At 72.8% G+C, this 55,059-nt stretch carries 52 protein-coding genes (2 of these 52 only partly in view); 12 read left to right on the forward strand and 40 right to left on the reverse strand.

The features are described from left to right. From ACZ5DC_RS30535 to ACZ5DC_RS30550, 4 genes are all read right to left on the reverse strand, one after another. Positions 1-883 carry the 5' portion of an urease subunit alpha gene (locus ACZ5DC_RS30535; RefSeq protein ID WP_468657997.1) on the reverse strand. Its footprint begins 860 nt before the window's first position, so the window shows 883 of its 1,743 coding nt (coding positions 1-883); it begins with the start codon at positions 881-883; its stop codon lies off the left edge, out of view. After that, positions 880-1,578: an urease subunit gamma gene (gene ureA / locus ACZ5DC_RS30540; RefSeq protein WP_468657999.1), complete on the reverse strand. Its 699-nt coding sequence runs from the start codon at positions 1,576-1,578 to the stop codon at positions 880-882. The genes ACZ5DC_RS30535 and ureA overlap by 4 nt, the downstream gene beginning before the upstream one ends. A gap of 232 nt (positions 1,579-1,810) precedes the next feature. After that, positions 1,811-2,899 (reverse strand): branched-chain amino acid aminotransferase, encoded by a 1,089-nt coding sequence (locus tag ACZ5DC_RS30545; protein ID WP_468658001.1) that lies wholly within the window; start codon positions 2,897-2,899, stop codon positions 1,811-1,813. A gap of 241 nt (positions 2,900-3,140) precedes the next feature. Beyond that, positions 3,141-4,184, reverse strand: a complete 1,044-nt coding sequence (locus ACZ5DC_RS30550; protein WP_468658003.1) for a 3-isopropylmalate dehydrogenase — start codon at positions 4,182-4,184, stop codon at positions 3,141-3,143. A gap of 143 nt (positions 4,185-4,327) precedes the next feature. Here ACZ5DC_RS30550 and ACZ5DC_RS30555 point away from each other — a divergent pair, with 143 nt between their 5' ends. Next, positions 4,328-5,884 (forward strand): purple acid phosphatase family protein, encoded by a 1,557-nt coding sequence (locus ACZ5DC_RS30555; protein ID WP_468658005.1) that lies wholly within the window; start codon positions 4,328-4,330, stop codon positions 5,882-5,884. A 49-nt stretch (positions 5,885-5,933) separates the two neighbouring features. Here the strand turns inward: ACZ5DC_RS30555 and ACZ5DC_RS30560 are convergent, their stop codons facing one another. The 4 genes from ACZ5DC_RS30560 to ACZ5DC_RS30575 form a co-directional block, all read right to left on the reverse strand. Beyond that, entirely contained in the window at positions 5,934-6,065 is a 132-nt protein-coding gene (locus ACZ5DC_RS30560; RefSeq protein WP_015493350.1) for a hypothetical protein, read from the reverse strand. A gap of 245 nt (positions 6,066-6,310) precedes the next feature. Further along, on the reverse strand, positions 6,311-6,832 hold the full coding sequence (locus ACZ5DC_RS30565) for a GNAT family N-acetyltransferase (protein ID WP_468658007.1): 522 nt from the start codon (positions 6,830-6,832) through the stop codon (positions 6,311-6,313). A gap of 109 nt (positions 6,833-6,941) precedes the next feature. Continuing rightward, positions 6,942-8,573: an L-glutamate gamma-semialdehyde dehydrogenase gene (pruA, locus tag ACZ5DC_RS30570; RefSeq protein ID WP_468658009.1), complete on the reverse strand. Its 1,632-nt coding sequence runs from the start codon at positions 8,571-8,573 to the stop codon at positions 6,942-6,944. A gap of 39 nt (positions 8,574-8,612) precedes the next feature. Continuing rightward, positions 8,613-9,539 carry a proline dehydrogenase family protein gene (locus ACZ5DC_RS30575; protein WP_468658011.1) on the reverse strand — a complete coding sequence of 309 codons (927 nt, stop codon included), beginning with the start codon at positions 9,537-9,539 and terminating at the stop codon, positions 8,613-8,615. 165 nt (positions 9,540-9,704) lie between these two features. Here ACZ5DC_RS30575 and ACZ5DC_RS30580 point away from each other — a divergent pair, with 165 nt between their 5' ends. Beyond that, positions 9,705-10,994, forward strand: a complete 1,290-nt coding sequence (locus tag ACZ5DC_RS30580) for a PucR family transcriptional regulator (protein ID WP_468658013.1) — start codon at positions 9,705-9,707, stop codon at positions 10,992-10,994. Positions 10,995-11,006: 12 nt separating this feature from the next. Here ACZ5DC_RS30580 and ACZ5DC_RS30585 read toward each other — a convergent pair whose 3' ends face one another. Continuing rightward, the gene (locus ACZ5DC_RS30585; protein ID WP_468658015.1) at positions 11,007-11,591 is read right to left on the reverse strand and encodes a TetR/AcrR family transcriptional regulator; all 585 of its coding nucleotides are present in this window, start codon (positions 11,589-11,591) and stop codon (positions 11,007-11,009) included. A gap of 97 nt (positions 11,592-11,688) precedes the next feature. Here ACZ5DC_RS30585 and ACZ5DC_RS30590 point away from each other — a divergent pair, with 97 nt between their 5' ends. After that, positions 11,689-13,224 (forward strand): MFS transporter, encoded by a 1,536-nt coding sequence (locus ACZ5DC_RS30590; RefSeq protein ID WP_468658017.1) that lies wholly within the window; start codon positions 11,689-11,691, stop codon positions 13,222-13,224. Positions 13,225-13,290: 66 nt separating this feature from the next. Here the strand turns inward: ACZ5DC_RS30590 and serA are convergent, their stop codons facing one another. The 6 genes from serA to ACZ5DC_RS30620 all read right to left on the reverse strand — a co-directional run bounded on the left by serA (position 13,291) and on the right by ACZ5DC_RS30620 (position 23,231). After that, complete coding sequence (gene serA / locus ACZ5DC_RS30595) at positions 13,291-14,880, reverse strand: phosphoglycerate dehydrogenase (RefSeq protein ID WP_468658019.1); 1,590 nt, start codon at positions 14,878-14,880, stop codon at positions 13,291-13,293. Between the two features lie 224 nt (positions 14,881-15,104). Next, entirely contained in the window at positions 15,105-16,103 is a 999-nt protein-coding gene (gene ilvC, locus ACZ5DC_RS30600) for a ketol-acid reductoisomerase (RefSeq protein ID WP_366753844.1), read from the reverse strand. Positions 16,104-16,221: 118 nt separating this feature from the next. After that, positions 16,222-16,746, reverse strand: a complete 525-nt coding sequence (ilvN, locus tag ACZ5DC_RS30605; RefSeq protein WP_121786755.1) for an acetolactate synthase small subunit — start codon at positions 16,744-16,746, stop codon at positions 16,222-16,224. A gap of 20 nt (positions 16,747-16,766) precedes the next feature. Beyond that, positions 16,767-18,617 (reverse strand): acetolactate synthase large subunit, encoded by a 1,851-nt coding sequence (locus ACZ5DC_RS30610; RefSeq protein ID WP_468658022.1) that lies wholly within the window; start codon positions 18,615-18,617, stop codon positions 16,767-16,769. Between the two features lie 244 nt (positions 18,618-18,861). Next, positions 18,862-21,879 (reverse strand): putative bifunctional diguanylate cyclase/phosphodiesterase, encoded by a 3,018-nt coding sequence (locus ACZ5DC_RS30615; RefSeq protein ID WP_468658024.1) that lies wholly within the window; start codon positions 21,877-21,879, stop codon positions 18,862-18,864. 374 nt (positions 21,880-22,253) lie between these two features. Next, on the reverse strand, positions 22,254-23,231 hold the full coding sequence (locus ACZ5DC_RS30620; protein ID WP_468658026.1) for a 2-hydroxyacid dehydrogenase: 978 nt from the start codon (positions 23,229-23,231) through the stop codon (positions 22,254-22,256). Between the two features lie 75 nt (positions 23,232-23,306). Here ACZ5DC_RS30620 and ACZ5DC_RS30625 point away from each other — a divergent pair, with 75 nt between their 5' ends. Both ACZ5DC_RS30625 and ACZ5DC_RS30630 read left to right on the forward strand, forming a co-directional pair. Next, the gene (locus ACZ5DC_RS30625) at positions 23,307-24,305 is read left to right on the forward strand and encodes an aldo/keto reductase (protein WP_468658028.1); all 999 of its coding nucleotides are present in this window, start codon (positions 23,307-23,309) and stop codon (positions 24,303-24,305) included. Positions 24,306-24,502: 197 nt separating this feature from the next. Next, positions 24,503-25,648 (forward strand): PQQ-dependent sugar dehydrogenase, encoded by a 1,146-nt coding sequence (locus tag ACZ5DC_RS30630; RefSeq protein ID WP_468658150.1) that lies wholly within the window; start codon positions 24,503-24,505, stop codon positions 25,646-25,648. A gap of 9 nt (positions 25,649-25,657) precedes the next feature. Here ACZ5DC_RS30630 and ACZ5DC_RS30635 read toward each other — a convergent pair whose 3' ends face one another. The 12 genes from ACZ5DC_RS30635 to ACZ5DC_RS30690 form a co-directional block, all read right to left on the reverse strand. Beyond that, positions 25,658-25,864: a DUF6191 domain-containing protein gene (locus tag ACZ5DC_RS30635; RefSeq protein WP_366753838.1), complete on the reverse strand. Its 207-nt coding sequence runs from the start codon at positions 25,862-25,864 to the stop codon at positions 25,658-25,660. A gap of 37 nt (positions 25,865-25,901) precedes the next feature. Then, positions 25,902-28,940 carry a helix-turn-helix transcriptional regulator gene (locus ACZ5DC_RS30640; protein ID WP_468658152.1) on the reverse strand — a complete coding sequence of 1,013 codons (3,039 nt, stop codon included), beginning with the start codon at positions 28,938-28,940 and terminating at the stop codon, positions 25,902-25,904. Between the two features lie 95 nt (positions 28,941-29,035). Next, on the reverse strand, positions 29,036-29,227 hold the full coding sequence (locus ACZ5DC_RS30645; RefSeq protein WP_468658030.1) for a hypothetical protein: 192 nt from the start codon (positions 29,225-29,227) through the stop codon (positions 29,036-29,038). A gap of 207 nt (positions 29,228-29,434) precedes the next feature. After that, positions 29,435-30,037: a hypothetical protein gene (locus ACZ5DC_RS30650; RefSeq protein ID WP_468658032.1), complete on the reverse strand. Its 603-nt coding sequence runs from the start codon at positions 30,035-30,037 to the stop codon at positions 29,435-29,437. 35 nt (positions 30,038-30,072) lie between these two features. Next, positions 30,073-30,645 carry a GNAT family N-acetyltransferase gene (locus ACZ5DC_RS30655; protein ID WP_468658034.1) on the reverse strand — a complete coding sequence of 191 codons (573 nt, stop codon included), beginning with the start codon at positions 30,643-30,645 and terminating at the stop codon, positions 30,073-30,075. 110 nt (positions 30,646-30,755) lie between these two features. After that, entirely contained in the window at positions 30,756-31,064 is a 309-nt protein-coding gene (locus tag ACZ5DC_RS30660) for a hypothetical protein (protein WP_468658036.1), read from the reverse strand. A gap of 203 nt (positions 31,065-31,267) precedes the next feature. Beyond that, the gene (gatB, locus tag ACZ5DC_RS30665; protein ID WP_468658038.1) at positions 31,268-32,782 is read right to left on the reverse strand and encodes an Asp-tRNA(Asn)/Glu-tRNA(Gln) amidotransferase subunit GatB; all 1,515 of its coding nucleotides are present in this window, start codon (positions 32,780-32,782) and stop codon (positions 31,268-31,270) included. A 16-nt stretch (positions 32,783-32,798) separates the two neighbouring features. Beyond that, positions 32,799-33,038, reverse strand: coding sequence for a hypothetical protein (locus ACZ5DC_RS30670; protein ID WP_030346630.1), 240 nt, complete (start codon positions 33,036-33,038; stop codon positions 32,799-32,801). Beyond that, on the reverse strand, positions 33,035-34,537 hold the full coding sequence (gene gatA, locus ACZ5DC_RS30675) for an Asp-tRNA(Asn)/Glu-tRNA(Gln) amidotransferase subunit GatA (RefSeq protein WP_366753832.1): 1,503 nt from the start codon (positions 34,535-34,537) through the stop codon (positions 33,035-33,037). The genes ACZ5DC_RS30670 and gatA overlap by 4 nt, the downstream gene beginning before the upstream one ends. 5 nt (positions 34,538-34,542) lie before the next feature. After that, positions 34,543-34,839: an Asp-tRNA(Asn)/Glu-tRNA(Gln) amidotransferase subunit GatC gene (gatC, locus tag ACZ5DC_RS30680; RefSeq protein ID WP_004925108.1), complete on the reverse strand. Its 297-nt coding sequence runs from the start codon at positions 34,837-34,839 to the stop codon at positions 34,543-34,545. A gap of 160 nt (positions 34,840-34,999) precedes the next feature. Continuing rightward, the gene (locus tag ACZ5DC_RS30685; protein ID WP_468658041.1) at positions 35,000-35,494 is read right to left on the reverse strand and encodes a cupin domain-containing protein; all 495 of its coding nucleotides are present in this window, start codon (positions 35,492-35,494) and stop codon (positions 35,000-35,002) included. Between the two features lie 40 nt (positions 35,495-35,534). After that, positions 35,535-35,906 carry a DUF4267 domain-containing protein gene (locus ACZ5DC_RS30690; RefSeq protein WP_468658043.1) on the reverse strand — a complete coding sequence of 124 codons (372 nt, stop codon included), beginning with the start codon at positions 35,904-35,906 and terminating at the stop codon, positions 35,535-35,537. 98 nt (positions 35,907-36,004) lie between these two features. Between ACZ5DC_RS30690 and ACZ5DC_RS30695 the strand changes: the two genes are divergently transcribed. Beyond that, positions 36,005-36,583, forward strand: a complete 579-nt coding sequence (locus ACZ5DC_RS30695) for a TetR/AcrR family transcriptional regulator (protein WP_468658045.1) — start codon at positions 36,005-36,007, stop codon at positions 36,581-36,583. A gap of 15 nt (positions 36,584-36,598) precedes the next feature. On the opposite strand, the gene ACZ5DC_RS30700 is transcribed toward ACZ5DC_RS30695, so the two are convergent. The 5 genes from ACZ5DC_RS30700 to ACZ5DC_RS30720 form a co-directional block, all read right to left on the reverse strand. Continuing rightward, complete coding sequence (locus ACZ5DC_RS30700; protein WP_468658047.1) at positions 36,599-38,836, reverse strand: putative bifunctional diguanylate cyclase/phosphodiesterase; 2,238 nt, start codon at positions 38,834-38,836, stop codon at positions 36,599-36,601. Positions 38,837-39,095: 259 nt separating this feature from the next. Continuing rightward, the gene (ligA, locus tag ACZ5DC_RS30705; protein ID WP_468658049.1) at positions 39,096-41,291 is read right to left on the reverse strand and encodes an NAD-dependent DNA ligase LigA; all 2,196 of its coding nucleotides are present in this window, start codon (positions 41,289-41,291) and stop codon (positions 39,096-39,098) included. A 15-nt stretch (positions 41,292-41,306) separates the two neighbouring features. Further along, positions 41,307-42,314: a methionine synthase gene (locus ACZ5DC_RS30710; RefSeq protein ID WP_468658051.1), complete on the reverse strand. Its 1,008-nt coding sequence runs from the start codon at positions 42,312-42,314 to the stop codon at positions 41,307-41,309. 31 nt (positions 42,315-42,345) lie between these two features. After that, entirely contained in the window at positions 42,346-43,044 is a 699-nt protein-coding gene (locus ACZ5DC_RS30715; RefSeq protein WP_366753825.1) for an SDR family oxidoreductase, read from the reverse strand. 40 nt (positions 43,045-43,084) lie between these two features. Further along, positions 43,085-43,615, reverse strand: a complete 531-nt coding sequence (locus ACZ5DC_RS30720) for an LOG family protein (protein WP_468658053.1) — start codon at positions 43,613-43,615, stop codon at positions 43,085-43,087. A 67-nt stretch (positions 43,616-43,682) separates the two neighbouring features. Here ACZ5DC_RS30720 and ACZ5DC_RS30725 point away from each other — a divergent pair, with 67 nt between their 5' ends. Both ACZ5DC_RS30725 and ACZ5DC_RS30730 read left to right on the forward strand, forming a co-directional pair. After that, positions 43,683-44,006 (forward strand): DUF427 domain-containing protein, encoded by a 324-nt coding sequence (locus ACZ5DC_RS30725; protein ID WP_468658055.1) that lies wholly within the window; start codon positions 43,683-43,685, stop codon positions 44,004-44,006. 63 nt (positions 44,007-44,069) lie between these two features. Next, positions 44,070-44,852 carry an alpha/beta fold hydrolase gene (locus ACZ5DC_RS30730; protein WP_468658057.1) on the forward strand — a complete coding sequence of 261 codons (783 nt, stop codon included), beginning with the start codon at positions 44,070-44,072 and terminating at the stop codon, positions 44,850-44,852. Positions 44,853-44,883: 31 nt separating this feature from the next. Here ACZ5DC_RS30730 and mnmA read toward each other — a convergent pair whose 3' ends face one another. After that, entirely contained in the window at positions 44,884-46,014 is a 1,131-nt protein-coding gene (gene mnmA, locus ACZ5DC_RS30735; RefSeq protein WP_468658059.1) for a tRNA 2-thiouridine(34) synthase MnmA, read from the reverse strand. Between the two features lie 106 nt (positions 46,015-46,120). Here mnmA and ACZ5DC_RS30740 point away from each other — a divergent pair, with 106 nt between their 5' ends. Then, positions 46,121-46,822 carry an N-acetylmuramoyl-L-alanine amidase gene (locus tag ACZ5DC_RS30740; protein ID WP_468658061.1) on the forward strand — a complete coding sequence of 234 codons (702 nt, stop codon included), beginning with the start codon at positions 46,121-46,123 and terminating at the stop codon, positions 46,820-46,822. Here ACZ5DC_RS30740 and ACZ5DC_RS30745 read toward each other — a convergent pair. From ACZ5DC_RS30745 to ACZ5DC_RS30755, 3 genes are all read right to left on the reverse strand, one after another. Next, a complete protein-coding gene (locus tag ACZ5DC_RS30745) occupies positions 46,815-47,984 on the reverse strand; it encodes a cysteine desulfurase family protein (RefSeq protein WP_468658063.1) in 1,170 nt (389 codons plus the stop codon). The two genes, ACZ5DC_RS30740 and ACZ5DC_RS30745, sit on opposite strands and share 8 nt — an antisense overlap. Before the next feature lie 385 nt (positions 47,985-48,369). Next, a complete protein-coding gene (locus ACZ5DC_RS30750) occupies positions 48,370-48,654 on the reverse strand; it encodes a DUF4190 domain-containing protein (RefSeq protein ID WP_468658065.1) in 285 nt (94 codons plus the stop codon). A 52-nt stretch (positions 48,655-48,706) separates the two neighbouring features. Next, positions 48,707-48,865 carry a hypothetical protein gene (locus ACZ5DC_RS30755; RefSeq protein ID WP_366753819.1) on the reverse strand — a complete coding sequence of 53 codons (159 nt, stop codon included), beginning with the start codon at positions 48,863-48,865 and terminating at the stop codon, positions 48,707-48,709. A 145-nt stretch (positions 48,866-49,010) separates the two neighbouring features. On the opposite strand from ACZ5DC_RS30755, the gene ACZ5DC_RS30760 reads away from it, so the two are divergent. After that, complete coding sequence (locus ACZ5DC_RS30760; protein WP_366753818.1) at positions 49,011-49,637, forward strand: TetR family transcriptional regulator; 627 nt, start codon at positions 49,011-49,013, stop codon at positions 49,635-49,637. 26 nt (positions 49,638-49,663) lie between these two features. On the opposite strand, the gene ACZ5DC_RS30765 is transcribed toward ACZ5DC_RS30760, so the two are convergent. Further along, entirely contained in the window at positions 49,664-50,626 is a 963-nt protein-coding gene (locus ACZ5DC_RS30765; protein ID WP_468658068.1) for a helix-turn-helix transcriptional regulator, read from the reverse strand. 101 nt (positions 50,627-50,727) lie between these two features. Between ACZ5DC_RS30765 and ACZ5DC_RS30770 the strand changes: the two genes are divergently transcribed. Continuing rightward, positions 50,728-51,339, forward strand: a complete 612-nt coding sequence (locus tag ACZ5DC_RS30770) for a TIGR03086 family metal-binding protein (protein ID WP_468658070.1) — start codon at positions 50,728-50,730, stop codon at positions 51,337-51,339. Here the strand turns inward: ACZ5DC_RS30770 and ACZ5DC_RS30775 are convergent. Next, positions 51,326-52,189, reverse strand: coding sequence for a thioesterase family protein (locus ACZ5DC_RS30775; protein WP_468658072.1), 864 nt, complete (start codon positions 52,187-52,189; stop codon positions 51,326-51,328). The two genes, ACZ5DC_RS30770 and ACZ5DC_RS30775, sit on opposite strands and share 14 nt — an antisense overlap. A gap of 167 nt (positions 52,190-52,356) precedes the next feature. On the opposite strand from ACZ5DC_RS30775, the gene ACZ5DC_RS30780 reads away from it, so the two are divergent. Then, positions 52,357-53,616 carry an alpha/beta hydrolase gene (locus ACZ5DC_RS30780; RefSeq protein WP_468658074.1) on the forward strand — a complete coding sequence of 420 codons (1,260 nt, stop codon included), beginning with the start codon at positions 52,357-52,359 and terminating at the stop codon, positions 53,614-53,616. Here ACZ5DC_RS30780 and ACZ5DC_RS30785 read toward each other — a convergent pair. Then, on the reverse strand, positions 53,525-54,184 hold the full coding sequence (locus ACZ5DC_RS30785; protein WP_366753813.1) for a trimeric intracellular cation channel family protein: 660 nt from the start codon (positions 54,182-54,184) through the stop codon (positions 53,525-53,527). The two genes, ACZ5DC_RS30780 and ACZ5DC_RS30785, sit on opposite strands and share 92 nt — an antisense overlap. A gap of 47 nt (positions 54,185-54,231) precedes the next feature. Then, positions 54,232-55,059: the 3' portion of a M1 family metallopeptidase gene (locus tag ACZ5DC_RS30790; RefSeq protein WP_468658076.1), read on the reverse strand. Its footprint extends 564 nt past the window's final position; the window shows 828 of its 1,392 coding nt (coding positions 565-1,392); its start codon lies beyond the right edge, outside the window — the gene reads right to left on this strand; its stop codon occupies positions 54,232-54,234.

Genomic DNA, 55,059 nt, shown 5'->3' on the forward strand with positions numbered 1-55,059 from the left:
TCAGCACGTTGGGCACGTGTCCGCCGCCGCAGCCCTCGATGTGGAAGGCGTGGATCGTGCGGCCCTCCAGCACCCGCAGGGTGTCCTCGACCGACAGGCACTCGTTCAGCCCGTCGCTGTGCAGGGCGACCTGGACGTCGTGCTCCTCGGCGACCCGGAGCGCGGTGTCCAGCGCGCGGGTGTGGGCGCCCATGTCCTCGTGCACCTTGAAGCCGGAGGCACCACCCTCGGCCAGGGCCTCCACGAGCGGCGCCGCGTGGGAGGACGAACCCCGGCCCAGGAAGCCGATGTTGACCGGCCAGGCGTCGAAGGCGTTGAAGGCGTGCCGCAGCGCCCAGGGCGAGTTCACGCCGACGCCCCACACCGGGCCGAACTCCTGCCCGATGATCGTGGTGACGCCGGAGGCGAGGGACGCCTCCATGATGCGCGGCGACAGCAGGTGCACATGGGTGTCGACGGCCCCGGCGGTGGCGATCAGCCCCTCGCCGGAGACGATCGAGGTGCCGGTGCCGACGACGACGTCCACGCCGTCCAGGGTGTCCGGGTTGCCGGCCCGCCCGATGGCGCAGACGCGGCCCTCGCGGATGCCGATGGACACCTTCCTGATCCCCAGCACCGCGTCGATCACGACGACGTTGCTGATCACGACGTCGCAGGTGTCCCGGACGGCGGCGGCCTTCAGGTGCAGTCCGTCGCGGGCGGTCTTGCCGAAGCCGGCCAGGAACTCGTCGCCGTACTTCTGCGAGTCGGACTCGACGCGGACGGTGAGCCCGGAGTCGCCGAGGCGGATGCGGTCGCCGGCGCGGGGGCCGTGGGTGGCGGCGTAGGCGTGCGGGTCGATGTGGACCGACCGGCTCACCTCGCGTCCCTTCGAGCGGCTCATCGCTCCTCGTCTCCTTCCGGTGCGGCTCCCAGGTATCCGCAGGCGGCGGCCCTGCGGAGGGCTTCCTCCTGCGCGCCCGGCGCGTCCAGCGGCCCGTCGACCAGTCCGGCGAAGCCGATCGCGACGCGCTCGCCGCCGATCGGCACGAGCCCGACCTCCTCGCTCTCCCCCGGCCCGAAGCGGACCGAGGACCCGGCGGGCACGGCGAGCCGCATGCCGTAGGCCCGCTCGCGGTCGAAGTCGAGGCGCGGGTTGGCCTCGAAGAAGTGGAAGTGGGAGGTGACGGAGACCGGCACGCTCGCGGTGTTGGTGACGCGCAGCCGGACGACGGGCCCGGGGTCGGCGTGGCCGGGGCCGGGGAGCAGGGCGCCCGGGGCGTCGGCGCCCAGGCCCCCGCCGATGGGGTCGGAGACGACCGCGAGCCGGGAGCCGTCGTCGAAGACGGCCTCGACCATCACCTCGGCGACGACGTCGGCGACGCCGGGCAGGACGTCCTCGGGGCCGAGCACGGAACGGGCCGCCTCGACGGCCTCCGCGAGCCGCTTGCCGTCGCGGGCGGCCTCGCAGACGGTGTCCGCGATCAGCGCGGTGGCCTCGGGCACGTTCAGCCTCAGGCCGCGCGCCCGGCGGGCCCGGGCCAGCTCGGCGGCCCCGAAGAGCAGCAGCCGGTCACGTTCCGTGGGGGTCAGTCTCACGACCCGGCACCTCCTTGGCTTCCCCAATTTGAGCATCACTCTAAACAGAGAAGCCGGGAAAGAGAAGCACCGTCCGAACGTACTGATCCCTTGAGTTTGAGCAACGCTCTAACTCGGGCGTGCGGCGGGGCACCCAACGACAAGCGCCCCGAGGGGGTGCGGGGGACCACGTGACCGGCCGAACCGGCCCGCGGACGCCCGGCACCCCTCCGGGGCGCTTCAGGCCGTGTCCCTAACCGACCCGGTGCATCCAGCCGTGCTTGTCCTCGGTCAGGCCCCGCTGGATGCCGAGCAGCGCCTCGCGCAGACGCCCGGTGACCGGCCCGGGGGTGCCGTCGCCGTGGGACCACTGGTCGGTCCTGGTCTTGACGTGGCCGATCGGCGTGACCACGGCGGCGGTACCGCACGCGAACACCTCGGTCAGCGCGCCGGACGCGGCGTCCTCACGCCACTGCTGGAGGGTGATCACGCCCTCCTCGGCGGTGTAGCCGAGGTCACGGGCGACCTGGAGGAGGGAGTCACGGGTGATGCCCTCCAGGATGGAGCCGGTGAGCGACGGGGTGACGATCCGGTCGCCGTAGACGAACGCGACGTTCATGCTGCCGCTCTCCTCGACCTTGGTGCGGGTGACCGCGTCGAGGTACACGACCTGGTCGCAGCCGTGCGCGGCGGCCTCGGCCTGCGGCAGCAGGGACGCGGCGTAGTTGCCGCCGGTCTTGGCGTCGCCGGTGCCGCCCGGCACGGCGCGGACGTGGTCCTCGGAGACCCAGATGGTGACCGGCTTCACCCCGCCGGCGAAGTACGCGCCGGACGGGGAGGCGATCAGCATGAACAGGTACTCGTTCGCCGGGTGGACGCCGAGCGCGGCCTCCGTGGCGAACATGAACGGCCGCAGGTACAGGGAGGCCTCGCCGCCGTGCGGCGGGACCCAGTCGGCGTCCTGGGTGAGCAGCGCGTCCAGCGCGGCGACGAACAGCTCCTCGGGCAGCTCGGCCATGGCCATGCGGCGGGCGGAGTTGCGGAAGCGGCGGGCGTTGGCCTCGGGACGGAACAGCGCGACCGAGCCGTCGGGCTGGCGGTACGCCTTCAGGCCCTCGAAGATCTCCTGGCCGTAGTGCAGGACGTGCGTGGAGGGGTCCAGGGAGATCGGCCCGTACGGAACGAGCTGCCCGTCGTGCCAGCCACGGCCCTCGGTCCACTTGATCGTCACCATGTGGTCGGTGAAGTGGCGGCCGAACCCCGGGTTGGCCAGGATGGCCTCGCGTTCCGCGGCGGCGAGCGGGCTGGCAGAGGGCTTGAGCTCGATCGTGGGCGTCGTCATGAGTGATTGTCCTTCACCGGTTGTAGTGACGGGCCGCGCTCACGCCTGTGCTCCCGGTCGTCGGTGCTGGGACGTCCGAGCATTCCCTCATACCGCGGCTCCGCGTTCGATTATCGCGCGGGCGGCGGTAGTGGACGGAATCGGGGTGAAGCGGTCCAGGGGTTGATGGTGGCACCCGGCGAGGCACAGGAAAAGCCGCCGGGTGCGGTTGCGACCCGGCGGCTCGGTGTAGCGCGGCGGGTCAGCCGGCTACGCGTACGGCGAGCGCGTCGCCGATCCCGGAGGTGCTCCGGGCGGGCTGCCCGGCGCGCTCGGTGAGGTCGGCGGCGACCGCCGCGTCGATCCGGTCGGCCTCGGTGTCGTAGCCGAGGTGGCGCAGCAGCAGCGCGACGGACAGGACGGTGGCGGTGGGGTCGGCCTTGCCCTGGCCGGCGATGTCCGGGGCCGAGCCGTGGACCGGCTCGAACATGGACGGGAACTCGCGGGTGGGGTTGATGTTGCCGGAGGCGGCCACGCCGATGCCGCCGGAGACGGCCGCGGCGAGGTCGGTGATGATGTCGCCGAAGAGGTTGTCGGTGACGATGACGTCGAACCGGCCCGGGTCGGTGACCAGGTAGATGGTCGCGGCGTCGACGTGGATGTAGTCCGTGGTGACCTCGGGGTACTCCTCGGCCACCTTGTTGAAGACGTTCGTCCACAGGTGCCCGGCGAAGGTCAGCACGTTGTTCTTGTGGACCAGCGTGAGCTTCTTGCGCGGGCGGGCCTGGGCGCGCGCGAAGGCGTCGCGGACGACGCGCTCGACACCGTAGGCCGTGTTGACGGACACCTCGGTGGCCACCTCGTGCGCGGTGCCCTTGCGGATGGTGCCGCCGTTGCCCGTGTACGGGCCCTCGGTGCCCTCGCGGACGACGACGAAGTCGATCTCCGGCTGGCCGGCGAGCGGGGTGGCGACACCCGGGAGCAGCTTCGACGGACGCAGGTTGACGTGGTGGTCGAAGGCGAAGCGGAGCTTGAGCAGGAAGCCGCGCTCCAGGACGCCGGACGGCACCGACGGGTCGCCGATGGCGCCCAGCAGGATGGCGTCGTGCTGCTTGAGGGAGGCGAGGTCGGCGTCGGTGAGGGTCTCACCGGTGGCGTGGTAGCGCTTGGCGCCGAAGTCGTACTCCTTGGTCTCCAGCTTCACATCCTGCGGCAGGACGGCGGAGAGGACCTTGAGACCCTCGGCCACGACCTCCTGGCCGATGCCGTCACCGGGGATCACTGCGAGATTGATGCTGCGAGACATGCGGGCACCCTACTCCTCGTCCCAGGTGATGACACGTAGCGTCCGCCATGCGGACAGCGGGACGTGTTCCCGGTGTCCGCCCGTCGGCGGGCGTTCACCCGTGCGCGGCACGGACGTCGGGCTCCGGGGGAACGTTGTGCGACATGGAGACCCCCGACGTCGGCATCCCCCGTCCGCTCGCCGAGCGGCTGAGCATGGCCGAGCAGTACGCGTACCTGCGCGACCGCATGGTGCGCCGCCGCACGCTGGTGACGGCGGGCGCGGTGGCAGGCGGCCTGCTGACCGGCTGCGGCACCGTGTCCGGCGGGAGGCCGGGCCCGGCCGGATCGGCCACCTCGCGGGTGCCGGGCGCGGCGGTCGCCCCGTTCGGCCGGCACCTCGCCTTCGGCGCCGACCCCCGGACGGGGATGCGGATCTCCTGGCAGGTGCCGTTCGCGGTGAAGCGGCCGTACGTGCGGGTCGGTCCGCGCCCCGACGACCTCGGGCACCGGGTGCCGGCCGAGATCCGCCCGCTGCACACGCCCGGGGTGCGGGGCGTGCGGCCCGCGCTGGAGCAGTTCTACGTGCACGCGTCCGTGGACGGCCTCACGCCCGGCACGACGTACTACTACGGCGTCGGCCACGACGGCTGGGAGCCCACCGCCCCCGCCCACCGGGCGGCCATCGCCTCCTTCCGCACGGCGCCCGCGCGTGCGGAACGCTTCGTGTTCACGGCCTTCGGCGACCAGGGCGTGGGCCGGGCGGCGCACGCCAACGACGACCTTGTGCTGCGCCAGAGGCCCGCCTTCCATCTGCACGCCGGTGACATCTGCTACGCGGACGTCAGCGGAACGGGCCGGACGGCGGACGGCTACGACCCCGCCTTCTGGGACCTGTTCCTGAAGCAGAACGAGCCGGTCGCGCGGTCCGTGCCGTGGATGGTGACGACCGGCAACCACGACATGGAGGCCTGGTACTCGCCGGACGGCTACGGCGGCCAGCTGGCCCGCTTCCATCTGCCCGAGACCGGCTTCGACCCGCACGGCACACCGGGCGCCTACGCGTTCACCTACGGCAACGCCGGCTTCGTCGCGCTGGACGCCAACGACGTGTCGTACGAGATCCCCGCCAACCTCGGGCACAGCGGCGGACGGCAGACGGCGTGGCTGGACCGGACGCTGCGCCGGCTGCGCGCGGCCGACGGCATCGACTTCGTGGTCGTCTTCTTCCACCACTGCGCCTACTCCACCTCGCGGCACGCCTCGGACGGGGGCGTCCGGCGGGAGTGGCTGCCGCTGTTCGGGAAGCACCGGGTGGACCTGGTGATCAACGGCCACAACCACGTGTACGAGCGCACGGACGCGATCAGGGACGGGGAGACCGGCCGGGCGGTGCCCGTCGGCGGCTCCACCGACCCCGGCCGGGACGGCACCGTGTACGTCACGGCGGGCGGCGGCGGGCGGGACCTGTACGGCTTCCCGTCCGGCGTGCCGGACAGCTACGAGGGCCATGTCACCCGGCACCGGCCGGTCGCGACCTTCGTGTGGACGAAGGACGGGGACCGGGTGCCGGAGACCGCGGAGTGGTCACGGGTGCGCTACACCGGCTTCTCGCTGCTCTCGGTGGAGGTGCGGGCCGGCGCGGCGCCGCGGCTGACGGTGTCGGCGCTGGCCCAGGACGGGCGGCGGATCGACCGTTTCGAGGTGCGGCGCGGCGGGTGAGGGCCGCGCCGCACCCCGTCGGGGTGCGGCTCCCGGACGGTGGTCCGGCTCAGTGGCCGGTCTCGCCGCCGTTGTCCCGGCGGTCCAGGGCGCGCTGGAGGGCGGCGGCGGCGTTCTTGCGGTCGGACTCGCTCGTGCGGGACACGTGGCGGACTCGGCGGCGGACGGTCGTCTCGGCCATGGCGATCGACTCCTTCGGCATACGTGGAGCGCGGCAAGGAAGGGGGTGACGAGACGCCGGAAGGGGCGGGGAGCACCGGCCGCAGGGATTGCCTGCACGGGGCCCGGCTCACGACCGCCATTCGCTGGATGGAGCGAGACGTTCGGCTCCTACAAAACTAAGGGAGTCGTCCGTGTCTGTCTGCACAATTACTCGGACTTCCTACTATCTGAGACGGCGGACTGGAGGGCACGACCGTGCGGCCGTCAGAGGACGTCGCCGTCCCGCCAGTCGAAGACCAGCTCCCCGTCCGGGTCGAGCGCGCCCCGCACGTACACGCCGCCTTCCTCCTCGGGCAGCCGGACGATTCCGTCCGGTGAGAGCGCGTGCACCTGCCCGGCCCACCGGTGCCAGCCCCGGGCGGCGTACAGCGCGGCGCCCGCGTCGCTCGCGGAGAGCGCGCCGAGGTCGTAGGCCCGGTCGACCACCCGCTCCAGCCCGGCCGTCACCCGCCCGCCGAGCCCGCTACGCCGCACGTCGGCCCGCACGGCGACGGCCTCCACGTACCCGGCGCGCAGCCAGCGCCCCCGGTGCCGCACCCGCCGCATCACGACGGCCCCGTGAGCGGCGAGCCCGGCCCCGTCCCGGACGAGCACGTGCAGCCCGCCCAGCGCGTGCTCCCAGTCGGCGTCGGAGAAGTCCCCGTCGAAGGCGTCGTCCAACAGGGCGCGCACAGCGCGGAGTTCGGCCGCGTCCAGGTCGGCGGTGTGGGCGAGGCGCAGGGTCATGACGCCAGTATCAACTGCCGGGAGCCTTCCGGGGCGGCCGGCGGACGCATGGGAACGGCCCGGGGAGCCCGCTCGTGTCGGGCTCCCCGGGCCGTGCTCGGGGGGCTGGTCAGCCCATGTGCGGGTAGGTGTAGTCGGTCGGCGCGACCAGGGCCTCCTTGATGGCGCGGGTCAGCGTCCAGCGCTGGAGGTTCTGCGGGGCGCCGGCCTTGTCGTTGGTGCCGGAGGCGCGGCCGCCGCCGAAGGGCTGCTGGCCGACGACGGCGCCGGTCGACTTGTCGTTGATGTAGAAGTTGCCCGCGGCGAAGCGGAGCTTGTCCATCGTGTACGCCGCCGCCGCGCGGTCGTTGGCGATGACCGAGCCGGTGAGGGCGTAGTCCGACACCGACTCCATCTGGGTCAGCATCTCGTCGTACTTGTCATCCTCGTAGACGTGCACCGCGAGGATCGGGCCGAAGTACTCGGTGGTGAAGACCTCGTTCTCCGGGTCGGTGCACTCGATGACGGTCGGGCGCACGAAGTAGCCGACCGAGTCGTCGTAGCTGCCGCCCGCGACGATCGTGCAGGACGGGTCCGCCTTGGCGCGGTCGATCGCGGCCTTGTTCTTGGCGAAGGCACGCTCGTCGATCACGGCGCCGATGAAGTTCGACAGGTCGGTGACGTCACCCATGGTCAGGTAGTCGACCTCGGCCGCGAACTCCTCCTTGAAGCCCGAGTTCCAGATCGACGCCGGGATGTAGGCGCGGGAGGTCGCGCTGCACTTCTGGCCCTGGTACTCGAAGGCGCCCCGGGTGAGGGCCGTCTTCAGGACCGCGCGGTCGGCCGACGGGTGCGCGACGAGGAAGTCCTTGCCGCCGGTCTCGCCGACCAGACGCGGGTAGGAGCGGTACTTCTCGATGTTGTTGCCGACCGTCTTCCACAGGTACTGGAAGGTCTTGGTCGAGCCGGTGAAGTGGATGCCCGCGAGGTCCCGGTGCTCCAGGGCGACCTTGGAGACCTCGATGCCGTCGCCGGTGACGAGGTTGATGACGCCCTTGGGCAGGCCCGCCTCCTCCAGCAGCCGCATGAGGAGCACGGCCGCGTGGGTCTGCGTCGGGGACGGCTTCCAGACCACCACGTTGCCCATCAGGGCGGGGGCGGTGGGCAGGTTGCCGGCGATCGCCGTGAAGTTGAACGGCGTGATCGCGTAGACGAAGCCCTCCAGCGGGCGGTGGTCCAGGCGGTTCCACACGCCCGGGGAGTTCGCCGGGGGCTGCTCGGCGAGGATCTTCCGGGCGTAGTGGACGTTGAAGCGCCAGAAGTCGACCAGCTCACAGGGCGTGTCGATCTCGGCCTGCTGCGCGGTCTTGGACTGGCCCAGCATCGTGGAGGCGGCGAGGGTCTCGCGCCAGGGGCCGGCCAGCAGCTCGGCGGCGCGCAGGATGATCGCGGCGCGGTCGTCGAAGGACATCGCACGCCAGGCCGGCGCGGCGGCCAGCGCCGCGTCGATGGCGTCCTTGGCGTCCTGCTGCGTGGCGTGGCGGCCGGTGCCGATGACGGACTTGTGGTTGTGCGGCTGCACGACCTCGAACGGCTCGCCGCCGCCCAGCCGCTTCTCGCCGCCGATCGTCATCGGCAGCTCGATCGGGTTCTCGGCCAGCTCCTTGAGCCTGGCCTCCAGCCGGGCGCGCTCGGGCGAGCCGGGGGCGTAGCCGTGCACCGGCTCGTTGACGGGGGTGGGGACCTGGGTCACAGCGTCCATGGGATCCGTAACTCCTTGTACGTGAGCGGGTGTGCGGGCTCAGCCCTTGCTGACCATGCTGCGGAGGAAGAACCGGAGGTTGGCCGGCTTCTCCGCCAGGCGGCGCATGAAGTAGCCGTACCAGTCGGTGCCGTAGGCGGTGTAGACGCGCATGCGGTGGCCCTCGGCGGCCAGCCGCAGGTGCTCCTCGCCGCGGATGCCGTACAGCATCTGGAACTCGTACTCGTCGAGCTTGCGGCCGGCCTTGTGGGCCAGCTCCTGGGCGATGGCGATGAGCCGCGGGTCGTGGGACCCGACCATCGGGTAGCCCTCGCCCTCCATCAGCGTCCTCAGGATGCGCACGTAGGCCTTGTCGATCTCGTGCTTCTGCTGGTAGGCGACCTCGGCGGGCTCCTTGTAGGCGCCCTTGACCAGGCGGACGCGGCTGCCGCTCTCGGCGAGGCGGCGGGCGTCGGCCTCGGTGCGGAAGAGGTAGGCCTGGATGACGCAGCCGGTCTGCGGGAAGTCCTTCCGCAGCTCCTCGTGGATGGCGAACATCGAGTCGAGGGTGGTGTGGTCCTCGGCGTCGAGCGTCACGGTCGTGCCGATGGCGGCGGCGGCCTCGACGACCGGGCGGACGTTCGCGAGCGCCAGCTCGTGGCCGCCCTCCAGCGCCTGGCCGAACATGGACAGCTTGACGGACATCTCCACGCGCTCGCCCAGCCCCAGGTCCCTGAGGTGGTCGATCAGCGCCAGGTAGGCGTCCCGGGCGGCGGTGGCCTGCCCGGGGGTGGTGATGTCCTCGCCGACGACGTCCATCGTCAGCTCCAGGCCCTTGGCCGTGAGGTCCTTGATGATCGGGACGATGTCGGCCACTGTCTCGCCGGGGATGAAGCGGTCGACGACCTGCTTGGTCACCGGGGCCGCCGAGATCAGGCGTCGCATCCGGTCGCTGCGCGACGCGGCGAGAATCACGGGACCCAGCACGGGGCACCTCCACAGACAAGCACCAAATACGGCCGTCACCCGACGATTCGGGTACGGCACGGAGAACCACCGTGAAACCTATGGATCCCTCCGATCGTCGGCCATCGACAGCTGTCACGCATCCGTGCACGGGATCTCAGACAGATGTATGAAGGTGTCCGGGAAATGGGGGAGAATGCCCGGGTGGCGGCTGAATTCAAGGCGGACTACCAGGAGCTGGTGGACGAGCTCTCCGAGTTGCTGGGGGTGCCGGCGACCCTGGAGAACCGTGACTTCGAGCTGATCGCCTTCGGTGCCTACGACAGCGAGGACGAGCTGGACCCGACCGCGCTGGACCCGGTGCGCACCCGTTCGATCCTGACCCGGCGCTCCACGGCGGCGGTCCGCGCCTGGTTCGAGGGCTTCGGCATCACGCGCGCGACCGGGCCGGTCCGCATCCCGCCGAGCCCGGAGGCGGGTGTCTACCGCGGCCGGATCTGCCTGCCGGTGCGCCACCGGGGCGTCGTCCTCGGCTACGTCTGGCTGCTGGACAGCGATCCCGGGCCGACGGACGCCCAGCTCGCCGCCGCCCTGCGGGTCGCGGGCCGGATCGGCGCGCTGCTCGCGGACGAGGCGGAGGCCGGGGCGGGGCTGAGCCGGGAGCTGCGGGCCGTGCTCACCGCGGAACGCGGCTGGCAGCGGGACATGGCGGTGGCGGAGCTGCGCACCGCGCTGGGACCCCGCGCCGACGGCCCGCACACCCTGGTCTGCGTGGCGCCGTGGCCGTCGGCCGACCCGGACGACGCCCCCGCCGCCCGGACGATCCCGCACGCCACGGCGCTGTGCACACTGCCGTGGGGCGCCTCGGGGCAGAGCCTCGCGCTGCTGGTGCGCCTGCGGACCACGGAGTCCAGCGCGCCCGCGCTGGCGGCGGCCGCGCGGCTGCTGAAGGAGGCCGACGGGGCCCGTGGGGCGCCGGGCGGCGCGGCGCGCGGGGCGGGGGCACAGGTGGCGGCGGCGGTCGCGGCGGGGTTCGCCGCCGGGGCCCGGGCCGCCGGCGCCACCGGCTGCGCGGCCGGGGTCGGCGAGCCCCGCACCGGCCTCACCGAGCTGGGCACGGTCTGGCAGGAGGCGTCGGCCGCCGCGCGGGCCGCGCTGGCCGAGCCACGGTTCGGTCCGGTCGCGCAGTGGGCGCGGATCGGGGCGTACCGGCTGCTGACCGCGCTGCCGCCGGAGGCCGCCTACGACCGGGTCATCGGCCCGCTCCTGTCCCCCGCCCACCGGGAGCTGGCCCGCACGGCCGAGGTCTACCTCGACTGCGCCGGGCAGGCCGGCCGCACGGCGGCCGAGCTGGGCATCCACCGCCAGACCCTCTACTACCGCCTGTCCCGCGTCGAACAGCTCACCGGGCTGGACCTGGACGACGGGGAGGACCGGCTGCTGCTGCACATGGCACTGAAGCGGGCGCGGCTGTGACGCCCGGCGCGGTCAGCTCCGCGCGGCCTGCGCGATCACCCGCCGCAGCCCCTCGGTGAGCTGCTCGGCGGTGGTGGCCGTACCGGGGTCGAAGAGCCACTGGACCATGAGGCCGTTGAGGAGGGTCTGGTAGAGGCGCCCCTCGGTGTCGATCGTCTTCTCGTCCAGGGCCGGCTCGGGGACGCCGTTGAACAGCGGGACGAGTCCCGCGCGGCCTTCCTTCTGGGCCTCGGCGAGCAGTTTGCGCACCTCTTCGAGCCGGTCGTCCTGGAACATCAGCTCGAAGCTGAGCAGCCAGATCGCCCGTGACTCGGGCACGGTCCGGATGATGCCGGCCCACACCTCACGGAAGCGCTCCAGCGAGCCCGGGGGCTGGGTCATCTCGCCGTCCAGGCCGGGGTCGAAGCGTTCGCCGACGCCCTCGATCAGCGAGACGTACGCCTGCACCAGCAGCGCGTCCTTCGAGCCGTAGTGGTAGCCGATGGACGCGAGGTTGGTGCCCGACTCCTTGACGATGTCGCGCGCGGTGGTGCGCAGGAAGCCCTTGTCCAGCAGGCAGCGCTTGGCGCCTTCGAGCAGATCCTCACGGTGTCCCATGGGCCCACCCTACCCCGCGATTCATACAACCGTCCTAGACGCATGACTTATACAGTTGTCCTATACAAGCGTTTAAGACGCTCGTACAGTCCTCGGCATGACGATGAACCCGACGAGCACCACCGACCCCGCCGGCGCCGGCAGCGCACCCGCCCGCGCCGGACGCCGCGAGTGGACCGCGCTCGGCGTGCTGATGCTGCCGCTGCTCCTGGTCTCGATGGACGTCTCGGTCCTCTACTTCGCGACCCCCGCGATCAGCGCCGACCTGCGCCCGAGCGGCACCCAGCAACTGTGGATCTTCGACGTCTACGGCTTCGTCCTGGCCGGCCTGCTGCTGACGATGGGCTCGCTCGGCGACCGCGTCGGCCGCCGCAGGCTCCTGCTCATGGGCGCCGCGGCCTTCGGCGCCGCCTCGCTCCTCGCGGCCTACGCGGACAGCGCCGAGACCCTGATCGCGGCCCGCGCGGTCCTCGGCATCGGCGGCGCCACCCTGATGCCCTCCACGATGGGCCTGCTGCGCACGATGTTCACCGACCCGGCCCAGCGGGCGAAGGCGATCGGCATCTGGTCCGGCGTGATGACCGGGGGCATCGCCCTCGGCTCGGTGATGAGCGGCATCCTGGTCGAGCACTTCTGGTGGGGCTCGGTCTTTCTGGTCAACCTGCCCGCGATGGCGCTGCTGCTCCTCCTCGGCCCGGTCCTGCTGCCCGAGTCGAGGCACCCCGCGCCCGGCCGCTTCGACTGGCTCGGCGTCCCGCTGTCCCTGGCCGCCGTGCTCCCCGTCGTCTACGGCCTGAAGGAGATCCCCTCCGAGGGGTGGCACCCGGCGTACGCCGTCTCGATCACCGTCGGCCTGCTCTTCGCGGCCCTGTTCGTCCGGCGCCAGCGCACCGGCGCCTCACCGCTGATCCCGCCGGCCCTCTTCCGGGGCCGCGGCTTCACCCCGTCGCTGGTCCTGACCCTCGTCTGCGCGTTCGGGCTGATGGGCTCGGCCGTCTTCACCACGCAGTACCTCCAGTCCGTCCTCGGCAAGAGCCCGCTCCAGGCGGCCCTGTGGAGCCTGCTGCCGTCGGTCTTCATCGGGGTCGCCGGACCGGTCAGCGCCCAGCTCGTCCAGCGGGGCGTCCCCCGCGGACACGTCGTCGCCGGCGGCTTCGCGGTCAGCGCGGCCGGGTACGCCCTGCTCACCCTCATCGGCACCGACTCCCTGTGGCTGGTGCTGGCCGGCGCCGGCGTCCTCGCCTGCGGGGCGGTCATGGTGATGTCCCAGCTGACCGACCTGGCGATGGGCGCGGCGCCGGCGGAACGGGCGGGCACCGCCTCCTCGCTGCTGGAGACCGGCACCGAGTTCGGCGGCGCACTCGGCATGGCGGTCCTGGGCTCCGTCGGCACGGCGGTCTACCGCCACGCGATGCCGGTCACCGCCCCGGCCGGGGCCCGCGAGACCCTGGGCGGTGCGCTGGCCGACGCGGCGCGGCTGCCCGGCCGGAGCGGGCAGACCCTGCTCGCCACGGCACGGGAGGCGTTCACCAGCGGCATGCGGGGCGCCGCGCTGGCCGGGGCGGTGATCCTGGTGCTGGCGGCGGTGGGGGCGGCGGCGACGCTGCGGAGGACCGGGGCCGGGCAGAGGTAGGCGCGGGAAAAACGCCGGACGGGCTGAGGAGCACCTCAGCCCGTCCGGCGTTGCGGCACAGGTGGATCAGACCAGGTTGACCGACCGGGCCGACGTGGCGCCGATCTCGGAGGCGACCTCGGCCAGGACGGTGGCGCCCACCGTGTCGTCGACGGTCAGTACGGCCAGCGCCTCCCCGCCCACGGCCGCGCGGGCGACCTGCATGCCGGCGATGTTGATGCCCGCCTCGCCGAGGATGCGGCCGACGGTGCCGACGACACCCGGGCGGTCCTCGTAACGCAGCACCACCATGTGGTCGGCGAGCGCGAGGTCGACGTCGTACTCACCGACCGCGACGACCTTCTGCACGTGCTTCGGGCCGGACAGCGTGCCGGAGACCGACACCTCCTCGCCGGTGCCCAGCGTTCCGCGCACGGTGACCACGTTGCGGTGGTCGCCCGACTCCGAGCTGGTGGTCAGGCGGACCTCCACCCCGCGCTCCTGCGCGAACAGCGGGGCGTTGACGTAGGACACGGTCTCGTCGACGACGTCCTCGAAGACGCCCTTGAGCGCGGACAGCTCCAGCACCTTCACGTCGTGCTGGGTGATCTCGCCGTACACCTCGACGTCGAGGCGGACCGCGACCTCACCGGCGAGCGCGGTGAAGATGCGGCCGAGGCGCTCGGCGAGCGGCAGGCCCGGCTTGACGTCCTCGGCGATGACACCGCCCTGGACGTTGACGGCGTCCGGCACCAGCTCACCGGCGAGGGCCAAGCGGACGGACCTGGCGACGGCGATACCGGCCTTCTCCTGCGCCTCGTCCGTCGACGCGCCGAGGTGCGGGGTGGAGACGACCTGGTCCAGCTCGAAGAGCGGGGAGTCGGTGCAGGGCTCCTTGGCGTACACGTCGAGGCCGGCGCCGGCGACCCGGCCCTCCTTCAGCGCCGCGTACAGCGCCGCCTCGTCCACGATGCCGCCGCGCGCGGCGTTGACGATGCGGACGCTGGGCTTGACCTTGCGCAGCGCCTCGTCGCCGATGAGGCCGAGCGTCTCGGGGGTCTTGGGCAGGTGGACGGTGATGAAGTCGGAGACCTCCAGCAGCTCGTCCAGGGAGAGCACCTTGACGCCCATCTGCGCGGCCCGCGCGGGCTGCACGTAGGGGTCGTAGGCGACGACCTTCATGCCGAAGGCGGACATGCGCTGCGCGACGAGGGCACCGATGCGGCCCAGGCCCACGACGCCCAGCGTCTTCTCGGCCAGCTCGACGCCCGTGTACTTGCTGCGCTTCCACTCGCCGTTCTTCAGCGCGGCGTTGGCCTGCGGGATGTTGCGGGCGGTGGAGAGGATGAGACCGCAGGCCAGCTCGGCGGCGGTCACGATGTTGGAGGTCGGGGCGTTGACGACCATCACGCCGGCCTTGGTGGCGGCGGAGACGTCGACGTTGTCCAGGCCGACGCCGGCCCGGGCGACGACCTTGAGCTTCTTCGCGGCGGAGATGGCCTCGGCGTCGACCTTGGTGGCCGAACGGATCAGGATCGCGTCCACGTCGGCGATGGCCGGCAGCAGCTCGGAGCGGTCCGCTCCGTTGCAGTGCCGGATCTCGAAGTCCGGACCGAGTGCGTCGACGGTGGCAGGCGACAGCTCTTCAGCGATGAGTACGACAGGTTTCGAGCTCACGTGAGTCCTCACATGTGCGATGCGGACGGCCGTCCCGACGGCCGCAGGCGGAGGAGGGGCTAGCCGCGGAAGACGCACGACGCTGTGGGCCTGACGCGTGTTGTGCAGAAGCATAGTGGCGCGGCGGGCGTCGCATTGCGCCTCTGCGGAAGGATCACCCGTCCGTGGCTGGACGGGGTGGACAACAGGGGCCGGAGCAGTCCGCCCCGGCCCCTGTCAGCGGCTCACGCCTCTTCGTTGACCCAGCTCATCAGCTTGCGCAGCTGCTTGCCGGTCGTCTCCAGCAGGTGCTCGGAGTCCTGCTTCTTGTACTCGTTGTACTTCTTCAGACCGCCGTGGTACTCGTCCATCCAGTTGCGGGCGAACGAGCCGTCCTGGATCTCGGCGAGGACCTTCTTCATCTCGGCCTTGGTGGCGTCGGTGATGATGCGCGGGCCGGTGACGTAGTCGCCCCACTCGGCGGTCTCCGAGATGGACCAGCGCATCTTCTCCAGGCCGCCCTCGTACATGAGGTCCACGATCAGCTTCAGCTCGTGCAGGCACTCGAAGTACGCGATCTCCGGCTGGTAGCCGGCCTCGGTCAGCGTCTCGAAGCCCGCCTTGACCAGCGCGGCGGTGCCACCGCACAGCACGGCCTGCTCGCCGAAGAGGTCGGTCTCGGTCTCCTCGGTGAAGGTGGTCTTGATGACGCCGGCGCGGGTGCCGCCGATGCCCTTGGCGTACGACAGGGCGAGCGCGAAGGCGTTGCCGGAGGCGTCCTGCTCGACGGCCACGATGCACGGGACGCCGCGGCCCTCCTCGTACTGGCGGCGCACCAGGTGGCCCGGGCCCTTCGGGGCGACCATGCAGACGTCCACGCCCGCCGGGGGCTTGATGAAGCCGAAGCGGATGTTGAAGCCGTGACCGAAGAACAGCGCGTCGCCGTCCTTCAGGTTCGGCGCGATGGACTCCTCGTACACCTGGCCCTGGATCGGGTCCGGGACGAGGATCATGATGACGTCGGCCTCGGCGGCGGCCTCGGCGGGGGTCACCACGCGCAGGCCCTGCTCCTCGGCCTTGGCCTTGGACTTGGAGCCCTCGTGCAGACCGACACGCACGTCCACACCGGAGTCACGCAGCGACAGGGCGTGGGCGTGGCCCTGGCTGCCGTAGCCGATGACCGCGACCTTGCGGCCCTGGATGATGGACAGGTCGGCGTCGGCGTCGTAGAACAGCTCGGCCACTTTGGGTTCTCTCCTTGTGTGCGGGTGGTGCGTCCCACCGTATGACGGCGGGCGGGAAGGAAGTTCGGGGGTCTCGGCATACGGGCGGCCGTTGATCGCCGGCCGCCCGTTCCCAGTCTTACGCCGTCCGGTCGAGAGCGCGCAGCGAGCGGTCCGTGATCGAACGGGCGCCACGGCCGATCGCGATCGTGCCGGACTGGACCAGCTCCTTGATGCCGTACGGCTCCAGCATCTTGAGCATGGCGGACAGCTTCTCACCGGAACCGGTGGCCTCGATGGTCACGGCCTCCGGGGAGACGTCGACGGTCTTGGCGCGGAACAGCTGGACGATCTCCACGATCTGGGAGCGGGTCTCGTTGTCGGCGCGGACCTTCACCAGAACGAGTTCACGCTGCACGGCCTGACCGGGCTCCAGCTCCACGATCTTCAGCACGTTGACGAGCTTGTTGAGCTGCTTGGTCACCTGCTCCAGCGGCAGCTCCTCGACGCCCACCACGATGGTGATGCGGGAGATGTCCGGGTGCTCGGTGACGCCGACCGCGAGTGAGTCGATGTTGAATCCGCGCCGGGAGAACAGGGCGGCGATGCGGGCGAGGATGCCCGGCGTGTTCTCCACCAGGACGGAGAGCGTGTGCTTGGACATGTCTTCTGGCTCTTCCTCGCTCAGTCGTCTTCGTTGTCGCCGAAGTCGGGGCGGACGTCCCGGGCGGCCATGATCTCGTCGTTGGAGGTGCCGGCGGCGACCATCGGCCAGACCATCGCGTCCTCGTGGACGATGAAGTCCACGACGACCGGGCGGTCGTTGATGGAGTTGGCCTCCGCGATGACCTTGTCCAGGTCCTCCGGGCGCTCGCAGCGCAGTCCCACGCAGCCCATCGCCTCGGACAGCTTCACGAAGTCCGGCACGCGCGTGCCCTTGGCCTCCGGGTTGACGTCGTCGGGGCCGCTGTGCAGCACGGTGTTGGAGTAGCGCTGGTTGTAGAAGAGGGTCTGCCACTGGCGGACCATCCCGAGGGCGCCGTTGTTGATGATGGCGACCTTGATCGGGATGTTGTTCAGGGCGCAGGTGGTCAGCTCCTGATTGGTCATCTGGAAGCAGCCGTCGCCGTCGATCGCCCAGACGGTACGGCCGGGCCGGCCGGCCTTGGCGCCCATCGCGGCCGGGACCGCGTAGCCCATCGTCCCGGCGCCGCCGGAGTTCAGCCAGGTGGCGGGGGTGTCGTACTGGATGAAGTGCGCGGCCCACATCTGGTGCTGGCCGACGCCCGCCGCGAAGATCGTGCCCTCGGGGGCGAGCTGCCCGATGCGCTCGATGACCGCCTGCGGGGAGAGCGAGCCGTCCCCGGGCTGGTCGTAGCCGAGCGGGTAGGTCTCGCGCCACCGGTTGAGGTCGCTCCACCAGGCGGTGTAGTCGCCCCGGTGGCCCTCGCTGTGCTCCTTCTGGACGGCCTGGACCAGGTCGGCGATGACCTCGCGGGCGTCGCCGACGATCGGCACGTCGGCGACGCGGTTCTTGCCGATCTCGGCCGGGTCGATGTCCGCGTGGACGATCTTGGCGTAGGGGGCGAAGCTGTCCAGCTTGCCGGTGACGCGGTCGTCGAAGCGGGCGCCGAGGGCCACGATCAGGTCGGCCTTCTGCAGCGCGGTGACGGCGGCGACGCTGCCGTGCATGCCGGGCATGCCCAGGTGCTGCGGGTGGCTGTCGGGGAACGCGCCGAGCGCCATCAGGGTGGTGGTGACCGGGGCGCCGGTCAGCTCGGCGAGGACCTTCAGCTCGGCGGTGGCACGCCCCTTGAGGACGCCGCCGCCGACGTACAGGACGGGCCGCCGGGCGGCGGTGATCAGCTTGGCGGCCTCGCGGATCTGCTTGGCGTGCGGCTTGGTCACCGGGCGGTAGCCGGGCAGGTCCATGACGGGCGGCCAGGAGAAGGTGGTCTTCTTCTGGAGGATGTCCTTCGGGATGTCGACCAGGACCGGGCCGGGACGGCCGGTCGAGGCGATGTGGAACGCCTGCGCGATCACCCGCGGGATGTCCTCGCCCTTGGTGACCAGGAAGCTGTGCTTGGTGATCGGCATGGTGATGCCGACGATGTCCGCCTCCTGGAAGGCGTCCGTGCCGATCGCGGAGGACACCACCTGCCCGGTGATCGCGACCAGCGGGACGGAGTCCATGTTGGCGTCGGCGATCGGGGTGACCAGGTTGGTGGCGCCGGGCCCCGAGGTGGCCATGCAGACGCCCACCTTGCCGGTGGCCTGCGCGTAGCCGGTGGCGGCGTGGCCGGCGCCCTGCTCGTGCCGGACCAGGACGTGCCGCACCCGGGTGGAGTCCATCAGCGGGTCGTACGCCGGCAGGATCGTGCCGCCGGGAATGCCGAATACCGTGTCCGCGCCGACCTCCTCGAGGGAGCGGATGAGGGACTGCGCACCCGTGACGTGCTCGACGGGGGCGGACTGCTGTCCTCCGGAACGGGGCCGCGGCTGCGGATGGTGGGCCCCGGTGGCCTGCTCGGTCATCGGCATTCTCTTCTCGATGCTGAGGGTTTTTTGCGAGGTTCGGGCGGATTTCGAGCGCTGCACGCAAGGCACTCGTGCAACAAAAAACCCCTCGTGCCGTAAGGCAAGCGAGGGGAGCGCGCCGGTGAGGTCGCTGGGGATTCCGGATCGTCCTCCGGTGGGTCCCAGCTCAGCCGACGCGCTGTCCAAGTACGAGAATTCGGGTGCGCATGGCACTGACCCTCCCCCCGGCACGCACCGCGTGTCAAGTGGGTGGGACGGGAGTCTCAGAATGTGAGCGGAGGGCACTGCCGCCTCCGAAGACGGCCGGGACACCCCCTGTGTACACCCTCTCCGGCTCCCTGGCACTGCCCGCGAACGCGGGTTCGGCCGGGGCGTGCGGCACCGGGTAGTGGCCGGATCCGAGCGCCCGGCGCAGCCGGTACTCGTCCAGCGGGCCGGCGAACGCCATGCCCTGCCCATGGGTGCACCCCATCGCCCGCAACGCGACCACCTGCTCGGGCAGGTCCACGCCCTCGGCGACCGACTGGAGCCCGAGATCGCCGGCGATCCGCAGCAGACCACTGGTGATCTTGTGCAGCCGCGCCGACTCGACCACGCCCTCGACCAGGCCGCGGTCGAGCTTGAGGATGTCCACGGGCAGCCTTCTGAGCGCCGTGATGGCCGCGTAGCCGCTGCCGAAGCCGTCCAGCGCGATCCGCACCCCGAGCCGGCTCAGCGCGGTCAGCCGCCGCTCCAGCTCGTCCAGGGGGACGCGGGGATCGGTCTCGGACAGCTCGATGACCAGAGCCCCGGGCGGCAGCCCGTGCCGGGTCAGCAGCCCCTCCACCGAGCCCAGCGGCATCGAGCGATCCAGCAGCCGCCGGGCGCTCGTCCGGACCGCCACGGGGACGACGGCCCCGGTCGCGGCCCGCTCGGCCGCCTGCTCCACGGCCTCCCGCAGGATCCAGCGGTCCAGCTCGGCGGTCTTGTCGCCGTCCTCGGTCACCCGCAGGAACTCGGCCGGTGTGAACAGCACCCCCTGCGAGGAGCGCCAGCGCGCCTGTGCGGAGACCGCCGTGATCCGGCCGTTCTGCAGGCACACCACGGGCTGGTGCAGCAGGGCGAACTCGCCGTCGTGCAGCGCGGCGCGCAGCCGTGTGGCCAGCTCCGCCTTGCGGACGACGTCCTGCTGCATCTGCGGCTTGTACAGCTCGACCCGGCCCTTCCCGGCCGACTTCGCGCGGTACATCGCCAGGTCGGCGTTGCGCAGCAGCTCGCCCGCGCCGAGGCCCGGTTCGGCGAAGGCGACGCCGATGGAGGCGTTGACCCTGACGTCGTTGCCGTCGATGGCGTACGGGTGGGAGAGGGTCACTCTGAGACGGTCGGCGAGCTCCAGGATGTTCCGCTCGCGGGCGGCCCGGTCCCGGGTGCCGTCCCCGACGATCAGGGCCGCGAACTCGTCGCCGCCCAGCCGGGAGGCGGTGTCCCCCTGCCGGACCGCGTCCTGGAGTCTGCGGGCGGCCTGGATCAGCAGTTCGTCGCCGGCCTGGTGCCCGATCGTGTCGTTGACGGCCTTGAAGCCGTCCAGGTCGATGAAGAGCACCGCCGTGCCCCGCAGCGCGGCGCCCCGGTCGGTGGCCCGGCGGCCGGACAGGGCCTGCTGCACACGCTTGGTGAACAGCGCCCGGTTGGGCAGGTCGGTCAGCGGGTCGTGCTCGGCGTTGTGCTGCAACTGGGCCTGCAACCGCACCCTCTCGGTCACGTCCCGGCTGTTGAAGATCAGTCCGCCGTGGTGCCGGTTGACGGTCGACTCGACGTTGAGCCAACCGCCGTCGCCGGAGCGGAACCGGCACTCGATGCGCGTGGTGGGCTCCTCCAGCGGGCTCGCGGCGAGGAACCGGCGCACCTCGTGCACCACGCAGCCGAGGTCCTCCGGGTGGATGAGCCCGGCCAGCTCGGTGCCCACCAGCTCCTCGGCGGACCTGCCGTACACCCCGGCGGCGGCCGGGGAGACGTACCGCAGGATGCCGTTGGGCGCGGCGATCATGATGACGTCGCTGGAGCCCTGCACCAGGGAGCGGAAGTGGTTCTCCTTCTGCGCCAGTTCCTGGGTGAGGGTGATGTTGTCCAGCAGCATGATGCCCTGCCGGATGACGAGCGCCAGCACCACGGCGCCCGCGGTGATCAGCACCACGTGGTCGGGCCTGCGGCCGTTGAGGACGTTGTACAGGATGCCCAGGGTGCACACCGCGGCGGCGAGGTACGGGGTGAGGGCGGCGAGCGAGCCGGTGAGCGGCCGGCCCGACGGGTACCGGGGGTGCTCGCCGCCCGGCGCGGACAGGGGCGGCTGCCGGCCCGTGCTCAGCCGTCCCGGCCGGTGCTCGTGGACCACGCGCGTGTGCCCGTCCGCCGGGCGTGCCTCCCGCGCGCGCCGGCGCCGGGGCGCGGCCCAGGGCGCGTAGGCGAGCAGCAGCGAGCCGGCGAACCAGCCCGCGTCCAGCAGTTGCCCGGAGCGGTAGCTGCTGTGCAGCAGCGGCGAGGTGAACAGGGCGTCGCACATCACGGTCAGCGCGAGCGCGCCGATCGCGGTGTTCACCGCCGTGCGGTTGCCCGGGGCGCGGCGGAAGTGCAGGGCGAGGACCATGCTGACGAGCGCGATGTCGAGCAGCGGATACGCCAGGGACAGCGCGGCGTGCGCCACGCTGGAGCCTTCGATCCGGGCCGCCTGGGCGAGGGCGAGGCTCCAGGAGAGGGTGAGCAGCGAGCCGCCGATCAGCCAGGCGTCCAGTCCCAGGCAGATCCAGCCCGCCCTCGTCACGGGCCGCTTGGCGAGGACCAGCAGGCCGACGATGGCGGGCGGTGCGAAGCAGAGGAAGAACAGGTCGGCGTAGCTGGGGCTGGGCACGGGCCGGTCCAGCACGACCTCGTACCAGCCCCAGATCGCGTTGCCCAGCGCGGCCATGAGCGAGGAGAGGGAGAACAGCAGCCAGGCCGAGCGGAAGCGCACGCGCCGGCTGCGGGCGTAGAGGAAGCAGGAGACGGCGGCGGTGCCCGCCGCCGCGCTCAGGCCGAAGTCGCCCATGACCAGCGCGACTTGGCTCGCGCCCCAGTCGAACGCGGCTCCGACGGCGTAGGCCGCGCAGATCAGGGCGAGGACGAGCTGCTCCATCAGCCGGGTGTTGCCGCCGATGCGCGGCCGGCGGGGCGGCGGTGCCTCGTGCGGGTGCGGTGCGCGCGCCGCTCCGTCGAGGGTGGTCGTCACGGACGGCGGGGCGCTCACCGGGGCCTCCCGGTGAGCGCCGCCCCCGTGTCCCGGCGGTCCCGGTGCGCGGGGTGCGCATGCCTGCGACGACCGCTGTGCCCGCGCTCGTTGTGGCTGTGGTGGCTGGTGTGGTGTCCGCGCCTGCGCCAGGGTCGCCGTCGGCGGCTCCGCCGCGTCGGATCGTTCGTCCATAGGCCGTGCATCGCCCGTCGCCCCCCTCACGAATCTGAAAAGTCCATCCCCGGCGCCGAGTGGTCAGTCGGCGCTGCCCCTGTCGGGACGATACACCAGTATCGTCACTCAGGGACATAGCCTCTCTACGCTCCGTGACGACCAGCGGGGATGCGGGTACGGGCCGCGTCCGAAAGGTTGCGGAGGGTGCCGGTAGCGGCCTAGCGCCCGTTTGCTCCCCTGGTTTCGGGTCCGGTCGTCAGGATCACGTTCCGCAGGGGCTGCCGGTTCACGAACCGGGTCAACTGGTCGGCGAGCAGCCTCCCGGCGCGGGGCAGGAAGGCCGAGGAGGGCCCGCCGACATGCGGGCTGATCAGCACTCCGGGCGCCTGCCACAAGGGGTGGCCGGGGGGCAGCGGTTCGGGGTCGGTGACGTCCAGGGCGGCGGTGATCCGGCCCCGCTCCAGCTCGGCGAGGAGCGCCTCGGTGTCCACCACGGGCCCGCGCGCGACGTTGACGAGCAGCGCGCCGTCCTTCATCCGGGCGAGGAAGCCGGCGTCGACGAGTCCCCTGGTCTCGTCCGTGAGCGGGGTGCAGAGGATCACGACATCCGCGTGTGGAAGCAGTGGAAGCACATCGGCGATCGGATGCACGGGACCGCGCGCGGTTGTGCGACCGGAGCGCGCAACGCGCGCCACCCGCGCGACCTCGAAGGGCACGAGCCGGTCCTCGATGGCGGCGCCGATGGCCCCGTACCCGACGATCAGCACGTTCTTGTCGGCGAGGGCGGGGTGGAAACCGCCCGTCCAGCGCTCCTGTTGCTGGGCGCGGACGAAGCCGGGGATGCCGCGCAGCGCGGCGAGGGTGAGGGTGAGCGCCAGCTCGGCCGTGCTCGTCTCGTGCACCCCGCGCGCGTTGCACAGCCGCACACCCGGCGGGATCACCGACAGCTGCCCGGTGATGTCGTCGACGCCGGCGGTGAGCGTCTGGATCAGCCGTACGTTCCTCAGGTGCTCCAGGGGGCCCACCCGGACCGACAGCCGCTTCATGTACGGCACCACGTAGACGGCGCACTGCGCCGGGTCGCCGGGATACGGCTGCGCGCCGTCCTCTCCCCCGTCCCAGAACAGGTAGCGGGGCCCCTCGGGCAGCCCCTCGATCTCCTCGGGCGGAATGGGAAGCCACACGTCTGCACTCATGCCAGGAGGCTATGTCAGGCACGTCCGCGCGCAGAGGTTAGGTTGGGGGCCGGGCTGAGGGAGGTTCACGAGCAGGTGGAGCGCAGGACGATCGGCGCGGGGGCGCTCGCGGTGGGGGCCGTCGGACTCGGATGCATGCCGATGAGCTGGGCGTACAGCGGATCGCGCCGGCGGGGTGAGGAGTCGGTCAGAGCGGTGCACCGCGCGCTGGACCTGGGCTGCGACCTCCTGGACACCGCGGACATGTACGGCCCGTTCACCAATGAGCTGCTGCTCGGCCGGGTGCTCAAGGAGCGGCGCCGGGACGCCTTCGTGTCGACGAAGGTGGGGCTGCTGGTGGGCGAGCAGCACATCGTGGCCAACGGCCGGCCCGGTTATGTGCGGCGTGCCTGCGACGCCTCGCTGCGGCGGCTCCAGACCGATGTGATCGACCTGTACCAGCTGCACCGCGCCGATCCCGAGATACCCGTCGAGGAGACCTGGGGCGCGATGGCGGACCTGGTGCGGGCCGGGAAGGTGCGGGCCCTCGGTCTGTGCGCGGTGGGCGCGCGCGGCGGGCGCCGCCCGGGGGCCGGGCTGTACGACACGACGCTGCGCCAGTTGCAGCGGGTGCAGCAGGTGTTCCCGGTGGCCGCGGTGCAGGCGGAGCTGTCGGTGTGGTCGCCGGAGGCGGTGCGGGAGCTGCTGCCGTGGTGCGAGGCGCGCGGGGTGGGCTTCCTGGCGGCGATGCCGCTGGGCAACGGCTTCCTGACCGGCACGCTGACGCCGGGCGAGGGCTTCGAGCCGGACGACGTGCGCGCCCGGCACCCCCGGTTCACCGCCGAGATGATGGCGGCCAACCAGCCGATCGTCGCGGGCCTGCGGCGCATAGCCCGCCGGCACGGCGAGGACATCACCCCGGCCCAGGTGGCCCTGGCCTGGGTGCTGGCGCAGGGCCCGCACGTGATCGCGCTGCCGGGCACCAAGCGGGAGCGCTGGGCGGCGCAGAACGCGGCGGCGGCCGGGCTGCGGCTGACCGCGCGGGATCTGGCGGAGGTGGCCGGGCTGCCGCCCGCCCAGGGATCGTGGGACTGATCCGGCCACCACGGGAGGTACGGGCCGCCCGCCACCCGGCGGACACGTGACCGAGGTTTTCGCGGCCGGCCGGTGGGGATCGGGAACCCGTGGGGGCATGGCCGGTGTCCGACAGGGAGAGCGTGCCGTCGGGCCCGCCTGTGGAGCGCCACCGGACCGCCGCGGCGAAGGGAACCGTGATCGTGCGACGTAGAGCTGTGCCTGCCGCGCTGGCCGTGGCCGCCCTCCTGGCGGTGGCCGGCTGCTCCTCCGACGGCGGTGGCGTCCCGGGCCCGTTCCCGGGCGCGACGACCTCCGGGGCCACCGCTTCCGGGCACGGCACCGCCTCGGCCGCGCCGCTCCCTCCGGCCAAGGGCTCGGTGGAGGTGCTGCGCACGGTGGCCGAGGGCCTGAAGACACCGTGGGGGCTGGCTCCGCTGCCCGGCGGCGGCCTGCTGGTCTCCTCCCGGAACGAGGGCACGATCAGCCGGATCGACGAGAAGACCGGCCGGACGACCGAGCTGGGCACGGTCTCCGGGGTCTCGCCGGCCGGCGAGGGCGGCCTGCTGGGCATCGCCCTCTCCCCCGACTTCGCCTCGGACCACATGATCGACGCCTACTTCACCTCGGCCTCGGACAACCGCGTCGTCCGCATGCTGTACGACGAGCGGAAGCCGGCCGGTGAGCAACTGGGCGCCCCGGACACGGTGTTCAAGGGCATCCCGAAGGGGTTCATCCACAACGGCGGCCGGATCGCGTTCGGTCCCGACCGCATGCTGTACGCGGGCACCGGCGAGAGCGGGGAGAAGGGCCTGGCGCAGGACCGGAAGTCGCTGGGCGGCAAGATCCTGCGGCTGACCCCGGACGGCGAACCGGCTCCGGGCAACCCGTTCCCCGACTCGCCCGTGTACTCGTACGGCCACCGCAACGTCCAGGGGCTGGCCTGGGACGACAGACAGCGGCTGTTCGCCTCGGAGTTCGGGCAGGACACCTGGGACGAGCTGAACGCGATCGAGCCCGGTGGCGATTACGGGTGGCCCCGGGCCGAGGGCAGGTCCTCGGAGGCCGGCTTCCACAACCCGGTGGCCCAGTGGCACACCGACGACGCCTCCCCCAGCGGCATCGCCTACGTGAACGGCGTGATCTGGATGGCGGGCCTGAAGGGCGCACGGCTGTGGCGCGTCCCGCTGAACGGGACGTCGGCCTCGGCCGCCCCGCAGGCGTTCCTCAAGGGCGCCTACGGCCGGCTGCGTACGGTCGTCCCGGCGGGCGGCGACAGACTCTGGCTGGTGACGAGCAACACGGACGGCCGGGGCACCCCGAAGAAGGGCGACGACCGGGTGCTGGAGCTGCGGGTGCGGTGAGCCGTGCGGCTACGCGTCCCCGGTGGGCGCTTCGGGCTCCGGCTCGGCCGGCGCCCTGTCCGGCAGGCGTATCACCGCCTTCCCGGAGGTCAGGTCTATGGGACCGCGGCCGGGGTCGTTGTCGCCCACGTCCTCGCGGGTCAGTTCCAGCCGGTTCTGCTCGTCCCGGGTGTGCTTACGGCCGGGTGCGAACAGTTCCTCGAAGGCGTTGAACACGGCTCCCCCTCACTGCCGGTTTCCTCCAGCGTAGGTCTCAGCCCGGTGTTTCGGCAGTGAGCGTCCCGGCCGCGAACAGCCCCAGCCGGTGGGCGACGGCCGCCGCCTCCCCCCGGCCGGAGACGCCGAGCTTGCCGAGGATGTTGGAGACGTGCACGCTCGCGGTCTTCGGGGAGATGAACAGCTCCGCCGCTATCTGGCGGTTGGTGCGGCCGGCCGCGACCAGGTGCAGGACGTCCCGCTCGCGGCTGGTGAGGCCGAGTGCCGTGGCCGGGTCGGCGGGGGCCTGGCGGGTCGCGCCGGTCAGGGTGAGGCGGGCGCGCTGGGCGAGCCGGGCCACGGCGTCGGCGAGGGGGCGCGCGCCGAGGTGGCCGGCGACCGCCCCGGCCAGCCGGAGCAGTTCCACCGCGCGCTCGCGCTCGTCGTCGCCGCCCTCGGCCAGCAGCGCCGCGGCGAGGCGGTGGCGGACCCGGGCGAGGTCGTAGGGCCGGTCCAGGCACTCGAAGGCGGTGACGACCGGGCACCAGGTGCCGGCGGTGTCCCGGCCCTCGGCGCGGAGCAGTTCGGCGCGGGTCCACTGGTCGTAGGCCTGCCAGAGCGGGACGCCGGTGGTGAGGGTCCGTGCGGCCTTCGACAGGCGGTCGAGGGTCTCGGCGCGGCCGGGCAGGGCGGCGGGCAGGGCACGGGCGTCGGCCTCGGCGGTGGCGGCGGCCAGCAGCAGCGGCCAGCCGTAGCGGTGGGTGCCGGGCGGGAAGCCGGCGTCCAGGACCGGGAGCAGTGCCGCGCGGGCGTCGGTGATCCGGCCCTCGGCGGCGGCGACCCCGAGGACGATGCCGGCCACGGGCAGGGACTGCTGGGGCATCGGGTCGTGGGTGCCGTACCAGGCGCGGGCGGCGGCGAGGTGCCGGCCGGCCCCGGCGTGGTCGCCGCGGGCGAGGGCGAGGTGGGCCCGCAGCAGGCCGCCCGCGCCGCGGGGCATGGCGCCGTGGCCGACCCGGGCGGCGTGCGCGGCGGCCTCGGCGGCCTCCTGCCACCGGCCGAGCGAGTACAGCGCCTCGGACAGGTTGCCCCACATCCAGGCCCCGGAGTCCAGCATCCCGTACGCGCGGCAGAACTCGATGCCCTCGCGCAGCAGGGGGACGGCCTCCCGGTCCCGGCCGACGCTCTGGAGCACGGACGGCAGGTTCACATAGGCGCGGGCCGCGACGTGGTGCATGCCCTCCGCGCGGGTGTCCCGCAGCACCTGCCGCATCTGAGCCAGACCGGCCTCCGGCTCGCCGGCCTCCGCGGTCAGCCCGCCCAGGGTGAGGCGGGCGTCCAGCTCGGTCTCCCGGGCGCCGACCATGCGGGCGTACTCCACGGCCCGCTCGGCGGCGGCCAGGGCCTCGGGGCCCGGCCGGCGCTGCATGGACCAGCTGGCGGCGACCGCCAGCACCTCCGCGTGCACCTCGGACGGCGGCAGTCCGCGCACCAGCTCCTGGGCGGCGGCCAGCTCCTGCCGGCCGTCACCGCGCGCCGTGGCCTGGATCAGCCGGGAGCGCTGCACCCAGAACCAGGCGGCGCGCAGCGGGTCCGGCTCCTCCTCCAGGAGGCGCAGGGCCCGCTTGGTGATCTTCAGGGCGCGTTCCCGCTCGCCGCCGAAGCGGCCCGCCACGGCCGCCTCGGCGAGCAGGTCGAGGTAGCGCAGCGGTGTGCCGGCCGGGTCGCAGCCGCACGGGGGGTAGACCTCGGCGTAGTCGACCGGGCGCAGGGCGGAGCGGACCTGCGCCGGGGCGCTGTCCCACAGCTCCATCGCCCGTTCCAGCAGCCGCAGCTGCTCGGTGTAGGCGTGCCGGCGGCGGGCGACGACGGCGGCGGACAGGACGGCGGGCAGGGCCTTCGCGGCGTCGTGGGCGTGGTACCAGTAGCTGGCCAGGCGCATCACGCGGGCGTCGGCCGGGACCAGGGCCGGGTCGGCCTCCAGGGCCTCGGCGTAGCGGCGGTTGAGCCGGGAGCGTTCGCCGGGCAGCAGGTCGTCGGCGACGGCCTCGCGGACCAGGGAGTGCCGGAAGCGGTAGCCGTCGCCGGTGCGGGCGGCGGTGAGGATGTTGGCGCCGACGGCGGCCCGCAGCGCCTCGATGAGGTCGTCCTCGGCGAGCCGGGCGACGGCGGCGATCAGCCGGTACTCCACCGTGGAGCCGCCCTCGGCGACGATCCGGGCGACCCGCTGGGCGGGCTCGGGCAGTGCTTCGACCCGGACCAGGAGCAGGTCGCGCAGGGAGTCGCTGAGGCCGGTGCAGTCGCCCGTCGTGGCGGCGACGGCCAGCTCCTCGATGAAGAAGGCGTTGCCGTCGGAGCGTGCGTAGATCTCGTCCACGTGTGCGGGATCGGGTTCGGCGGCGAGGATGCCCGCGATCTGGCGGCCGGCCTCCTCGCGGGTGAAGCGGGCGAGTTCGACGCGGCGGACGGTGCGCAGCCGGTCCAGTTCGGCGAGCAGCGGGCGCAGCGGGTGGCGGCGGTGGATGTCGTCGGAGCGGTAGGTGGCCAGGACGAGGAGGCGGCCGGCGCGCAGGGTGCGGAAGAGGTAGGCGAGGAGGTGACGGGTGGAGGCGTCGGCCCAGTGCAGGTCCTCCAGGACGAGGACGACGGTGTGCTCGGCGGCGATCCGCTCCAGCAGCCGGGCGGTGAGCTCGAACAGGCGGGCCGTGCCCTGTTCGTCGGGGCGGCCGGAGCCGGCTTCGCCGAGGTCGGGCAGCAGCCGGGCCAGTTCCTCCTCCTGGCCGGCCGCCGCCGCGGCGAACTCCTCGGGCAGGGTGTCGCGCAGGGCGCGCAGCGCCGCGGAGAAGGGGGCGAACGGCAGTCCGTCCGCGCCGATCTCCACACAGCCGCCGACGGCGACGACGGCGTCGTGCCGGGCGGCGGCGGTGGCGAACTCCTCCACGAGGCGGGTCTTGCCCACGCCGGCCTCGCCGCCGAGCAGCAGCGCCTGCGGCTCGGCCCGGGCGGCACGGGCGAGCGCGTCGTTCAGCGTGTCCAGCTCGTCGGCGCGGCCGACGAACACGGGACTGACGGACCTGTTCTCCACGGGCCCGAGCATCGCACGGGGCCGGAACGGCCCGGCACCGGTTTTCCACACCCCCTGTGTGATGGTCGTACCGGTGGCCGGCGCTGCCGTGCCGGCGGGCGGCAGGGTCACGCGGTGCGTGGCAGCCGGTGCCGGCGGGGGCGGTCGGTATGCGACTCGGCGGCCGGGGCACCGTCGCCGGCGGCGTCGGCGCGGCGGGCGGCGCGGCGGGACCGCAGGACCTCGCGGGCCAGGCGGTCCTCCTGGGCCGTGCGACGCAGTTCGGCGGAGCGCAGGCGGTGCAGTTCGAGGGCGTACATGGCGGGTCCTTCCGGGAGGGACGGTGTCGTGTGCCGCTTTCCGCGACGCCTCCACCCTCGTTTCCCGGAGGGGTCCGCCACATCGGGAGAGTGCCGCATCTTCGCGGCGGCGGGCGGGCCGCACGCACGCGTAAGGGGCCTTAGGGCGGCGGTGAGTCGCTCACACGCGCCCTAAGGCCCCCCTGGGCTGCGGGCCCCGGCGCGCTCTCAGCCGGTCGAGGGCAGGCCGAGCAGGGCGTCGGAGTACTTCAGGACGGCGAGCAGCAGTCCGATGACGCCGAGCGAGACGCCCGCCCAGGCGACCGACTTGATCCACGCGGGCTGCGGGCGTCCGGGCGTGCCGAACGCGGGCCGGGCCAGCACGACCACGCCGGTGATCAGCGCGGCGAGCGCGAACAGGCCGGCCCACAGGGCGGTGGTGTGCCAGGCGTCGCCGTAGACCTCCTTGATCTGCCGGGCGACGCTCGCGGTGGAGGACGTCTGCAACTGGCCGACGAGCTGTTCGCGCGCGGACGCGACGGTGCCGATCCAGCCGCCGCTGAGCGAGACCAGGCCCAGCGCCGCGGAGACGACGGCGCCGGCGCCCTGGCCGACCCCGGAGGGCGCCTTGCCGCCGGCGGCTTCCGTCGCATCGCCCGCCTCGCCGCCGTCGGCTTCCGCGGCCTCCTCGGAGGCCGGCTCCTCGAGGGCCTCGTTCTCGGCGGCCTGCTGCGCCGCGGGAGCGGCGGCCGTCGTCGTCTCGTCGTCCTTGCGCGCCCCGGTGCCGGCCTCAGTGCCGCCCGTGGCGCCTTCCGCTGTGTTCGTTGCCATGCCTGGCACCGTACGGACGCTCTCTGAGAGGTCCCTTAATGATCGTCGTGCGCGGTACGCGCGCGTGCCGCACGCCACTCGGGCGCGAGCACCGACCAGATCTCGGTGCTGGTGCGCACGCCCCGGTGCCGGTAGTTCTCGCGGAGCACGCCCTCACGCGTCATGCCGAGCCGCCGGGCCACGTTGATGCTCGGCTCGTTGGCCGAGGACACCTGCCACTCCACCCGGTGCATGCCGCGCTCCTCGAAGGCCCAGTCGAGCAGCACCCGCATCCCGCGCGTGACCAGCCCCCGCCCGGCCGCGGCCGGCTCCAGCCAGCAGCCGGCCTCGCAGACCCCGGCCGGGGTGTCCCAGACGCGGAACAGCAGGCCGCCGACGAGGGTGCCGTCCAGCCAGATGCCGTGCAGGCCGCCGGCGTCGGCGGCGCGCTTGTCGGCGTACGCCTTCAGCCAGCCCCGGGCCCCGTCGAGGTCGGACACCACGTCCGCCAGACCGACGTGCCGGCCGATGAACTCCCGGCCCCGGTCGATGGTGGCGAGCAGTTCCTCCGCGTGCCAGACCTCCAGGGGCCGCAGTTCGGCGGCGTCACCGAGCGGTATCGCGTACATCGTGCCGTTGTTCCTTCCGTAGTGCGTGCACCGGGCGCCGGCCGGGCCCGCCCTCATGCATCTGCTCGGTGCCGTCGACTGGTGGCTGCCCGGCCGGCTGGACAAGGGCCTCAGTCGAACTGGTCGCCGAGCGCCATGACCATCGTCCCGGCGATGAGCAGCCACAGGGCCCTGCGGGTACGGCCCTGGGAGCCGAGGAGGGCCGCGAGCGCGCAGACGGCGGCACCGAGGGCGTAGGCCGCCGGCACGCGGGCGGGTGCGGACCCGGTGAGCCGCAGCAGGGAGGCGGCGAGCCCCGCGAGACCGAGGAGCGCTCCGGTGCCGGCCGCGGTCCACCGGGCCCGCCGCGCGTCCTCGACGTACCCCTCCGACTCCTCGGTTATCGGGGGCTCGATGTCGGAATCGGTGCGTCCACTCATGGCGGGCGAGCGTACCGTCCCCGGCCGGGAGGCCCTGGTGCGGGGCGGTACCGGGGGCGCGGGGCACGCGAACGGCCCGTACGAAGCCCGGCGGACGCATCGGAGCGGGGCCCCCGCCGCCGGGGCCGCCCGGGCGGTGGGGGCCCCGCACCTGGCGGTACGGCCCCGGAGGGCGTCCCTCCGGGGCCGTGCACCGCCTGCCGTCAGCCCTCGCTGACGCCCAGCTTCTCCAGGATCAGCTCCTTGACGCGGGCCGCGTCGGCCTGGCCGCGGGTGGCCTTCATGACCGCGCCGACCAGGGCGCCCGCCGCGGCCACCTTGCCGCTGCGGATCTTGTCCGCGATGGCCGGGTTGCCGGCGATGGCCTCGTCGACGGCCGTGCCGAGCGCGGAGTCGTCGGAGACGACCTTCAGACCGCGCTTGTCGACGACCTCGTCCGGGGTGCCCTCGCCCGCGAGGACGCCCTCGATGACCTGGCGGGCCAGCTTGTCGTTCAGGTCGCCCTTCGCGACCAGCTCGGTGACCCGGGCCACCTGCTGCGGCGTGATCGCCAGCTCCTCCAGCGCCTTGCCGGACTCGTTGGCGCTGCGCGCCAGTTCGCCCATCCACCACTTGCGGGCGGAGGCCGCGTCGGCACCGGCGTCGATGGTGGCGACGATCGGGTCCAGCGCGCCGGCGTTGAGGATCGCCTGCATGTCGGTGGCGGAGATGCCCCACTCGGCCAGCAGCCGGGTGCGGCGGGCCAGCGGCAGCTCGGGCAGGGCCCCGCGGATCTCCTCGACCCACTCGCGCGAGGGGGCGACCGGCACCAGGTCGGGCTCCGGGAAGTACCGGTAGTCCTCGGCCTCCTCCTTCACGCGGCCCGAGGTCGTGGAGCCGGTGTCCTCGTGGAAGTGGCGGGTCTCCTGGACGATCGTGCCGCCGCCGGAGAGGACGGCCGCGTGCCGCTGGATCTCGAAGCGGGCCGCGCGCTCCACCGAGCGCAGGGAGTTGACGTTCTTCGTCTCCGAGCGCGTGCCGAACTTGTCGGCGCCCTTGGGCATCAGCGACAGGTTCACGTCGCAGCGCATCTGGCCCATCTCCATGCGGGCCTCGGACACGCCGAGCGCACGGATCAGCTCGCGCAGCTCGCGGACGTACGCCTTCGCCACCTCGGGGGCGCGCTCGCCGGCGCCCACGATCGGCTTGGTGACGATCTCGATCAGCGGGATGCCGGCGCGGTTGTAGTCCAGCAGGGAGTGGGACGCGCCGTGGATGCGGCCGGTGGCGCCGCCGACGTGCGTCGACTTGCCGGTGTCCTCCTCCATGTGGGCGCGCTCGATTTCCACGCGGAAGACCTCGCCGTCCTCCAGCTGTACGTCGAGGTAGCCGTTGAAGGCGATCGGCTCGTCGTACTGGGAGGTCTGGAAGTTCTTCGGCATGTCCGGATAGAAGTAGTTCTTCCGGGCGAAGCGGCACCACTCGGCGATCTCGCAGTTCAGCGCGAGACCGATCTTGATCGCGGACTCGACGCCGGTCGCGTTGACGACCGGGAGCGCGCCGGGCAGGCCGAGGCAGACCGGGCAGGTCTGGCTGTTCGGGTCGGCGCCGAGCGCCGTCGAGCAGCCGCAGAACATCTTCGTCTTGGTGCCGAGTTCGACATGGACCTCAAGGCCCATGACGGGGTCGTACGACGCCAGCGCGTCCTCGTACGACACCAGGTCGGTCGTGGTGGTCACGGTGAAAACTTCCCTCTCAGCCCAGCAGGACGTCGTCGTCGCCCAGCCGCTTCAGCTCGCGGTAGAGGATGGCGAGGCCGGTGACGATGCCGGCGGCGGTGACGACGGCGTCGACGAGCCGCAGCGTGTCGTTCTCGGCGCGGGCCTTCTTGATCTGCTTGGCGGCGCCGACCGCGCCGAACGCGGTGGCGGCCATGGACAGGTACGTACCGGACCTGGACTTCTTGAAGCCCTTGGCCTTGGTCAGTGCGCTCACAGCGACGGTGCCTCCTCCAGCAGCGGGTGACCCCACTTTTCCACGAAGGCGGCCTCGACGGCGGCGCCCACCTTGTACAGCCTGTCGTCCTTCATCACCGGCGCGATGATCTGCAGGCCGACCGGGAGGTTGTCCTCCGGGGCGAGGCCGCAGGGCAGGGACATGGCCGCGTTGCCCGCCAGGTTGGTCGGGATGGTGCACAGGTCCGCGAGGTACATCGCCATCGGGTCGTCGGCGCGCTCGCCGATCGCGAAGGCGGTGGTCGGGGTCGTCGGGGAGACGATCACGTCTACCTGCTCGAAGGCCCTGTCGAAGTCCCGCTTGATCAGCGTGCGGACCTTCTGGGCGCTGCCGTAGTACGCGTCGTAGTAACCGCTCGACAGGGCGTACGTGCCGAGCATGACGCGGCGCTTCACCTCGGGGCCGAAGCCCGCCTCACGGGTGAGGGAGGTGACCTCCTCGGCGGAGTGCGTGCCGTCGTCGCCGGTCCGCAGGCCGTAGCGCAGGCCGTCGAAGCGGGCGAGGTTGGAGGAGCACTCGGACGGGGCGATCAGGTAGTACGCCGACAGGGCGAGGTCGAAGGACGGGCAGTCCAGCTCGACGATCTCGGCGCCCAGTTCCTTCAGCAGCTCGACGGACTCGTCGAAGCGCTGGATGACGCCCGCCTGGTAGCCCTCGCCGCGGAACTGCTTGACCACGCCGACGCGCATGCCCTGGACGCTGCCGTTGCGGGCGGCCTCGACGACCGGCGGGACCGGGGCGTCGATGGACGTGGAGTCGAGCGGGTCGTGACCGGCGATGACCTCGTGCAGCAGCGCGGCGTCGAGCACCGTGCGGGCGCAGGGGCCGCCCTGGTCGAGCGAGCTGGAGAACGCGACCATGCCGTAGCGGGAGACCGCGCCGTACGTCGGCTTCACACCGACCGTGCCGGTGACGGCGGCCGGCTGGCGGATGGAGCCGCCGGTGTCGGTGCCGATGGCGAGGGGGGCCATGTGCGCGGCCAGCGCGGCGGAGGAGCCGCCGCCGGAGCCGCCGGGGATCTTGGTGAGGTCCCACGGGTTGCCGGTCGGGCCGTAGGCGCTGTTCTCGGTGGAGGACCCCATGGCGAACTCGTCCATGTTGGTCTTGCCGAGGATCACCACGTCGGCGGCCTTCAGCCGCTTGGTGAGCGTCGCGTCGTACGGCGGGATCCAGCCCTCGAGGATCTTCGAGCCGACGGTCGTGGGCACGCCCTCGGTGGTGAAGATGTCCTTGAGCGCGAGCGGGACGCCGGCCAGCGGGCCGAGCTTCTCGCCGCGCTCCCGCTTCTCGTCCACGGCACGGGCCTGGGCGAGGGCGCCCTCGCGGTCGACGTGGAGGAAGGCGTGCACCTTCTCGTCGACCGCCTCGATCCGGGCGAGGTGGGCCTCGGTGACCTCGACGGCCGTCAGCTCGCCGGAGGCGATCTTCGCGGCGGTCTCGGCCGCGGTGAGCCTGATGATGCTGTTGTGGTCCGTCATGGCGGTCACTCCTCCCCCAGGATCTGCGGCACCTTGAAACGCTGCTGCTCCTGTGCCGGGGCGCCGGAGAGCGCCTGCTCGGGGGTGAGCGAGGGACGGACCTCGTCCGGCCGCATGACGTTCGTCAGCGGCAGCGGGTGGGAGGTCGGCGGTACGTCTTGGTCGGCGACCTCGCTGACGCGGGCGACCGCGCCGATGATGTCGTCCAGCTGTCCCGCGAAGTGATCGAGTTCTTCGGGCTTCAGCTCCAGACGCGCCAGCCGGGCGAGGTGGGCGACCTCCTCGCGCGTGATGCCAGGCATGCAGCGATCCTCTGGGGTGAGTGTGTGGTTTTGAGCCGGGGGCTGGTCGTGCCGTTCTTCGTCGTCCGCCCGAAGCGCGACAGACGGGAACGGGACGGCCAGCCCCAATCCTATGGGGCGCGGCCTCGTGCCCGTGAAACGGTTTCGCCCGGCCGCGGCCTCACCGGTGCCGGCCGTCCCAGGCGTGGCTCGCCAGGAAGTGGTTGTCGTACAGCTCCTGGACCTCCAGCAGGCTCTCCGGGGTCGCCTCGCCGAGGCGGATGCGCTGGAGGTGGCGGAAGTACTCGAAGCGCTCGACGCCCGGGGTGATGACGATCAGCAGGTCCGCGGTGCTGCCGGGGGCGGCGGCGAAGGCGTGGGGCCGGTCCGGCGGGACGACGACCAGGTCGCCGCGCCCGGCGGTGACGACGTCGTCGCCGGACAGCACCTCGGCCTCGCCGTCGAGCAGGTAGAACATCTCGGCCGAGTCGTGGTGCACGTGCGGTCGGGCCCCGTCGGCGCCCTCGGCGAGCGTGACGCGCACGGTGGACAGCGCGCCGCCGCTGGCGCTGCTGTCGGCCAGCAGCCTGACGGCGACGGGCGCGCCGCCGACGACCTCTGCCTCGGCGTCCCGGACCAGCACGGTCTCGTCGAACCTGGGCACGAACAACGACATGGCGGCATCCCCCTCGTGTGTGGCGCCCGCTGCGGGGCGGTCAGACCGCGAAGAGCAGTCCGGCACTGATCAGTACGACGATCGCGGTGGCGAAGTGGATCCCGAAGGCGACGGCTTTCCGCCCGCCGGCGCGCAGGACTATCAGCGTGTCGACGAACGGCACGAGTGCCACGCAGAGCATGAACCACGCCTCGGAGCGGGCGCCGGCGAAGGCGAGCAGGGCAAGGCCCACCAGGCCGAGGGTGCCGTCCCTCAGCCCCTTGACCGACAGGTAGGCGCGGGCGTCGCCGTGCGGGTCGGCCGGGACTCCGTAGCCGTCCGCCGCGGGACCGGGCCGGAACCAGAACCGGTAGCCGAGGAACACGCAGAACAGGTCGAGCAGGACGGCCAGGGTGTAGGCGGTGACGGTCATGTGCGGTGCTCCCCCATCGAATTTTCTAGCATTGCTAGATGATAGAGCGAAGCTAGCAGATCGTCGACAGATTGGCTAGCGTTGCTAGGATCACGGTCATGCCGATCCAGGCGCGCCGGGAGCGCGAACGAGCGGAACGCGCGCGGCTGATCGTCACGGCCGCCCGGGAGCTGGCGGAGGCCGAGGGCTGGGACGCGGTGACCACGCGCCGGCCGGCCGCCGAGATCGAGTACAGCCAGCCGGTCCTCTACAGCCACTTCCAGGGCAAGGGCGCGATCATGGCGGCGGTCGCGGTGCAGGGGTGCGCCGACCTGGCGGCGGAGCTACGGCGGGCCCGAACGGCGGCGCGGGGCACGCGCAGGGCACTGGCGGCGGTCGCGGGGACGTACACGTCCTTCGGCAGGCGCCGGCCCGCCCTCTACGACGCGATGTTCACCCACCTGGTGGACCTGCCGGTCGCGAAGCGGGAGGCGCCGGCGCCCCTGCGGGAGGCCTTCGCCGAACTGCTGCTCGCGGTGGAACCGGTCGCGGCCGGGGGCGACGACCCCGGGCTGCTGACGGAGACGTTCTGGGCGGGGCTGCACGGCCTGGTGACGCTGACGCGCGGCGGCCGGCTGCCGGAACGCGCGCACGAGGCACACCTGGCGCTGTTCATCGGCCACTTCGCGGGGGGCTGACCACCCGGCCGGGGGCTACTCGGCCGCGGGGAGCGCGGCGCGCGGCCGTTGCCAGCCGCGGGAGCCCCGCGCCAGCAGCCAGGCCGTGGTCTCCTCGGGCGGCATCGCCGCGGCGACCAGCCAGCCCTGCACCGCGTCGCAGCCCAGGTCCCGCAGCCGCTCCCACGTCTCGTCGTCCTCGACCCCCTCGGCGACGACCAGCAGGCCCAGGGAGTGCGCGAGATCCACCGTGCAGCGCACGATCTCCGCGTCCTGGGCGTCGACGGCCAGCCGGGCCACGAAGGAGCGGTCGATCTTCAGCTCGCTGACGGGGAGCCGCCGGAGGTGCACCAGCGACGAGTAGCCGGTGCCGAAGTCGTCCAGGGACATCTTCACACCGTGGCCGGTGAGCCCGGCGAGGGTGTCGGCGGCCCGCTGCGGGTCCTCCAGCAGCACGTGTTCCGTGATCTCCAGCTGGAGCGCCCCGGCGGGGACGCCGTGCCGGGCGAGGCGCGCGGCGACCGACCCGGCGAATCCCGGGGTGTGGACGTCGCGCGGGGAGACGTTGACGGCGACCGGCACCCGCAGCCCCTGCGCGCGCCACCGGGCGACCTGGCCGAGCGCGGTCTCCAGGACGTACTCGGTGAGGTGGGGCATCAGCCCCGAGGACTCGGCTATCGCTATGAACTCGTCCGGCGGCACCTTCCCGCGCTCCGGGTGCACCCAGCGGACGAGGGCCTCCAGGCCGGCGACCTGTCCGTCGAAGCGGACCTTGGGCTGGTAGTGGAGCTGCACCTCGTGCGCGTCCAGCGCCCGGCGCAGGTCGCCCAGCAGGCCGAGGCGGTCGGGGGTGTTGGAGTCCCGCTTGGACTCGTAGACCTCGACGCCCGTACGGTCCCTCTTCGCCTGGTACATCGCGACGTCGGCGCGGCGCAGGAGCCCTTCGGCGTCGAGAGCGTGGTCGGGGAAGACGGCGACGCCGGCGCTGGCCTCCAGGACGAGGGTGAGTCCGTCCAGGTCGAGCGGGGAGCTGAGGTCGGTGACGAGGCCGCGGGCGACGCGGGTGGCCGACGTGGTGGAGTCGGCTACGGGCAGTAAGACGGCGAACTCGTCACCGCCGAGCCGGGCGGCCTCGGCGCCGCGCGGCAGGGCGAGCCGCAGCCGGTCGGCGATCTGGAGCAGCAACCGGTCACCGGCCAGATGACCGAGGGTGTCGTTCACCGACCGGAAGCGATCGAGGTCGATCAGCATGAGCGCGGAGCGCGCTCCGATGCGGTCGGCGTCGTCCAGGGCGGTCCAGATGCGCTCCAGCAGCCACTGCCGGTTGGGCAGCCCGGTCAGCGGGTCGCGCAGCTGCTCCTCGGCGCGGGCGCGGGCCATCCACAGCGTGGAGTCCAGGGCGATGAGCGGGATGGCGAACAGCGGCAGCAGGACCGGCTGGGTGTCGGCGACGGCGCACAGCAGCGGCGCGATGCCGAGCAGGGCGACGGCGACCAGGCCCTGCCGGACCAGGGCGGTGCGGGCCACGGTGGGCACCCCGCCGCCGCGCGGGGCGTACAGGTACCACAGCAGGCCGCGGCTGACGGCGAGGTAGACGAACGCGACCAGCACGATCTCGGGTGCCGCGACGACGCTCCAGGAGCCGGGCCGCCAGGGCTCCTCGACGCTCGGGACCCGGCCGAACGCCCCGAGCAGCAGGGCGCCGACGCCGATGCCGAGGATGTCGGCCGCGCCGTGCAGCACCCCTTGCCGCCAGCGGTTGCGGCGGGCGATGCCGACCAGGACGACGACGGTGAGGCTGACCAGGCCGGCGGGCAGCCAGCCGTACAGGAGCAGGACGGCGAGGGTGAGGGCGGCGCCCGATCCGGTGCCGCCCCACCAGCGGGCGCGGCCCAGCATGACGAGGTGGCCGACGATGACGCCGGTGAGCAGGGCCAGCGACCAGCCGACCGTGCCGCCGGGGAAGAGGGCGTGGTGGCCGGTGTAGGCACGGTAGAAGCCGGCGCCCAGGACGAGTCCGGCGGCGGTCACGGCGGCCGCGGGCAGGGCGGGCCAGGACAGGTGCCGTTCGGCGTCGGCCCCGGCGAGACCGGGTACGGGCGCGACGGCGGACAGGGAGGCGCGGGCGTCGGTGGCCGCGCCCGGTCCGGCCGGGCGCTGCCGCACGGCCGGGCGCCCGTCGTCCCGTCCGGTCCACCGGTTGACCCGCCAGGCGCCCGCGCGGCGGCGCAGGCGCAGCCATGAGTCCGGGGCGGCGCTCTCGGTCGGTTCCATTCCCGTCCCTCTCACAGCCGGCGGTGCCCACGCCACGCGGCCCGATGCCCGACAACCATCAGCGGCTCCGCGTCGAAGAAACCTTCCCCGTGCCTGTGGAGGGCACGGAAATGCCCCAGCCGTAGCTGGGCACGGCAGGCGCACACCTCAACAGTAGGCCGCGGAAGGCTTCCACGGGCAGCGGTCTCCGACGGTTGCCCGAATGCGCCCGGGCCACCCGTATGCATCTGATATGCGCCGATCGGGTGGCCTTCAACCGCTACTCCCCGGTCGGAAGCGCGACTTCGGCCGCCGCTTCGGGGCCCTGTTCCAACAGGACGCCGAAACCGTCCTCGTTCAGCACGGGAACCTTCAGCTGCATGGCCTTGTCGTACTTCGATCCGGGGTTGTCACCCACAACGACGAACGCAGTCTTCTTCGACACCGAACCGGTCACCTTCGCGCCCTGGCGCTGCAACGCCTCCTTGGCGCCGTCCCGGGTGAAGTGCTCCAGCGTGCCGGTGACGACGACCGTGAGCCCCTCCAGCGGACGCGGCCCCTCCTCCTCGCCGGACGACTGGTCCTCCAAGGGGACGCCCGCCGCCTTCCACTTGCGGACGATCTCGCGGTGCCAGTCCTCGGCGAACCACTCCTTGAGCGCGGCGGCGATGATGGGGCCGACGCCGTCGGTGGCCGCCAGCTCCTCCTCGGTCGCCTGTTCGATGCGGTCGACGGACCGGAACTCGCGGGCCAGCGCCTGCGCGGCCACCGGTCCCACGTGCCGGATCGACAGCCCGTTCAGGAAGCGGGCCAGCGGACGCGACTTGGCCGCCTCGATGTTCGCCAGCAGGGCGAGGGTGTTCTTCTTCGGCTCGCCCTTCTGGTTGGCGAAGACCGTGACGACCTTCTCCTCGCCGGTCTTCGGGTCGCGCTTGGGCAGGCCGCTGTCCGGGTCGAGGACGTAGGCCTTGATGGGCAGCAGCTTCTCCACCGTCAGGTCGAACAGGTCGCCCTCGTCCACCAGCGGCGGGTCGGCCGGCTCCAGCGGGCGGGTGAGCGCGGCGGCGGCCACCGCGCCGAAGTGCTCGATGTCCAGGCACTCCCGGCCGGCGAGATAGGACACCCGCTCGCGCAACTGGGCGGGACAGCCACGGGCGTTGGGGCAGCGGAGGTCGATGTCGCCCTCCTTCATCGGCCGCAGCGGCGTCCCGCACTCGGGGCACTCGCCCGGCATCACGAACTCCCGCTCGCTGCCGTCCCTGAGGTCGACCACCGGACCGAGGATCTCCGGGATGACGTCACCGGCCTTGCGCAGCACCACGGTGTCGCCGATGAGCACGCCCTTGGCCTTGACGACCTCCTGGTTGTGCAGGGTGGCGAACTCCACCTCGCTGCCCGCGACCGTGACCGGCTCGACCTGCGCGTACGGCGTGACGCGGCCCGTGCGGCCGACGCCCACCTTGATGTCGACGAGCTTGGTGTTGACCTCCTCCGGCGCGTACTTGTACGCGATCGCCCAGCGCGGCGCCCGCGCGGTGGAGCCGAGCCGGCCCTGGAGGCGGATCTCGTCCAGCTTGACCACGACACCGTCGATCTCGTGCTCGACGGAGTGGCGGTTCTCGCCGTAGTACGCGATGAACTCCCGTACGCCGGCGAGGTCGTCGACCACGCGGTTGTGCGGGGAAGTGGGCAGGCCCCACGTCTTCAGCAGGTCGTACGCCTGCGAGAGCCGGGTCATGCCCGAGAAGCCCGCCAGGGCGCCGATGCCGTGGACGACCATGTGCAGCGGGCGGGTCGCGGTGACCCTCGGGTCCTTCTGGCGCAGCGAACCGGCGGCGGCGTTGCGGGGGTTGGCGAAGGGCTTGTCGCCGGCCGCGACCAGGCGTTCGTTCAGTTCGAGGAACCTCTCCATCGGGAAGTAGACCTCGCCGCGGATCTCCACCAGGTCGGGCACCTTGTCGCCGTTCAGGCGGTCCGGGATCTCCGCGATCGTCCGGACGTTCGGCGTGATGTCCTCGCCGGTGCGGCCGTCGCCGCGGGTGGCCGCGCGCGTGAGCCGGCCCTTCTCGTAGGTGAGGTTGACCGCGAGGCCGTCCACCTTCAGCTCGCACAGGAAGTGGTACGCCTGGTCGCCCAGCTCCCTGGCGACGCGGTCGGCCCAGGCGGCCAGGTCGTCGTCGTTGAACGTGTTGTCGAGCGAGAGCATCCGCTCCCGGTGCTCGACCGCCGTGAACTCCGTCGCGTACGACCCCGCGACCTTCTGGGTGGGCGAGTCCGGGGTGCGCAGCTCCGGATACCGCTCCTCCAGGGCCTCCAGGGACTTCAGGAGCTGGTCGAACTCCGCGTCGCTGATGACGGGAGCGTCCTTCACGTAGTACCGGAAGCGGTGCTCCTCGACCTGCTCCGCCAGCTGCGCGTGCTTGTCGCGGGCCTCGGCGGGCACCGCCGTCGTCTCCGCCTGCTTGTCGCCGGCCACCGTGTCGTCCTCCCGTTACTCAGGGTTGTCCGCGAGGGATCTCGCCGCCCGGACGCAGTGGGCGAGCGCCTGGCGCGCGTACGCGGGGGAAGCGCCCGCCAGACCGCACGCCGGGGTGACCGTGACCGCCTCCGCGAGCAGCCCCGGACGCAGCCCCAGCCTGCGCCACAACGTCCTGACACCCATGACGCTACCGGCAGGGTCTGACAACGGGCCGTCCGTGCCCGGCACGACACCGGCGAACAGCCGGGTACCGCCCTCCACGGCCTCGCCGATCGCCTCGTCGTCACGCGCGGTGAGGAGCGCGAGGTCGAAGGAGACGGCCGCCGCGCCGGCCCGCCGCAGCAGGGCGAACGGCACGTCCGGGGCGCAGGAGTGCACCACCACCGGCCCGCCTGCGTGCGTGCCGACGACGTCACGGAGGGTGGCCTCCACGATCTGCCGGTCCACGGCCCGGTGGGTGCGGTAGCCGCTCGCGGTGCGGACCTGGCCGCGCAGGACGGCCGTGAGGGAGGGTTCGTCGAGCTGGAGGACGATCCGGGCGCCCGGAACGCGGCGCCGCACCTCGTCGAGGTGCAGCCGCAGGCCCTCGGCGAGCGAGGCGGCGAGGTCCCGGCAGGCGCCGGGGTCGGACAGGGCGGCCTCGCCGTTCTTCAGCTCCAGGGCGGCGGCCAGCGTCCACGGTCCGACCGCCTGCACCTTCAGGTCGCCCTCGTAGCCCTGGGTGTACTCCTCCAGGGCGTCCAGGTCCTCGCCGAGCCAGGACCTGGCCCGCCTGGTGTCCCGGCCCGGCCGGTCCCCGATCCGCCACCCGCTGGGCTCCACGCGCGCGTAGAGCTCGACCAGCATCCCGGCGGTGCGGCCGATCATGTCGGCGCCGGGCCCGCGCGCGGGCAGCTCCGCGAGGAACGGGAAGTCCTCGAAGGACCCGGTGGCGGTCTTGGCGGCTTCTCTCGCGTCCCCGCCGGGCAGGGAACCGACGCCGGTGGCCCCCGGGAACCTGAACTGGCTGTTTTCGCTCACCAGGGAAGCCTACGGAACCCTCCGGACGAGGTCAGCGCCCCGGACGTACCGTCAGGTCGTTGATCTCCGCGTCCCTCGGCAGGTCCAGGGCGGTCAGGATCGCCGTGGCGACCGACTCGGGGTCGATCCACTTCGACGGGTCGTACTCCTTGCCCTCCTGCTGGTGCACCTTGGCCTGCATGGGGCTCGCGGTGCGGCCGGGGTAGACCGAGGTGACGCGGACGCCGTTCGCGTGCTCCTCCTGGCGCAGGGAGTCGGCGAGGGCCTTCAGGCCGTGCTTGGAGGCGGCGTACGCGGACCACCCCGCACTGGCGGAGAGGCCGGCGCCGGAGTTGACGAAGATCACATGGCCGCGGGCCGCCCGGAGCTGCGGCAGGAAGTGCCGGGTCAGCTCGGCGGGGGCGATCAGGTTGACGTTGAGCTGGTGGCGCCAGGACTTCGGGGTCAGCTCGCCGACGCCGCCGAGGTCGACGACTCCGGCGATGTGCAGCAGGGAGTCGATCCGGTCCGGGAGCGTCTGGTGGGAGAACGCCCAGGACAGCTTGTCCGGGTCCGCCAGGTCGCCGACGAGGGTGCGCGCGCCGGGGAACCCGGCCGCCAGCTCCTTCGCCCGGCCCGCGTCGCGCGCGTGGAGCACGATCTCGTCCCCGCGCGCGTGCAGCCGGCGGGCCACGGCCGCGCCGATGCCGGAACCGGCTCCGGTGATCACATGAGTAGCCATGACCGCCATGCTCGCATCACCGGACGCCGGGTCCCGCGGCGGTGGCCGCTCAGACCGCGGACTCCAGGTAGGCGAGGGCACGGACCGGCTCGTCGGCGAAGAAGACCAGTTCGGCCAGCGGGCGCGGCAGGAAGCCCTCGGCCTCCATGCGGCGGAACTGCTCGCGCAGGCCGTCGTAGAAACCCGCCGTGTTCAACAGCACGACGGGCTTCTCGGTGCGGCCGTGCTTCTTCAGCTCCAGGATCTCGGTGGCCTCGTCCAGCGTGCCGGTGCCGCCCACCATGATCACCACGGCGTCGGCCTTCTCCAGCAGCAGCTTCTTGCGTTCGGCGAGGTCGGCCGCGATGATCATCTCGTCGGCGCCGGGCCGCGCCTTGTTCGCCAGGAACTCCACGGACACGCCCAGCAGCCTGCCGCCCGCCTCCTGCACACCGTCGGCGACCACCTTCATCAGACCGACGTCGGAACCGCCCCAGACGAGCGTGTGGCCGGCCTTGCCGAGCAGTTCCGCGAACTCGCGCGCGGGGCGGGTGTAGCGCTCGTCGAGGTCGGCGGCGGACAGGAAGACGCAGATGTTCATGGCCTCTACCGTACGGGCCCCGCGCCGGACGGGAAGAAGCACGGCCCCTCCCGGCGCTGGAAACGGTATGACCCAAGGACACACGATCACGATCCGGAAGAGCGAGCGGCACGTGCGCGTGGTGCGCGGCGACCAGGTGCTCGCGGAGTCCGACCGGCCCCTGGAACTGCGCGAGACGGGCTGCCCGGTCAGGTACTACATCCCCGCCGAGGACGTCCGCCTCGATCTGCTGACGCCCTCCGACACGCACACCGTGTGCCCCTTCAAGGGCACGGCGTCCTACTGGTCGCTGCCGGACGCGCCGGACCTCGTCTGGGCGTATCCGGACCCCAAGGACGAGGTGGCGGAGATCAAGGACCACTACTGCTTCTACGACACCGAGGTCGCATGACCACCCCCGGCGTCGCCGTGTCGTGACCGATGAGCGCCGTGCCGTGCGGCAGTCTGCACGGCCATGGACAAGAAGACGACTTCCCGCGACGGCACCCCCCTCGCGTACCAAGTGATCGGCCAGGGGCCCACGGTGATCCTGGTGAGCGGCGCGATGTCCACCGGCGGCACCGTGGCGCCCCTGGCCCAGCGCCTCGCGGACCGCTGCACGGCTGTCGTCTACGACCGCCGGGGCCGCGGCGCGAGCGGCGACACGGCGCCGTACGAGGTCGAGCGCGAGATCGAGGACCTGGCCGCGCTGTTCGACGCGGTGGGCGGCGAGCCGGCGCTCTTCGGGGCCTCCTCGGGCGGCGCGCTGGTCCTGCGCGCGGCGGCGAGCGGGCTGCCCGTCGCCCGCGCGGCGGTCTACGAGGTGCCCTACGCCGACCACCTGGCGGGCGGCGCCGCCCGTGAGGCCACCTACAAGGAGCAGCTGGGCAGGGCGCTCGGCGAGGGCCGGCGCGGGGACGCGGTGGAGCTGTTCCTGCGCCTGACGGGCCTCGGCGAGGAGATGATCCGGCGTGCCCGGGAGTCGCCGATGTGGGCCGGCATGGAGGCGGTCGCCCCCAGCCTCGCCCACGACGACGCGGTCATGGGCGACGGCCTGCTCCCCCGGGACCGGCTCGCCGCGATCGGCGCGCCCGTGCTCGCGGTCGCCGGCGGCGCGAGCCCCGGGTGGATGCGCGCGGCCTCCCGGGAGATCGCCCAGACGGTGCCCCAGGGCACGTACCGGGTCCTGGAGGGCCAGACCCACGTGGTGGAACCGGACGTGCTGGGGCCGGTGCTGGCGGAGTTCTTCGCGGGCTGAGCCCGCCGTCCTCCCGGGACGGGGGGCCGGTTCAGACCGCCGCGGCCGTCGCGCGCGTGGTCGACGCGATCGTCGCCGAGCCCACCACGCGCGTGCCGTCGTACAGGACGATCGCCTGGCCGGGGGCGACGCCGCGGACCGGCTCGGTGAAGGTCACGCGCAGTGTGCCGTCGACGGGCTCGGCGGTCACCTCGGTCTCGCCGCCGTGCGCGCGCAGCTGGGCGGTGTAGGTGCCGGGGCCGGTGGGGGCGGTGCCGCACCAGCGGGGCTTGATCGCGGTGAGGGCGGTGACGTCCAGGGCGTCGGCCGGGCCGACGGTGACCGTGTTGGTGACCGGGGAGATGTCCAGGACGTAGCGCGGCTTGCCGTCCGGGGCCGGAGTGCCGATCCGCAGGCCCTTGCGCTGGCCGATGGTGAAGCCGTACGCCCCCTCGTGCGTGCCCAGCTTGGCGCCGGACTCGTCCACGATGTCGCCCTCGGCCTTGCCGAGCCGCTTGGCCAGGAAGCCCTGGGTGTCGCCGTCGGCGATGAAGCAGATGTCGTGCGAGTCGGGCTTCTTGGCCACGGCCAGGCCCCGGCGCTCGGCCTCCGCGCGGATCTCCTCCTTGGTGGTGACCGTGTCGCCGAGCGGGAACAGCGCGTGCGCGAGCTGCCTCTCGTCCAGGACACCGAGGACGTACGACTGGTCCTTCGCCATGTCGGAGGCGCGGTGCAGCTCGCGGGAGCCGTCCGGGTTCACGATCACCTTGGCGTAGTGGCCGGTGCAGACTGCGTCGAAGCCGAGGGCCAGTGCCTTGTCCAGCAGCGCGGCGAACTTGATCTTCTCGTTGCAGCGCAGGCACGGGTTCGGGGTGCGGCCGGCCTCGTACTCGGCGACGAAGTCCTCGACGACGTCCTCGCGGAAGCGGTCGGCGAGGTCCCAGACGTAGAACGGGATGCCGATGACGTCGGCCGCGCGGCGGGCGTCGCGCGAGTCCTCGATGGTGCAACAGCCCCGCGCGCCGGTGCGGAACGACTGCGGGTTCGCGGAGAGCGCGAGGTGGACGCCGGTGACGTCGTGGCCTGCTTCCGCGGCGCGCGCGGCGGCGACGGCGGAGTCGACTCCGCCGGACATGGCGGCGAGGACGCGGAGGGGGCGGGTGCGCTGCGGGGTGTCAGTCATAGCCCTTCCAGGGTACGGGGCGCGGGAACCGCGTCGGCCTGGTATCCGTTGACGATCGCAGAGGGTGGCGACGGGGCCGGTGACACCGGCGGCGACGGGGGCGGACATGGGCACGGCGAAGGACGACGCGGACCGGCGGCTGGGCCGGCGGGCGCTGCTGGCCGGCGGGGCCGCGGCGGCCGTGGGCACGGCCGTGCTGGCCCGGCAGGAGCTGTCGCGGCTGTGGTGGCGGATGCCCGGGGTGGACAAGCCGCGGGTGGCGGGCGCGGTGGACTTCCGGGGCGCGCGCTGGGTGGGGGCCTCGGCGGCGAACTACCGGCTCGCGGACCGGCCGTCCGACTACCGGGTGGACCGGGTGGTCGTCCACGTCACCCAGGGCGGCTACGCGTCCGCGGTGAAGGTCTTCCGGGACCCGGGGCACGGGGCGGCGGCGCACTACATCGTGCGCCAGGACGGGCGGGTCACCCAGCTGGTCCGGGAGCTGGACGTGGCCTTCCACGCGGGCAACCGCGAGTACAACGAACGCAGCGTCGGGATAGAGCACGAGGGCTTCGTGGAGGACGCCTCGTCGTTCACGGACGAGATGTACGCGGCCTCGGCGCGGCTGACGGCGGCGATATGCGAGCGGTACGGCATGCCCGTGGACCGCGAGCACATCATCGGGCACGTGGAGGTGCCGGGCACGGACCACACCGATCCGGGGCGGTTCTGGGACTGGGACCGGTACATACGCCTGGTCCGGGCCGAGCGGGAGAAGGCCGAGCGGGAAAGGGCACGGGCGTCCGCGTCCCCCCGCGCGGCTACGTGAGCCCGGCCGCGCGGGCGCGTTCCACCGCCGGGCCGATCGCCTTGGCCACGGCCTCGACGTCCGCCTCCGTGGAGGTGTGGCCGAGGGAGAAGCGCAGGGTGCCGCGGGCCAGGTCCGGGTCGGTGCCGGTGGCGAGGAGGACGTGGCTGGGCTGGGCGACGCCCGCGGTGCAGGCGGAGCCGGTGGAGCACTCGATGCCCTGGGCGTCCAGCAGGAGCAGCAGGGAGTCGCCCTCGCAGCCGGGGAAGGTGAAGTGGGCGTTGGCCGGGAGCCGGCCCTCGGGCGCCGGGTCGCCGCCGAGGATCGCGTCCGGTACGGCGCGGCGCACGGCGTCGACCAGCTGGTCGCGCAGGGCGCCGATCTCGCGCGCGAACCACTCGCGCTGTTCGGCGGCGAGCCGGCCGGCGACGGCGAAGGAGGCGATGGCCGGGACGTCCAGCGTGCCGGAGCGCACGTGCCGCTCCTGGCCGCCGCCGTGCAGGACGGGTACGGGGGTGTGCTCGCGGCCGAGGACCAGCGCGCCGATGCCGTACGGCCCGCCGATCTTGTGCCCGGAGACGGTCATGGCGGCCAGGCCGGAGGCCTCGAAGTCGACCGGGACCTGACCGAAGGCCTGGACCGCGTCGGCGTGCAGCGGGATGCCGAATTCGGCGGTGACGTCGGCCAGTTCACGGACCGGCATGACCGTGCCGATCTCGTTGTTGGCCCACATCACGGTGGCCAGGGCGACGTCGGCGGGGTTGCGGGCGATGGCCTCGCGCAGCGCCTCGGGGTGGACGCGGCCGTAGGAGTCGACGGGGAGGTACTCGACGGTGGCGCCCTCGTGCTCGCCGAGCCAGTGCACGGCGTCCAGCACGGCGTGGTGCTCGACGGGGCTGGCCAGGACGCGGGTGCGGGCCGGGTCGGCGTCGCGGCGGGACCAGAACAAGCCCTTGACGGCGAGGTTGTCGGCCTCGGTGCCGCCGGAGGTGAGGACGACCTCGCTGGGGCGGGCGCCGAGGGCTTCCGCGAGGGTTTCGCGGGACTCCTCGACCGTACGGCGTGCCTGGCGGCCGGATGCGTGGAGGGAGGAGGCGTTGCCCGTGATGCTCAACTGGGCGGTGAATGCCTCCGCCGCCTCCGGGAGCATCGGGGTGGTCGCGGCGTGGTCGAGGTAAGCCATGGTGAGCCGATTCTACGGCTCCCCCGCGGTCGGCTTCGGCCGCGAGGGCGTGCCGCCGGCTCCGCGCGTTGCGCCGGCCGCGCCTGGACGCGTTGCGCCGGCGGCGCCTGAGCGCCTTGCGTTGGTCGCACCTGGGCTTGGTGGCGGCGCACCCGGCGCTGTTGGCCGTGCCCACCCGTTCCGCCCTGCGGAACGATTGCCCACGGCGGGCATGGGGCGCACCGCGGCGGTGCGGGTGCGGTCAGGCGGCGGGGCCGGTCGGCGGGCGCGGCCGGGTGGCCGACGGCGGTGCGGCGGGGAGCCGGTCGGTGCGGCTGGGTGGCCGAGGCGGCGAGGGTCTGGGCCGTGTTGTCGTCCGTGGTGCGCCGTGGCGTGCCGGGGGACGTCACAGGCTCCAGGACACCGTGCCCGAGACCTCCATCGCGATCAGCAGGGCCGCCAGGTCGGCGACGCCCAGGGTCAGGCCGAGGTAGGCGCGACCCCGGCGGGTCGTGCCGCGCCAGAGGGCGACCACGGCCAGGACGATGGCGACCGGGCCGAGGAAGAGGTTGAGCACGAGCAGGCCGAGGAGGCCGAGGATGAAGGACGCGACGGCCATGCCGTCGGCGTCGCGGGGGCGCGGGCGGGCGGCGGCGTGGGTGCGGCCGGTGGCCGGTGCGGTGAGGTGCATGGCGCTCAGCTCCTGGAGTGCTTTCCTGTGGTCGGCTGGCCGAGATCCGGGGTCAGTGGGCCGAGGTGCGGCGGCGGCGCTCGCGGATCGCGAAGACGCCGAGCCAGACGGCGATGACGGCGGCCAGGACGGCGGTGACGGTCAGCGGCGCGTGAGCGACGGTGCCCAGCACGACGCCGAGCAGCATGAGTGCGGCGACGAGGAACAGCATGGGATCAGATCCCCCCTCCGATATGCCTCGTGTTCGGCCGGTGTGAAGTTTGGGTGAACAATTGTAGTAACAGTTGTTCACTGACTTTGAGTGTAGCGCTCCCGACGGCTTTTCAATTCCGGAGAACAGTTGTTAACTGGATGACATGAGTCACACCGTCGGCATCCGGCAGGCCCAGAAGCAGAAGACCCGGCAGGCGTTCCTCGACGCGGCCCTCGCGCTGCTCGAGGAACAGAGCCTGAGCAGCCTGGGTCTGCGCGAGGTCACCCGGGCCGTCGGTGTCGCCCCGACCGCCTTCTACCGGCACTTCCGCTCGACCGCCGACCTCGGGGTCGCCTTGGTCGACGAGGCGCTGGGCAGCCTGCATCCGATGGTGCGGACGACGGTGTCCGCGACGGGCGACAGTGAGGAACGCATCGCGCGTGCCGTCGAGTTGATCGCTCGTCACGTAGACGCGTACCCCGCACATGTCCGGTTCATCGCCCGGGAACGGCATGGCGGGGTCCAGCCGGTGCGCGAGGCCATCCGGGCCCAGCTGCACCGGTTCGCCGAGGAGGTGAAGGCCGAGCTGGCCAAGGACCCGGAGGCGGCGGGCTGGAGCGACGACGACCTGCTGATGCTCGCGCACCTCTACGTCGACCAGATGCTCATCACCGCCTCCCTCTTCCTCGAGGCGCTGGAGGCCCCGGCGCAGGAGCGGGAGCGGGTGGCACAGCTCGCCACCCGCCAGCTGCGGCTGATCAGCATCGGCCGCGCCCACTGGCTGGACTGAGCCGTCCCGTCACGCCCGGCCGCGGCTCAGCGCTGCTCGTACAGGGCCGCGACGGAGCGGGCCCCGGCCAGCAGTTCCGCGCGGGCCTCGGGCGGGTCCAGGATCTCCACCCGGTCGGAGAACGCGAGGAGCTGGCGCACGGCGCGCAGCACCGGGTAGGCCAGCCGGGCGGTGACCCATTCGCCCGCGCCGTCGTCCTCGGGCGGAGCCGTCAGCTGTGCGGCGGCCATGCGCTGGAACATGTCGAGCAGTTCCCGCCGTACCCGCACGGTGACCTCGACCTCGTTCTCCCGCTCCTCCACCTGCCGGCGCAACAGCTCCCAGAGGCCGGCGAGTTCGATCCCGGGCCGGCGCCGCACGGGCTCGTCCAGCAGCCGGGCCGAGCGCACCCGGTCGGCGCGGAACAGCCGGGGCAGGCCGCGCCGGTCGGCGACCAGGTACCAGACCCCGGCCTTGGCGACGAGGCCGTAGGGGTCCACCGTGTACGTCCGCGGTTCCCGCTCCCCGCTGTGCCGGTAGCGCAGTGCCAGGCGCCGGTCGGAGAAGACCGCGTCCTGGAGCACGTCCAGGTCGGCGGCCTGCCGCGGGCCGCTCTTCCAGCGGGTGGCGTCGACCAGGACGCGGCGGCTGGTCACCTCGGCGGCGGGCCGGTGCGGCGCCGGCAGCGCGGCCATCACCTTGCGCAGGGCCGAGCCGAGGGCCGCGTCGAGGCCGAGCGCGGCGTGGGCGCCCTGCGCGGCCAGGACGAACAGGGCGCGGGACTCGTCGGCGGTCAGCCCGGTGACGTCGGTGCGGAAGCCGGGGAGGAGTTCGATGCCGCCGTGCCGGCCGCGCTCGGCGTACACCGGGACGCCGGCGGCGGACAGCGCCTCGACGTCCCGGTAGATGGTGCGGACCGACACCTCCAGCCGGTCGGCGAGTTCGGGCGCGGGGACACGGCCCCGGGTCTGGAGGAGCAGCAGGATCGACAGCAGCCGGTCGGACTTCACCGCGTCAGGATCGCGCCGTCGCCGGGTGCGGGACAAATCCTGACGCCGGTTGTCAGGTTATCCGGGCATCCTCGCCCCACCGACCGAGGGAGAGACACACCATGACCAGCACCGGCAGCACCGGCTTCATCGACCCGCGCCCCGTCTACGTCCGCGCCACCGCGCAGGCGGCCGACCTGATCAGGACCGTGCGGCCCGAGGACCTGACCCGGCCGACGCCCTGTGCCGAGTTCGACGTCCGGGACCTGTTGAGCCACGTCGTCGGCGTCACCCGGCGGATCGCGGTGGTGGGCGAGGGCGGTGACGGGCTCGCCGTGCAGCCGACCGCCGAGGGCGTCGCTGACGACGGCTGGGCCGCGGCCTACGAGGAGGTGCGGGTCCGTGTCCTCGCCGCCTGGGAGAGCGACGCGCGGATGGTGGCCCCGGTGCGGGTGCCCTGGGGCGAGGTCCCCGGCCACGGGGCGCTCTCCGGTTACGTCATGGAGGTCGTCACGCACACCTGGGACCTGGCCGAGGCGATCGGGGTCCCCACGGGCGAACTCGACGCGGAGCTGGCCGAGTTCGCGCTCGCGACGGCCCGCGCGGTGCTGCCGGACACCCGGCCCCGCGGCACGGAGACGCCCTTCGGGGCCCGCCGCGAGGCGCCGCCGGCGGCCGGCCCCTACGAGCGGCTGGCGGCCTGGCTGGGGCGCGAGCCGCTCAGCCGAGTCTGACCCGGGCCAGCTGGCGGGACTGGGCGACCAGGCGGTCCGCGCTGTCCCACACCTCGGCGTCCTCCTCCAGGAAGCCGCCGGCCAGGTTGCGGGTGGTGATGGAGACCCGCAACGGGCCCGGGGCCGGCCGGTGACGGACGTGCACGGTCAGTTCCACGGTCGGCACCCAGCCCTTCAGGCCCAGCTCGAAAGCGGTGGGCGGCAGGGCGTCCACGGCCAGGAGCAGCGAGAGCGGGTCGGCGTCCCGCCCGTCGGCAAGCCCGAACCAGGCACGCATCTCACCCCTGCCGGACGGCGTGCCCAGCGCCCAGCCGAGGGTGGCGGGGTCGAGCTTGAGCATCAGCCGGTCGGCGATGGCGGAGCCGCCCTCGACCGGGGACGGCCCGTCCTCGGGGCCGAAGCACTGCTCCAGCGGGGGCATCGCGGGAGGGGTGGCGGTCGTGCGGACGTCGTCGGGGAGGGCGGCGAGGTCGCCGTAGGAGGCGAGGACGCGGATGCGTTCGACCTCGTTGCCCTCCTCGTCGTACTGGAAGAGCGAGGCCTGGCCGGTGGAGAGGGTGCGGCCGGTGCGGACGGTCGTGGTGCGGACGACCGCCGGGCCGGGCCGGGAGGCGGTCAGGTAGTGCGCGGTGACGGAGAAGGGGTCCGGGTGCGGGAGGGCGTCCGCGAGGGCCCGGCCGAGCACGGCCAGCAGGTAGCCGCCGTTGACGGCGCCGAGGATGGTCCAGCCGGCCGAGAGGCCGGTGTCGTAGACGCCGGGCCCGCGCCGGGTGACCGCGGTGTCGCGGTCGAACTCGCTGTCGCCGGTCAGGGCCCGCGACGGGGAAGGGGCGGAAGCTGCTTCTGGCATGGCTGCACGGTACAGCAGACAACTACTAAGCGGTAGCTTTCTTGTGTCTGGCAGCGGGGTGCCCAGCAGTCGGTCCGCTCCGGCCCCCGGGTGAGGTTCCGGCAATTTCTCGGTAAGTGTCCGGACCTGTCCACAACCTCCGGCGGCGGATCGCCCTCTATGGGGACATGAGCCTCACCGGGACTCCGTTCCTCTACACGACCGTCCTGCTCTCGGTCGTCGCCCTCATACTGCCGCTCGTCCTGTGGTCGCGGATGCGCGGGCCCGAGCCCCTGCGGATCACGGCCCGGGTCCTCATGCTGCTGTTCGCCCAGGGCACGGCCGTCACCCTGGTCTTCGTACTGGTCAACAACCAGAACAACCTCTATGACAACTGGGCCGACCTGCTCGGCACCGGCGACCACGTCCAGCGGGCCGCCGACCTCGGCAAGGACGGCACCGGCGGCATCACGGTGACCCGGCTGCCGAAGGTCAGGCAGACCTTCACGGCCGCCGACGGGCCCGGCATGCGCGCGGCCGGCGGGGTCCGCGTCACCCAGCTCAGGGGCCGGGTCTCGGGCGTGAACGCCGAGGTCTACGTCTGGCTGCCGCCGCAGTACGGCGAACCGGCCTACCGGAACAAGAAGTTCCCGGTGGTCGAGCTGCTGCCGGGCTACCCCGGTTCCGCGAAGGCGTGGTTCGGGTCGCTCAAGGCGCACGAGCAGGTGCTGCCGCTGATGAGGAGCGGCCGGGTGGCGCCGTTCATCCTCGTCGCCCCGCGCACCAACCTGCTGGCCGGCGTGGACACGGGCTGCGCCAACGTCCCGGGGCAGGTCAACGCCGACAGCTGGCTCAGCGTCGACGTCCCGAAGATGGTCATGGACAACTTCCGCGCCGAGCCCGCCCCCCGGGGCTGGGCGGTGGCCGGGTACTCGGCGGGCGCGCACTGCGCGGTGAAGCTCGCCGTGGCCCACCCCGACCGGTACCGGGCCGCGGTGAGCCTGTCCGGCTACAACGACCCGATCGGCGAACGCGACTCCCTCGCCGCCCAGACCCCCGCCCTGCGCGCCGCGAACAACCCCTATCTGCTGCTCAGGCGGGAGGCCGTGCCGCCCCGGATCGCGCTGTACCTCTCCGGCGAGTCCGGCGACGGCTACCAGGCGGGCATGGCCCTGGAGGCCGTCGCCAAGGCGCCGACCACCGTGCGGGTGGTGTTCCTGCCACGCAGCGCGGGCGGTCACACCATGGCGCTGTGGCGCCCCCAGGTCGACACCGTCTTCCGCTGGCTGACCCTCCAGATGGGCCAGGGCCACGCCAGGGGCCGGGACACCTCGGTCGCCGGGAGGGCGCCCGGGGCTACTCCTCCGTCACCGTCGACCGGCGGTTCCACGCGCGCGGCGCTCGCCAGTGGAACCGCATCGCGAGCAGGCGCAGCACGAAGGCCGTGATCACCGCGAGCCCGCTGGTGAACGGGGTCAGGACGTCGTAGCGGATGCACAGCACGACCATCGTGGCGCCGACCATCGCCGGGACCGCGTACAGGTCGCGGTCCCAGCGCAGCAGCGAGGGCACCTCGTTGGCCAGCACGTCCCGCAGGACGCCGCCGCCCACGGCGGTGGCGAGGCCCAGCGTCGCCGACGCGGTCAGGCCGAGACCGTAGCTGTACGCCTTCGTCGTACCGCTGACGCAGAACAGGCCGAGGCCGGCCGCGTCGAAGACGAGCACCGCCGCCTGGATGCGCTCCACGTGCGGATGCAGGAAGAAGACGACGAGCGTGGCAAGCAGCGGGGTGAGGAAGTACCCCAGGTCCGTGAAGGCGGCCGGGGGCACGGCCCCGATCACCAGGTCGCGGAACAGCCCGCCGCCCAGCGCGGTGACCTCGGCGAGCACGGCGATGCCGAAGACGTCGAAGTTCTTCCGCACGGCCAGCAGGGCGCCGGAGATCGCGAAGACGAAGATGCCGATCACATCGAGCGTGTGCTGGACGGAGGGACTGAAGAGTTGCTGGAGCTGCACCCTGACATTCTCACCCGCCGCAGTGCGTGGGCCTTACAAAGCCAGGCTCACAGGGCGGGTTTCCCTGTGGTGAACAGCCAGGTGTCGAAGAGGCCGCCGAGCTGCTGTCCGCTGACGCGCTCGGCGAGGCGGATGAAGCCGGCGGTGTCCGCGTTGCCGTACCGGTGGAGCTTCGTCCAGGCCGGCAGCAGCTTGAAGAAGGCCGTGTCACCGATCCGCTCGCGCAGCGCCTGGAGCGTCATCGCGCCGCGCTGGTAGACGGCGGAGGCGAACATCGTGTCCCGCTGCGGGTCGGCGACCTTGATCTGCCAGAAGGCGGAGCCGGCGGGGCGGGAGCCGTAGGCGGCCAGGAAGGAGTCGTGGGCGCTGCGGGTGCCCTGGTGCTCGGCCCACAGCCACTGGGCGTAGGTGGCGAAGCCCTCGTTCAGCCAGGTGTCCTTCCACTGGGCCACGCTCACCGAGTCGCCGAACCACTGGTGGGCCAGCTCGTGCACGATGGTCGACTCGTTGCGCACGGCCGAGTAGGCGGGCTTGCTCTGCACCTCCAGCGAGAACCCGGCCTGCGGCATGTCGTCGACGATCGCGCCGGTCTCCTCGAAGGGGTACGGCCCGAAGACCTGCGACCAGTAGTCGGTGGCGGCGGCCGTGACGGCGTACACGTCGACGCTGTTGCCGTCCTTGAGCACGGGGTCGATGGCGACGTAGACGGGGATGCCGCCGGGGGTGCGCCCGGTGCGCACGTCGAACTTCCCGATGGTGGCGGTGGCGAGGTAGGTCGCCATCGGCTTCGACTCCCGCCAGTGGGTGTACGTCGAGCCGCCCTTGTCGTACGTCGACACCAGCCGGCCGTTGGAGACGGCGGTCAGGCCCCGGGG

Source organism: Streptomyces sp. NPDC031445, from assembly GCF_055581365.1.

Excerpts from the sequence above, each read along its gene's own strand:
- ACZ5DC_RS30545 (WP_468658001.1), bottom strand. The coding sequence starts at position 2,899 with ATGACGACGCCCACGATCGAGCTCAAGCCCTCTGCCAGCCCGCTCGCC.
- ACZ5DC_RS30550 (WP_468658003.1), bottom strand. The coding sequence starts at position 4,184 with ATGTCTCGCAGCATCAATCTCGCAGTGATCCCCGGTGACGGCATCGGC.
- ACZ5DC_RS30555 (WP_468658005.1), top strand. The coding sequence starts at position 4,328 with ATGGAGACCCCCGACGTCGGCATCCCCCGTCCGCTCGCCGAGCGGCTG.
- ACZ5DC_RS30560 (WP_015493350.1), bottom strand. The coding sequence starts at position 6,065 with ATGGCCGAGACGACCGTCCGCCGCCGAGTCCGCCACGTGTCCCGCACG.
- ACZ5DC_RS30565 (WP_468658007.1), bottom strand. The coding sequence starts at position 6,832 with ATGACCCTGCGCCTCGCCCACACCGCCGACCTGGACGCGGCCGAACTC.
- pruA (WP_468658009.1), bottom strand. The coding sequence starts at position 8,573 with ATGGACGCTGTGACCCAGGTCCCCACCCCCGTCAACGAGCCGGTGCAC.
- ACZ5DC_RS30580 (WP_468658013.1), top strand. The coding sequence starts at position 9,705 with ATGGGGGAGAATGCCCGGGTGGCGGCTGAATTCAAGGCGGACTACCAG.
- ACZ5DC_RS30585 (WP_468658015.1), bottom strand. The coding sequence starts at position 11,591 with ATGGGACACCGTGAGGATCTGCTCGAAGGCGCCAAGCGCTGCCTGCTG.
- ACZ5DC_RS30590 (WP_468658017.1), top strand. The coding sequence starts at position 11,689 with ATGACGATGAACCCGACGAGCACCACCGACCCCGCCGGCGCCGGCAGC.
- ilvN (WP_121786755.1), bottom strand. The coding sequence starts at position 16,746 with ATGTCCAAGCACACGCTCTCCGTCCTGGTGGAGAACACGCCGGGCATC.
- ACZ5DC_RS30610 (WP_468658022.1), bottom strand. The coding sequence starts at position 18,617 with ATGACCGAGCAGGCCACCGGGGCCCACCATCCGCAGCCGCGGCCCCGT.
- ACZ5DC_RS30620 (WP_468658026.1), bottom strand. The coding sequence starts at position 23,231 with ATGAGTGCAGACGTGTGGCTTCCCATTCCGCCCGAGGAGATCGAGGGG.
- ACZ5DC_RS30640 (WP_468658152.1), bottom strand. The coding sequence starts at position 28,940 with ATGCTCGGGCCCGTGGAGAACAGGTCCGTCAGTCCCGTGTTCGTCGGC.
- ACZ5DC_RS30645 (WP_468658030.1), bottom strand. The coding sequence starts at position 29,227 with ATGTACGCCCTCGAACTGCACCGCCTGCGCTCCGCCGAACTGCGTCGC.
- ACZ5DC_RS30650 (WP_468658032.1), bottom strand. The coding sequence starts at position 30,037 with ATGGCAACGAACACAGCGGAAGGCGCCACGGGCGGCACTGAGGCCGGC.
- ACZ5DC_RS30655 (WP_468658034.1), bottom strand. The coding sequence starts at position 30,645 with ATGTACGCGATACCGCTCGGTGACGCCGCCGAACTGCGGCCCCTGGAG.
- ACZ5DC_RS30660 (WP_468658036.1), bottom strand. The coding sequence starts at position 31,064 with ATGAGTGGACGCACCGATTCCGACATCGAGCCCCCGATAACCGAGGAG.
- gatA (WP_366753832.1), bottom strand. The coding sequence starts at position 34,537 with ATGACGGACCACAACAGCATCATCAGGCTCACCGCGGCCGAGACCGCC.
- gatC (WP_004925108.1), bottom strand. The coding sequence starts at position 34,839 with ATGCCTGGCATCACGCGCGAGGAGGTCGCCCACCTCGCCCGGCTGGCG.
- ACZ5DC_RS30685 (WP_468658041.1), bottom strand. The coding sequence starts at position 35,494 with ATGTCGTTGTTCGTGCCCAGGTTCGACGAGACCGTGCTGGTCCGGGAC.
- ACZ5DC_RS30690 (WP_468658043.1), bottom strand. The coding sequence starts at position 35,906 with ATGACCGTCACCGCCTACACCCTGGCCGTCCTGCTCGACCTGTTCTGC.
- ACZ5DC_RS30695 (WP_468658045.1), top strand. The coding sequence starts at position 36,005 with ATGCCGATCCAGGCGCGCCGGGAGCGCGAACGAGCGGAACGCGCGCGG.
- ACZ5DC_RS30700 (WP_468658047.1), bottom strand. The coding sequence starts at position 38,836 with ATGGAACCGACCGAGAGCGCCGCCCCGGACTCATGGCTGCGCCTGCGC.
- ACZ5DC_RS30715 (WP_366753825.1), bottom strand. The coding sequence starts at position 43,044 with ATGGCGGTCATGGCTACTCATGTGATCACCGGAGCCGGTTCCGGCATC.
- ACZ5DC_RS30720 (WP_468658053.1), bottom strand. The coding sequence starts at position 43,615 with ATGAACATCTGCGTCTTCCTGTCCGCCGCCGACCTCGACGAGCGCTAC.
- ACZ5DC_RS30725 (WP_468658055.1), top strand. The coding sequence starts at position 43,683 with ATGACCCAAGGACACACGATCACGATCCGGAAGAGCGAGCGGCACGTG.
- ACZ5DC_RS30730 (WP_468658057.1), top strand. The coding sequence starts at position 44,070 with ATGGACAAGAAGACGACTTCCCGCGACGGCACCCCCCTCGCGTACCAA.
- mnmA (WP_468658059.1), bottom strand. The coding sequence starts at position 46,014 with ATGACTGACACCCCGCAGCGCACCCGCCCCCTCCGCGTCCTCGCCGCC.
- ACZ5DC_RS30740 (WP_468658061.1), top strand. The coding sequence starts at position 46,121 with ATGGGCACGGCGAAGGACGACGCGGACCGGCGGCTGGGCCGGCGGGCG.
- ACZ5DC_RS30745 (WP_468658063.1), bottom strand. The coding sequence starts at position 47,984 with ATGGCTTACCTCGACCACGCCGCGACCACCCCGATGCTCCCGGAGGCG.
- ACZ5DC_RS30750 (WP_468658065.1), bottom strand. The coding sequence starts at position 48,654 with ATGCACCTCACCGCACCGGCCACCGGCCGCACCCACGCCGCCGCCCGC.
- ACZ5DC_RS30755 (WP_366753819.1), bottom strand. The coding sequence starts at position 48,865 with ATGCTGTTCCTCGTCGCCGCACTCATGCTGCTCGGCGTCGTGCTGGGC.
- ACZ5DC_RS30760 (WP_366753818.1), top strand. The coding sequence starts at position 49,011 with ATGAGTCACACCGTCGGCATCCGGCAGGCCCAGAAGCAGAAGACCCGG.
- ACZ5DC_RS30770 (WP_468658070.1), top strand. The coding sequence starts at position 50,728 with ATGACCAGCACCGGCAGCACCGGCTTCATCGACCCGCGCCCCGTCTAC.
- ACZ5DC_RS30775 (WP_468658072.1), bottom strand. The coding sequence starts at position 52,189 with ATGCCAGAAGCAGCTTCCGCCCCTTCCCCGTCGCGGGCCCTGACCGGC.
- ACZ5DC_RS30780 (WP_468658074.1), top strand. The coding sequence starts at position 52,357 with ATGAGCCTCACCGGGACTCCGTTCCTCTACACGACCGTCCTGCTCTCG.